Source organism: Streptococcus sp. HMSC10E12 (genome assembly GCF_001807855.1).
GTDB classification, from domain to species: domain Bacteria; phylum Bacillota; class Bacilli; order Lactobacillales; family Streptococcaceae; genus Streptococcus; species Streptococcus salivarius.
On the sequence record NZ_KV791126.1, the window covers coordinates 1 to 41,829 of the forward strand.

Below are 41,829 nucleotides of genomic sequence, written 5' to 3' on the forward strand. Positions count from 1 at the left end.
AACTTTTTTAAAGTTTTGGAACCTTTTCAAGTTTATGGCAAGTCTGTTAAGACAACTTTTATATCTTAACATCCAAATCAATACTTGTCAATAGGATTTTAGTAAAGCTATTAATCTTTTTTAGATTGAACCTTTTTGAATCCTTGATACAATACCCATCCAACGACTAGGCCGAGAGCGTTTTGGCAGAAATTAGGAATCACTTCTGCGACTGAAGCTCCTGTTCCATACATAAATACTGAAGCAAGTGCATAGCCACCCACCATCACAATTGTAGCAATCAGAAGGCCTAGGATACGATAGTTACCTTTAAATCCAGCAAAATAACCTTGTGCACCATGGATTAACAAACTAATGAACATCCATTGCGGAGCAGATGATAGCAAATCTATCAAAAATGCAGATAATCCTCCTACAATTGCTCCTTCTTTCTTGCCAAGATAGAAGGATGTGAAGTAGATTCCTGCATCTACCAAAGTTAAAAGCCCTGTTGGAGTCGGAATTTTAGCTACGAATCCAAAGGTCACTGATAAAGCAGTTAAGATAGCTAATAATGTTAGCTCTTTTGTTTTCTTATTTTGCATATTGAACTACTCCAAATTCATTTGATTGTTTAATTGATTCATAAACAAAGGCTTTAGCATTTGCCACAGCTTCAGTTTCTGAACATCCTTTAACTAATTCACTAGCTATACTTGAAGCAAATGTACATCCTGCACCGGTATTATTTTTATCCAGCACAGCTTCTTCAAACAATTTGTAGTCTGTTCCATCATAAAAGACATCTATCGCTTTATTACCATCCAAGCGATTTCCACCTTTGACAACGACAGTCTTAGCACCTAATTCATTGAGATAGCTAGCCGCATGCTTCATGTCATCAATAGTCTTAACCTTTCTATCTATAAGCAGTTCGACTTCAGGTAAGTTCGGAGTGATAACCGTGGTATAAGGGAAAAATTTAACCAATTCATCACGTAGTTGAGAAACTTCAACGTCATGAGTCTCCTTACATACTAAAACGGGATCCAAGACAATTGGAATATCAGAATGTTTTTTAACAAAATCCAACGTTAATTCTGCGATTTCAACGTTAGGCAACAAACCAATTTTTATTGCTGAGAATGGGACATCTTTTAGTGAGTCAAGTTGTTGTTTAAAAACATTAGTATCAACCGGAATGACCTCAAAACCATTCTCAGTCATAGCTGTCAAACAGGTAAGAGCCACAAATCCATGCTGTTTATTAGTGGTAAACGTCGCTAAATCTGCATGAAGTCCGCCACCACTAAAAATATCATTCCCTGAAATCGCTAAAATCAATTCATCACTCATATCTTATCTCCTTCAAATATAATCCATTTCCTGCTGCCGTTGGTCCTGCGAGATTACGATCACGACTTTCCAACACTGTCTTAACTTGTGAAACAGGCATGCGACCATTGCCAATCTTCAACAAGGTACCGACCATATTTCTAACTTGCTTATAGAGAAAACCATTGCCAGAAAAAGTAAAGATATAAAATCCAGTTTTCTCATCGATAGATACACTAGCCTGAGTAATTGTGCGTACTTTATTTTCTACAGAAGTTCCTGAAGCTGTGAAGCCTGTAAAATCATGTGTACCGACCAAATCCTTAGCAGCCTTCTGCATAGGTGCTAAACTTAGAGGGTAGGGATAGTGGGTCGCATAATTACGCATCATGGGGTTCTTAGGTCGCCCTGCATCTACTAGAAACTCATAGGTTTTACTGTGTTTATTGTATCGTGCATGAAATTCTTCTGATACAAGTTCAATACTAACAACATCAATGTCATCTGGACATTGTGTATCTAAACCAAAACGTAACTTCTCTGGATCCCGCTCCTGGGGCAAATCGAAGTGTATAACTTGTCCATAGGCATGAACACCTGCATCTGTACGACCCGCTCCATGAACGGTGACAGGTGTTCCGCTATTTAACCGTAAGAGAGTCTTTTCAAGTTCTTCTTGAATAGAACGTGCATTTGGTTGTCTTTGAAAACCTGAGAAAAGTGTACCATCATAGGAAATTGTCGCTTTGTATCTAACCATAAGATTATCATATCAGATTTTTTCAAGGATAAGAAGTAGGTCGATTAGCAACTGACCCCATACAATTTTCGAAATAAAGAAAAAGACGCCTTCAACGTCCTTCCTTTATAAATCTTCTAAGGCATCCTTTACTTTATTGAAGAAACCTTTTTTCTGTGGTGCGATTTTTTCATCACCACTTGCTTTGGCAAATGCAAGGAGAGCTTCTTTTTGAGCATCGTTTAGCTTCGTAGGAGTTACAATCTTAACTGTAACGTGTTGGTCTCCTTGTGAACCTCCACGAAGACGTGGAGCCCCCTTTCCTTTTAGACGGAAAGTTTTGCCTGTTTGAGTCCCTGCTGGAATGGTCATCTCAACATTTCCGTGAACTGTTGGTACTTCGACAGTATCACCAAGAGCAGCTTGGACAAAGGAAATGTTAAGTGTATAGTAAATTGTTGATCCATCACGAGTAAACTTATCGCTTGGATTAACATTGATGATTACAAAGAGGTCTCCATAAGGACCACCATTGAAACCAGCTTCACCTTGACCTGCAAGACGGATTTGTTGACCTGTTTCAACACCTGCTGGAATCTTGACAGATACTTTGTGGCTTTGTTTTTCATGTCCTGTTCCGTGACAAGTTTGACATGGCTCTTTAATTTCTTGACCTGTTCCATGACAGACATCACAGGTTACTTGACGACGCATCATACCAAGTGGTGTTTGCGTATCGACATTGATAACCCCTTGACCATGACAGCGACCACAAGTTACAGGGCTTGTGCCAGGTTTTGCACCAGATCCCGAACATGTCTTACATGTTGCTTCACGATTGTAGTGAACTTCTTTTTCGGCACCAAAAATCGCCTCTTCGAAGCTTAGGTTGACACGGTACTGAAGATCATCACCTTGACGTGGAGCATTCGGGTTACGAGTAGCACCACCACCAAAGAAGCTAGAGAAGATATCCTCAAAGCCACCAAAGCCTGCACCACCATCGAAGCCACCAAAGCCTCCTTGACCACCAAAACCATTCGCACCATCTGGTCCGTATTGGTCATAGGCTGCACGTTTTTGGTCATCACTTAAAGTTTCGTAGGCCTCTTGAACCTCTTTATATTTTTCTTCCGCACCCGGTTCTTTATTAATGTCTGGGTGGTATTTCTTAGACATCTTACGATAGGCACGTTTAATTTCATCTTGAGAGGCATCCTTAGATACCCCAAGACGATCGTAATATTCGGTATTGTTCATAATTTTAGATACAAAGGGCATCTAATGGAGAAAGCCAAAGTAATAGTTTTGAAGATGAACACCTAGTCCCTTGAAACCAACTATCTTTTTGGCTTAATCCCTAGCCCGTGTTCAACGACGAACACTCTTTGTTCCTTTCTATTTTATATTTGTTACGATACGAAGTAAAACTATATCTTATATTCACTTCACTTATTTTAGCGAAAAACAGAGGCTGGTTTGCAACCTCTGGATTTCTTTTTATCATTTACTAGCTAAGCTCAACACCTTACCGAACTGAGCACGCCCTAACCTCTTGGTGAAAAAGAGAAATCTTCCTATTTTCACTGTGAGGTTTTAACGAACTTTGCATCTTACTTTTCAGTAAACTCTCCGTCTACGACATCGTCGCCTGAGTTATCTGCTGTTTGTGCACCTTCTGCTCCTGCTTGAGCTTGTTGTGCTGCTGCAGCTTGTTCGTAAAGTTTAACTGCAAGAGCTTGAGCTTTTTCGTTAAGAGCTTCCAATTTAGCCTTCATGTCATCAAGATTACCTGATTCTTGAGCTTTCTTAAGGTCATCAAGAGCTGATTGAGCAGCATCACGTTCTGTGTCGAAGCCTTTACCTTCTGTTTCTTTGATTGTTTTTTCAGTCGCAAAGATAGCTTGGTCAACTTCGTTACGAAGATCTACTTCTTCTTTACGTTTTGCATCTGCTTCAGCATTTGCTTCAGCATCTTTCATCATCTTTTCAATTTCTTCGTCTGTCAAACCAGAGTTAGATTGGATGACAATTGTTTGTTCTTTTTGAGTTCCAAGGTCTTTAGCTTTAACAGATACGATACCGTTCTTATCAATATCGAAAGTAACTTCGATTTGTGGGATACCACGAGGTGCAGCTGGGATATCAGTCAATTGGAAGCGTCCAAGAGTCTTGTTATCTGCTGCCATTGGGCGTTCCCCTTGAAGAACGTGGATGTCAACGGCTGGTTGGTTGTCTGCTGCAGTTGAGAAGACTTGTGATTTAGATGTTGGAATAGTAGTGTTACGGTCAATAAGTTTTGTGAACACTCCACCCATTGTTTCGATACCAAGTGACAATGGCGTTACATCAAGAAGGACAACGTCTTTGACATCACCAGTAATAACACCACCTTGAATAGCAGCACCCATGGCAACTACTTCATCAGGGTTAACTGATTTGTTTGGTTCTTTACCAGTTTCAGCTTTAACAGCTTCTACAACGGCAGGGATACGAGTTGAACCACCGACAAGGATAACTTCGTCAATATCTGACAAGCTCAAACCTGCATCTGAAAGGGCTTGACGAACTGGAGTTTTCGTACGTTCTACGAGATCACGAGTCAAATCATCGAATTTCGCACGAGTCAATGTCATTTCCAAGTGAAGAGGTCCAGCCTCACCGGCAGTGATGAATGGCAAGCTGATTTGTGTTGAAGTGACACCAGAAAGGTCTTTCTTAGCTTTTTCGGCTGCGTCTTTCAAACGTTGAAGAGCCATCTTGTCTGTTGACAAGTCGATACCATTTTCTTTCTTGAATTCTTCAACCATGTAATCGATGATTTTTTGGTCAAAGTCATCACCACCGAGTTTGTTATCCCCTGCAGTTGCCAATACGTCAAAGACACCATCACCAAGTTCAAGGATAGATACGTCGAATGTACCACCACCAAGGTCGAATACCAAGATTTTTTCTTCTTTATCAGTCTTATCCAAACCGTAAGCAAGGGCTGCTGCGGTTGGTTCGTTGACGATACGTTCTACTTCAAGACCAGCGATTTTACCAGCGTCTTTTGTTGCTTGACGTTGTGCATCGTTGAAGTAAGCAGGAACTGTGATAACTGCTTTAGTTACTTTTTCACCAAGGTAATCTTCAGCATAACCTTTCAAGTATTGAAGAATCATAGCTGAAATCTCTTGTGGTGTGTATTCTTTACCGTTTGCAGAAACTTTTTCAGAAGTACCCATCTTAGATTTGATAGAGATGATTGTATCTGGGTTTGTTACTGCTTGACGTTTTGCAGCGTCACCAACGATGATTTCACCGTTTTTGAATGACACAACAGATGGAGTTGTGCGGTTACCTTCTGGGTTTGCGATAATTTTTGATTCAGTTCCTTCAAGAACTGCTACTGCTGAGTTTGTTGTACCTAAGTCAATACCAATGATTTTAGACATATGTTTTTCCCCTTTTTACTTTAATTTCTATTTTGCTTTTTTTATCTTTCATTCATAGTTTTCTGTCATTTCGGACAAGGTTTCAATTAGTTATATACCACTACCATAGCTGGGCGTAAGACGCGTTCGTGGAGTTTATATCCTTTTTGGAAAACTTGTGCAATCGTGTCTGCTGGATGTTCATCATCTGCAGGCATTGTTTGAATTGCCATGTGGAAGTTATGATCGAAATCACCATCAGCTGGAATTTCTTCAATTCCTTCCTCTTTAAGAGCATGCACTAAACTTTCTTGCACCATTTCCAAACCTTTTTTGACATCATCAGTCAAGCCCTCAACGGCAAGAGCACGTTCAAGGTTATCAAGTGATGGCAAAATCGCTTTTGCCAAATCTTGGCTACGATACTTTTGCAATTGTTGACGTTCTTCATTTGCACGTCGCTGAATGTTTTGCATTTCTGCATGGGCACGAAGGTATTTGTTTTCAAATTCTTCGGCACGCGCTTGGGCTTCTTCAAGTTCAGAAGGTTCGCTTACTTCCTCTACAACTTCTTCAGTTGTCTCCGTAGCTTCCTCTTCTTTCACGTCTTCTTTTTTAATATCTTCAGTCAAGGCATACACCTCTTTCTATACTTTTTAAATGTTATATTTTAGCTAACTTCATAATGGTTACTATTGAGGTAACGGTAATAATCCGTCAACTTCATAACCAAAACTCTACTAATAACATTGACCAAACTAACCATGCGACGATAATCCATTTCAACTGGACCAATCACATGCATGAGTGCCATCCCACGATAAGGAATCAGGAATTTATGACTCATAACTGTGACATTTTCAAGCGCTTCTTCAGTTGATTCTGCAACCGAAATCTTGGTCACTTCATCATCGGAGATAGCTGATCGAAGCTCAAGTGCCACATGTTGTGGATTGTCCAAAAATTGATAGGTTTTTAAGTCGGCATAAGTCAGTGATGCAACCTTACCTTCGATGAAAATCAATTCCTTAAAAAGTTGTGAAAAGATATAATCAAACAAATCAAGAACATTATCTGTTATCTTGAAATACTTTTGCACAATCTGAGGAATCTCAGTTCTCAATCGGTAATGGATCTCTAAGACAGTGTTTCCCAAAAAACGTTCTTGAACAAGCTTATGAAGAATTTCCAAATCACTAGACAAGAAATTTTTTGGAATAGCAAATTGAACTGTCACAGGCTTAGATTCATCTAGAGTAAGAACCGCTAAAGCGTCGTGATTGGATAGATGAACAATGTCAAATCCAGTCAGACGTTGTCGTGTCGGTTCCACATCTTGAATCACTGCTGTACATCCTGTCATTTCTGCCAGCAGCTTCGCCGCTGCATCCAAGATATCTTCAAGTTTAAAGGCTTCAAAATCAAAGGCCTTGACCACTTGATAAACATCTTGTTCATCAATCGTATCAAGATTCAAAGAATTAGCGACGAAATACTGGAAACCTGCTCGGCTTGGCATACGCCCACTAGAAGTATGAGCTTTTTCAAGATAGCCCATTTTTTCAAGCTTGGCCATGTCATTACGAATGGTCGCTGAACTCGAATCAATTGATTCTTGTAATGCTTTAGAACCAACCGGTTCATGTGTACGAGTGAACATCTCAACTATCAAATTCAAAATAGTGTTTTGCCTTTGCGTAATCACGATGTCACCTCATTTCTATTTATTAGCACTCTAACACATCGACTGCTAACTTATGATTCTATTATACACCTAAACTTGAACATGTCAACCCAAAAAACCAAAAAATTAGCACTCTTATAAAAAGAGTGCTAAAAATACATCTTAAGACCTAGAAAAACAAAAAAAGAGCACCTCAGAGGCACTCTAATCTTATCAATCATATTTTGACAAATGATAGGTCTCAATAATAGATATGAGGTGTTTGGCATAATCTGGATCACTGCTAAAACCCGCAGCTTGTAGTTTTTCTGCCGCAACTTTATAACTAGTCGTTCCTGCTACCTCTTTATAGGTCGACTCACCCCATGTTCCTTGGCGAAGTTCTTCTAAATAAGTCATCATAGAACTTGACCAATCCTTAAAAACTGCAAAATCCACCTTTTGGTATTGCCATTTCCCTTTACTGTAGATACTATCCTTTAAACGAATACGTTCTTGACCTGGCTGAGCAGGGAGACTGTAGATGTTATGATATTTAACAGATAAAAGACTGCTACCATAATTTGACTCATATGCAGCTTGACTAAGGAGAATAGACGCAGGTACACCATAGTTTTTAGACATCTTTTGAGCTGTTGGAGCTAAGGTCTCAATAAATTCTTGCTGTGTGTAAGCAACCTTTACCGCACGAGCATTATCATCTGTAGAGGCATGAAGAATCAAAGGTAAGAGAATACCTAAAGCAAAAACAACAACTAAGGTAATGAAGGCTTTTAGTTTAAAACGTCGTCTCACTTAGCTTTCTCCTTTAATAATGCCAAATATTCTTCCAAAGTAAGATTATGTTCAGTCATATACTCTGCTGACTCTTTACCAACATAGCGGAAATGCCAATCCTCGTAGCCTACACCCGTTGACGATGTTTTACCATCTGGAAAACGAAGAACAAAGCCATATTTCGGCGCCAATTCTTTGACTTTAGCTACTGTATCTGGATCTGCTTCATTTAAGCTATCTACAGTACTCATATCAATCGCAAGACCTGTTTGGTGTTCACTCGCTCCTGGTGGTTGTGAATAGGTTTGAACCTTTTTCTCCGCCTGAGACTCCGTCAAACTTGGGTCAGCAGCCATTTCCTGCTGAACATAACTGTTATAAAGTTCAGTCTGATAAGCAACACTACGATAACCTGATATCAAGTGATAACTTGGATCAATTTCTTGAGCAGCTGCTAAAAACTCCTTAACGTTCTTAGCAATTCTTGCATCTACAGAAACACCATCGACATCAGCAATCTCAGGGTTAAGTTCTTTAGACTTATTATCTCGATTTACCAAAAGCAATTGCCAGTCTTTAGGCGATACATCAGGTAGTCCCTTTGCATCCTTGCTTTGAGTCGCATCGGTAGCTTGCTTACTACTTTTTGTTACTGACGATCCATTGGTTTGTTGGACTGTACGACTGACACCAAATACTGAATAAAGTCCTGCTACAACTAAAAGAACTGCAATCAAGACACTACTGATAACCAAAAACCAGTTGGTTTGCTTTTTCGCCTGACGGCGACTTGGATAGTTATTTTTTACCATTTTCTTTTTCTATTATCTCTCGCCCAACCTGACGATAAGTCATATCGCCAAGTGCTTCTAATGTAAATTTACCATTTTCATAAGCAACAACAGTAACCGAACCGTTGTCCAATGAAGGATGCTCGACAGAAGAATCAATTAACCAAGCAAAGGTTGCAATGGTCATACCGTGACTAACGACAATAGCATTACCGCCACCAGACCTCTCAAGATTTTCTGCAATAGCTGTGAACCCCTCTAAAATACGTTTTCTGAGCACTTCCCAAGGCTCTGCCCAACCAGCCGTATCCACATCAAGGATACCCTGTGCAAGCTCAGGATAAGTTACCTCATGCAAATCCTTACCTTGAAAAGCATCTGTTCTCGGTAGCACACCGTAGAAAAGTTCACCGTCATAGCCACCATCTAAACTACCAAAACACCACTCACGAATACGTTTGTCACGTTTATAAGGAATAGTTTCTAAACCCGTCTCACGTAAAATGATATCCATGGTTTGAATCGTTCGACCTGAATCACTAGAATATGCGACCTTGAAAGGAATACCTGCTGCTTTCAGACCTACCCCCAATTCACGAATACCTTCTTCACCGAACGGGGTCAAAGGGCTATCAGACCAACCTTGTGCACGACCAATGGTGTTAAACATCGTTTTGCCATGTCTCGCAATATACAACTTAACCTCACTCATAGCGCCCCTTCTTTCCGTCATTTTTGAATTCATTATAGCACAAATCCCCTCCACTATCTAGCCAGCGAGACCATCAGAAAATGCCTTACCAATTGGCAAAGCATTTAACATCCGCTTAGTTTTTAAAGCTGTGAACAGGAGCTGGGATTTGACCACCACGCGCAATGAAATCAGCCGATGAAGCCTTGTTTACTTTCATTACCGGTGCATAACCAAGAAGACCTCCAAGTTCCAACATGTCACCTTCCTTACCATAAGGAATGATACGAACAGCTGTTGTTTTCTGGTTAATGACACCGATAGCTGCTTCGTCAGCAATCATGGCCGCGATTGTTGTATCTGGCGTATCAGCAGGAATAGCAATCATGTCTAGACCAACAGAACAGATAGCTGTCATGGCTTCCAATTTTTCAAGGTTGATATGACCAGATTGAACCGCAGCAATCATACCTTCATCTTCAGAAACTGGAATAAAGGCACCTGACAAACCACCAACTTGGTTACATGCCATGATACCACCTTTTTTAACTTGGTCGTTAAGAAGAGCTAGAGCTGCAGTAGTACCATGCGTACCAACAACTTCAAGACCCATCGCTTCAAGTACACGGGCTACTGAATCACCAACTGCTGGTGTTGGCGCAAGAGACAAATCTACAATACCAAACTCGACACCAAGACGTTCGCTGGCCATTTGACCAACTAACTGACCAACACGTGTGATTTTGAAGGCGGTCTTCTTAACTGTTTCAGCTAGAACATCAAAACTTTCGCCTGGAACTTTCTCAACTGCACGTTGCACAACACCAGGACCTGAAACCCCAACATTGATTACAACATCAGCCTCACCAACACCGTGGAAGGCACCCGCCATAAATGGATTATCTTCAACCGCATTAGCAAAGACTACCAATTTACCTGGGCCCATTGGATCTGCCTCAGAAGCCTCTTTGATGATACGTCCCATGTCACGTACTGCTGTCATGTTAATACCAGTCTTTGTTGAACCAATGTTGACAGATGAGCAGACAAAATCAGTCTCTGCAAGCGCACGTGGAATAGAATTAATAAGAATCTCATCACCTTTTTGGTAGCCCTTTTGAACAAGTGCAGAGAAACCACCAATAAAGTTAACACCGATTGTCTTAGCTGCTCGGTCTAACGCCTTCGCAAAAGGTACATAGTCTGTTGCATCTGTTGCCGCACCGATGATTGAGATCGGAGTAACAGACACACGTTTATTAACAATCGGAATACCAAGTTCAGCCGCAATTTCGTCACCAACAGCTACCAAATTCTTAGCCTTAGATACAATCTTGTTATAGACTTTTTCCGCTGCCTTATCGATATCTGAATCGATACAGTCTAGGAGTGAAATCCCCATGGTAATGGTACGAACATCAAAGTTCTGCTCCTCAATCATGGCAACGGTTTCTGTGACCTGTTTAATATCCATTTTAAGCTACTCCTATCTTACAAGTTGTGCATAGCATCAAAAATTGCTGAACTTTGGATGTTGATTTTAACGTTCAATGACTCACCAAAGGCTTCCAATTCAGCACGTAGGTGTGTAAAATCTTGTTTGTCTTCTGATGATACAACCGCCATCATGGTAAAAAATTCATCAAGAACTGTTTGAGAAATATCATCAATATTCAAGCCAAGTTCTGCCACCTTAGTCGCAACACCCGCAACAATACCTGCTTTGTCCTTACCTACAACTGTAATAATTGCTTTCATGAGAAGCCTCCATCATTTTATTTTGTATAATTTTAGCATATTTTGATTAAAAATGCTATTTTTTATGAAATTTGCATCTTTTTTCTTGAAAAAGACGAATGTTTCCGAGGAATTTAACTAATATCGTTTATGAAAACATCCTCTCTTTGACCCAACTACTTGTGGATAAACTTGTTCACAACCTAAACAATATCTTTCTTATAAAACCTTGAAAAATCAAGATTCAACACTATCAACAGACTTTTCCACACCTGTGGATAAGTCTGTGGGTAACTTGTCGATAAACAAAAAATATCGCCAAATCCAGGCGATATCTTAGCTTTATTTCCATTTTAAATTAACGTGGGCATTCATTTCTTTATAGGCAGTATCTATACGCTCTTTGGTTTCTTCATCTAGTTTATTTCTATATTTACCACCCTTAATGAAATCCTCTAAAATATAAGTTTGGTAAGTATACAAAGGATATCCCTCTGGCGAAGTTGTTCCTTTAGGCGTACGGTTAACCCAAGTCGGATGTGCTTGAGCAGTCTTAATCGTGGTTTGACCATTCTTTTTCTCAAGGGTGACATCCATTAAGACACCCCTCTCTGTCCACTCTGCACTATCCACACCATCCATGGTCTCTATGCGCTGGTTTGAGATGAAATTACCCATTGAGTAAATAATAAGTTTTTGCTGTCCATCCTTTTTAACCACCTCAGAAGGTTCTACCACATGAGGATGACCTCCAAAGATAATATCAGCACCCCAATCAATCATCTTATGATAGAGTTTAACCTGTTCATCTGTCGGTTCCAAACGATATTCAACACCCATCTGAGGCATGATAACCGTGATATCCGCTTCTTTTTCGGCACGCTGAATCTCGGCTTTCATACGTTTTTCATCCAAATTCGATAAGTGGTCTGCAACCTCTTTATCCGTCAAGTTCGACTCTAAACCATTGTAACCATAAGCATAGGAAAGTATTGCAACTTTGATACCATTAACATTCTTGATGAGGAGTGGCGCCTTGTCTCGCACCGGCTTTTCGTAAACACCAATAGGATCAATTCCCACTTTTTTAAAAGCGTCAGCCGTTGTAAAAGCTCCCTCTAAGTCAGAATCCAAGATATGATTATGAGCCAAATCCATAACATCATAGCCAGCATCCTTGATAGCTGCTGTCACTGATTGAGGAGCATTAAACAGAGGATAGCCTGACAAAGGATAATCAGGGTTAATCGTTCCCTCAAAATCACCCAAGACCAAATCAGCCTGCTGTAACCACGGCTTCACATAAGTAAAATTCTCCGTGAAATCATAGCTACCATCTGACTGAAGGGCACTCATATAGAGACCGTCATGATAGAGCAAGTCCCCATTAGCCATGATACGTGCTGTCTGTACCTGGTTCGAGGCATTCTTTTGCTGTTCGTTCTTACTATGAACAATTAAAATCTCAAGAAAAAGCAAACCTAAGACGAGAGCAATCAACCCCATCAAAATCTTATTAGTCATCGCATTGTCACGCTTTTTAGCCTGGCTCTGTTTCATAATACTCTCCTTTTTCATACCTCTAGTGTACCAAAAAAACTTATCCATTGATGATAAAAAAGATTAATAAACGGTTACATCTCAATTCCATGACGATTGAAAACATCAGTTTTCTTAGACAAGATAAAAACCCTACTTCATACGAAGTAGAGTTCTGTTAATAATTAACGTGTTGGTGTGTATTCCAAATCTTTACCATGTTTAGCTACAAAATCAGACATTTCAGAGTCTGGAATTTGACGCAAGTAGAGATTAGCACGAATCGTTTCATCTTCCTCACGACAAGTCGAAAGAACGAGGTATTTATCCGAAGCATTAACCTTCAAATCCTTGTTTTTAACACTTGCTTGATCATAGATGATATCCAACTGTTGTTTAAAGTCTTTATCACTTTCAAATGATGTACGATAGAAAGCTGTGTCTTCAGGCACAATTACCATAGCAAGTGCTTCATAATAATACTTACGTTGAGGCGTCTCAATAACAACATATTTGTGTTTATCAAAGAACGACTGATCACTATAGTAGTTAACATCGTTGAACATACGACTATCAGCAACCTTACTTCCTCGAGCATGACCGAAGAGCCAAGTCAAACGATCGCTGAAATCTTTCTTATTGTCTGTATCCATGAAGACCGTTCCCAAATATGGAACGTTTCCTCCATCAAATGTTTTATCTAAGTAGGTTGAATTGTCCGTTGTTTGAACAACTGGCTCATCCAATTTAGTCCCTGGTGCATAGACATAAGCGATAGTATCAGGGTTTGTCGCCTCAAAACCATCAAATTTATTTTTGAGGTAGGCTTTCTCCTCATCTGAAACTTTATAAGTGTTTGCTTTTTTAGTCGTTAAAACACTCTTAACACCATTAGAGGACGATGCTGTCGGAGACATAAACTGGAAGCCAAGGAAGATAGCCAAAGCAGCAATGACTAAGGCTGAAATCCCAGCAATCAGTTTTTTGCGAGATCCAGTAGATTTACGATTATGATTACTCATGAAATGTCAAATCCTTTTCTTTATCCATAGAAAAATATCACCGAAGCTCTAGCCCCAGTGATATTCTTTTTAGCAATAGCAGTTAATTATTTAACAGCTGCTGTGTTTGGAAGAGCTTTAGCTTCAGCTTTAGCTGCTGGAGCTTTCTTTTCTGCAGCTTTAACAGCTTTAGCTTCTTCTTTAGCGTCTTTGTTAGCGTTAGCTTTATCAGTAACTACAAACTCATCTTTGATGATGTTTCCGTTAGCATCACGTTTTGGTTCGATGTGTTCACCAGCATCTTCAAATTTTTGTTTAGTTGAATCTGCGTCAACGTTGTTAAGACCATCTTTAGCAGCTTGAGTAAGACCACCTTCGTTGTTTGTGAAGAAGTCACCACCAGTTGCTTCAGTTTTGTTATCAAGGTTTCCAGTGTGAACGTTACCGTCGTTAGCGAAAACTGCTGCTGATGAAGCGAATACTGCAAGAACTGCAGCTGATGTAAGCAATACTTTTTTCATAATTGTTTCTCCTCTAATGGATTATTATATATTTAGTGTCAGGACCTCCCTGACATCTATAGATTATAACACTATCTAGAGATATGTCAACAAATTTTAAAAACTTTTTTAAATTTTTAATATATCCTACAATTCCTACAAACAAAGGTTTTTTGAGGTGTGTTGCCAAATAGTAATAATTAATCATTTTTAATTTTAATGTTATTTTAGGTAATTTATTATGTCCTTTGCTAAGTTTAAATACATATTTAAATCATATATAAAAGCATAATTTGTAAAATATACATTCATTATTATGTGGGGTTTTATGGCTAAAAATCAAAAGATATTTAATAGACGTATAAAACCCTTTTACTGATAATATGTTTGAAGTATATAACAATATTATCTTTCAAATAAATGTATTCATTCACTTTTAGCGTTTTTGTATGATAACTACATAATATGCAAGACCTCAAAATTGAATAGATTAGAGAAACATTAGCGTTTTTGAGAGCATTTCCGCCTAAAAAGTTCTATTATTGGGTTAAAATGCTTGAAAAATAAACTATTATCTTATTTTTGAAAACGTTTTAACTAAGATGTAGTCAAAAATAACTCCTTTGAAACTACTCCCTCTTACCAAGAACTCACCTCAGAATAACAAGTTTCCAAAGACTGATACACAAATCAATTGGATTGTTTTACTTCTCTTATTTCAGACGAAATAGTTCTTCTACTTGTTTATTAAAGACTTGTGCTATTTTTAAAGCCATTTCCAACGAAGGGTTGTAGCGGTTATTTTCCAAGTGAACAATCGTTTCTCTCCGTATTCCTACTTGATCTGCTAAATCTTGTTGAGTCATACCATAAGCTTCCCTTACTTCTTTCAAGTTAGTCTTTATTTTACTTTCTTTCGCCATATTTCATCCCCTTTTTTCAGTGATAAAGTAAGTAATGGCAAATAATAAGAGTAAAAAAGCCACCAAAATATAAAGAAATCCAGCATTCAAAACGAAAACTTTACAGATGGCTATCAAGGTTGCCATTCCCAATAATATAAAGATTGCTATTGTAAACAAAATGGAAGAGGACTTTGCAATATTTCTATAAAATCGTTCATCGGCTTCTTCATTAATCCTCTTGAATAAGAAGTAAAACATTAATAACAATTGAACACTTAATCCAATTCCCAACATTATATTCTTAATCAAAGAACCAGGAGTTAGAAGCCAAACTCCAATAGTATAGATTGAGGACGAGAGAAGTACAAGCACTGTATATAATTTTGCAGTAATCCCAAACATTTTTTTCTCTTTCTTTTGATAGGTTGATTTTGATAGGACCGATACCATCGTACAAACCAAATACGAAGGAAGCCAAGCCGTCGTCATAATAGCACCTTTCGCTAGAATCGGTAGGCGATTCCCCAGCAATAATACTAAACATACAACAATAAGCACGCTAGCGATATAAAGGATTATCTTTAAGTTCTTCGACATTTTCATTTTCTCCATCTCCTTTTAATATGTTATAAATATATCACATCTTGTCTGTTATAAATATATCACATTGTTATAAGAATTTCAAGATGAAGACAAAACTCTAGTAAGATTTTGAACACTTTTCAGAAATCTATACAAAAAAACACCTTGCAAGTTGCAAAGTGTTTTCGTTTGTACTCTGCTGTCCAGTAACGAATTAACGTTTTGAGAACTGGCTAGCTTTACGAGCTTTCTTAAGACCTGGTTTGGAAAGTATGGGTTTCAGTTGGACTAAAAACAGCGTATTATCAAGGCTTTTCAGAACGATATCTACTGATTAATTTCATAAAATATGAATCAATAGATTATAAATAGGGGAATAGTTTAGGTCTGTAAGCATTAAAATAATACACCTAACTTTGATCACCATTTTTTTAGTTATTCACTCTTTTTTCAGATAGTGTTTTTAAAGTTATGATGTAAAATGCCGCAATTAAAACACTATACATCATAATCGGAGGATAGAGAATTAAGGATAGAATCAATCCCACTCCTTTAATTATTAGGTCAGGTATCAATAACTTTCTATATTGTGCGGTAGCTTCAAGTAATTCTTTCTGATCTATATTGGGTTTATCAATTACTTTATGTAAAAACCAGTTTGCTACCGTTGAAACAATAACGATCAGTCCATAAAAGAGCTGTGCCCTATGCTACTAACTATTCCAGTAGCATAGGGCATAAATGAAACAAAAAATAAAAGATACAAATTCTTTCAAATTTCTCCCTTTTCAACTTGGCTAACTTGACCTGCATTACCTAGGTCGCTTTGCTTTAAATTATACTTTTTTCTTAAACATTTGATACGAGCAGGTATTTCTTGTGAGTAATTTTCATCAAAAAATTTCATATATAATCTCCCTATAATCATGGAAAAGTAGTAAAAATAGTTGTTATCCTAGTTGATTAAAAAAATCTCTGATTTCCTCATCTTTTATAAAATAATATATAATTTTCCCCTCTCTTCTAGTGTCCAAGATGTTTTGATTGGCTAGTTTACGAAGATGGTGGGAGGCAGATGCCATACTGAGATTTAATAAACAGGCTATATCGCAGACACAGAGTTCTTCGACGGCAAGGAGATAAAAGATGATATTTATCTGTTTATTATCGGTAAATTTTGATAAAATGCGAAGTGATTTTTGGACTTTTTCCTTTTCAAGGTAGTTCGTTGCGGTTGTAACATTTTGTTGATTTATAACATCCACTTGACAGATACTATCTTTTTTCATATTTTTTTCTCCTAGCCTAACACAGCCCATAGCATGTCAAAGCTGTTGTTTTCAATCAGGATATACATCCCCAATCCTAAATAGACAACGGCAATAAACCATCTGCTATATTTTTCCAAAGTTTCTCCAACAGAAGGGACTTGTGCTAATTTTTGGGCAGAAAAAACCAAGAGATAAATCATGACTAGAAAAGTAAGTAAAGTCACTATCAAATTCGCTAAATTTAAGGTGGTAAAATATGGGACAAAGACACCAATATTGTCAGCGCCACAACTTGCAAAAGTAATCATAGCGACTAGAAAAATCAGGTTTTTATTGTCTTTTCGCAAACCATCTTTTGCAATAGCTTCTCCATCAGAATCTCCTAAAAGCAAAACTTTGAGGCCTAGGAAAATTGGAATCAAACCGAGTAAACCTAAAATCTCTTTACTAGGAATATAATTCAAGACAAATGCAAAAAGCAAACTTAGGAATATTAGACTAACAGAGCCTAGAAATTGTCCTAAATAGATGTTAATGATGTCCTTTCTGCTTTTTCTTTTGGCAAAAAATAACATTAGGATAATAAGTAAGTCTACGGCTGTCCCAGAATACAGGATTATTGAAGTAACAACATTTTGAACCATAAAGCACCTCATTCAAATATATTTTTGAATGTATTTTAACATTAAACTTTGTAGATGTCAACTTAAAATCCACCAATTAATAATTGCATGTCAATATTTGTATTGTGAAACTAGTTTCAGAAATATATAGTCTTAAAGTATGTCCACTGCCAATGGTTTTTTCAATATTTAAAAGGAGAGAACCAATTTGGTCCTCTCCAGGGTATAATTTTCCACCAACCCACTACAGTTGACAAAGAGCCGTTATTCTCAAATGAGACAACTCCTTTTAGTTTTTATAACCTCAGCTTCTCGGTCTCTTACCTACTTTTAATAGAAAGACTACGAAGGACGATTCTTAAAGTAGTCAGATTGTGCAATATCGAAAGATTAGATGGGCTTAACCAATTTAACAACCCAAATCCAATTAAACTTCCATTTATTACAACTGTTTCTTGAATATTTCTTTGAATTAATTTCTGCAACGATTCAGATAAAGAATTCAATTCCTCGAAGAAATCTAAACGATTATCTAATAATAAAATATCACTCATCTGCTTAGAAATATCAGCACTTTCATTCATCACAACCCCAATATCTGCAAGCGTCAAGGCAGCAGAGTCGTTTAACCCGTCTCCAACCATCAAAATAGTTCGGCCAGCTTTCTGTAATTCCTGAACCAACTGAAACTTACCATCTGGTTTTAAATCAGTATAAACGTTGTCAAATGGCAGATCTTTAACCAACTCTTCTGTTCTAGCCAACGTATCACCAGTTGCCAGAATCAGTTTTTTCCCTTGGCGCTTTAGCTTTTTCAATGCAACTTTCGCCTCGCTTCTCAAGGGAGTGTGGATACAAAACATCCCAATTAATTCTTTCTTATAAGCCAAAAACAATAAATTGTAATGAGTCTTATATTGCTCAATCAAGGCCAGCTGCTCAGAACTAATTCTTACCTGTTCGTCTTGCATTAGTACATAATTTCCAATGACAACCGATTGACCATCAATTTGCGATTTAATCCCTTTGCTTGCAACATACTGAAGCTTGCCATGCATTTCTTCGTGTTCAATGCCTTCAATTTCAGCTTGTTTAACAATTGCATTGGCAATAGGATGATAGATATGTTCCTCCAAACATGCACTTATTCTTAAAATATCTTTCTCAGTATAATCTCCGAAAGGAAGAACCTTTTCAACCAAAGGATAACTCGTCGTGATGGTACCCGTTTTATCAAACAAGAAAGTATCCACTTCCAGATATTTTTCTAATACATCACCATCTTTAATAACCATTTCTCGATTTAGACCTTCCTTTATGGCCGTAAGGTAGGCTACAGGTGTGGATATTTTTAGAGCACATGAAAAATCCACCAATAAAAAGGAAATGGCTTTTGAAAACGAACCTGTTAACAGATAAGTCAAACCAGCACCTAAGAAGTTATATTTTACAACCTTGTCTGCCATCCTAATAAAATGACGTTGTTTTGTCTTCTTACTCTCTTCAGATTTTTTCATCAGATTGATGAGTTGCAAAATACGACTGTTTATCTGATTATCAGTCACACGAATTCTTAACTCTCCTGTTTCCAAAACAGTATTCGCACATACAGAATCTCCCTCTTTCTTTTCAACAGGGAAGCTCTCTCCAGTCAAGGAACTCTCATTGACCATGCCTAATCCTGAAACCACTTGGCCGTCAAACAAGATTTCATTACCTTGGGAGACAACTAATACATCACCTACTTGAACATCAGAACTCTTGATGCTGATGACCATGTCTCCCCGCACTAAGAAAACATCACTTTCTTTAGCAAGAAGGCTTTGTTCCAAATCTGTTGCTGTTTTTTTTAAAGACCACTGATCCAGATGATTACCCAAATCAAGCATAAACATGATGTTGCTAGCTGTCTTGGATTGGTTCATAAACAAGGACAACAAAATGGCCGAACAGTCCAAGACCTCCATGGTTAGTTCCTTGCGCGCTAAAGTTTGATAGGCTTCTTTGACATAACCCAAAGCCTGATAACAAGTCCAAATATAACGAATAGGGTAGGGTACAAAACTTCGAAACAGCAAACGCTTAATCGCTGCACCCGATACAATTGAATAAGCACTCTCTTCTCTACGAATGGGAAGAGTCATCAAGTCCGAAACTTTCCCCTTGTCAATTTTTTTTAAAAAGGCCTCTGCATTTTCTAATACAGAGAAGCCTTCTTTCATACGTAGAGTAAAGTGCTGCTGATCCATATAAAACTGAATAGAGTCGATCCCTTTTTCATCTTTAGCCAAGGAACGAAGATAATCTTGAATATCCAAGGTCAGTGAAAACGAGGACGATAATCGGATATGTTGATATCCTCTGTGTAGCACTTTAAAAGACATATTATTCACCTGTCAGGCTATCTAATTGTTCTTCTTTCTTTTCCTGTTCGTATAAATATTTAGCGTCTTGTAAAACATCATCACCGTGTTGTTTTACAACAGAAACAGATGCATCCAGTCCATCTTTCAATTTGTAAGCTTTAGCCAAGGCCTTAGAATAGCCTTTCTTAGCTTCTTTACTTGCTAAGACTTTCAAGCCAAGCGTCCCAAATGCTACCCCTCCTAAGAAGAGAGATGATTTTTTCGCAACTTTTGCGACGTTTAATACTTCTTTTAACATGTTTATTTCCTCCTTGTAACTATTGTAGCGAAAAATGACAGCAAAAGCAATTGCTGATATCTGATATATAGATAAAATTCTCTATACTGATATTTAATTATATTATGATGAAAACAATATACTTTATTTTTTGATACTGTAAATAATTATGTGTAAACACTTAAGTAGAGTTACGGAGTGTTAATTAAATAAGCTTTCAAGTGTATCAGAACATTGACCAAACCCTTTATGGATTCGTTGACTTTGCTTGAAATTATAATCTTCAAACAACGTAACTAAGTAACGTTCCAGAGCCTCCTCATTAGGAAAAAGAACCTTCTTTTTCGTTTGATGTTTGATTTCTTTGTTAAGAGACTCAATGAGGTTTGTCGAATACATGCTGTGCCAAATCTGGTAGGGAAACTGATAAAAAGTTAAAAGATTATCCGTCTTCTCCAGACTTTCCATGACTTTCCTATACTTTGGTTTCCATTCGGCGAGAAAGTCCTCTAAAGCTTGTCCTGCCATTTCTAAATTTTCAGCACGATAAATCATTATAAATTGCCCCAGAATAACCGCTCTATCTGCTCGTTTCACTTTACTAGCTAGATTTCGACTAATATGAATTAAGCAACATTGTTGTTTAGCTAATGGGTGAGCCTGACTGATAATCTGCTCAAGCCCCTTAAAGCCATCTGTAACTACAAGAGAAATCTGTTGGATTCCTTGGTTTTGAAGCTTGTCTAACAGGGTGGACCAAGAAGCATTGTTTTCTTGAGGCAACTGTGCATAGCATATCTCTATGCGACTAAAGTCGCTAGAGCTATCCTAATTGCGCACCGCCAGTTCTCATAGAAAAAAACACCTTGCAAGATGCAAAGTGTTTTCGTTTGTATTCTGCTGTCCAGCAACGAATTAACGTTTAGAGAACTGGCTAGCTTTACGAGCCTTTTTCAAGCCTGTTTTCTAGTATTTTTATATCTACTGGCAGATTATCCGACTTATCCCCATCAACATCTGACTCTAACTCAACCTCTGAAGAAATCCTAATATTGCGTACTTTGATATATTCGATATTATTGTTACCTACTAGATCCCCTTTTTAATAAATCTGGGATAGCCGATAATTTAGAAATGATGGATGAATCCTTTAAAATCAAGATATTTCCATATTCATCTGTATTTTCATCAAATAGTTATTTGTCTGCATAGTAATTGGATAGAAGAACTAAGACCTGAGTAGCTTCACCTTCATAATTGCCATTTTCGCTTTCAAAAGGTAATAATTGCTTGTTCATAGCTTGGCGAATCAGTTGCACCAGCCAAATTAATTGTCTTGACCGACGAATAAAGCGACTTCTTTCAAGGAATCGACCATAAGGAAACAGTTGGCAGATTCTATAAAAGGGTCGTTGTGATTCGGCACGCTCATCAGACTCGCTACACAGAGCTGGTACATAATATCTGCTATAATTTTCTGGAAGATTTGGTCAAGCGGTCTTTTAGCCGTGTGACAGGCATACAGGAAAAACACTATTTATTTACTTTTTGCACGGGAGGCTTTAAGAATCTGATGGACATCTTTCTTGATAGTCACTCAGAGTCTCCAGAGTGTCTGGGCTGGGATATGGCAAAGATATACCGCTGCTGAAACTGTTCTTTGACGCTGATAAACGCGACATAGCAATTAAAATGTCGCACTAAAATGATTGAAAAGTGATTGAAACTGTGTTATAATGCGCATGTAATTTTTAGAAAAGAGGTACTAACTATGGAAAACCTAGTAGTTTCAGTCTTTAACACTGAAAGCGAAGCTTATCAGTCCTTTGCGGATTTGAAGGCTTTCCGCCAAACTCAGACGACCAAGGTTGCTCAAATCGCCTTGGTCAAAAATGAAAACGGTCACATCGTTGAAAAAGAACGCTATGACTTTGAAGATTCAACGACGGATGCAACCCTAGAAGGTGGCTTGCTCGGTGCAGTTATCGGGCTTTTGGGTGGTCCTATCGGCGTCTTGTTTGGTTATGGTATTGGCAGCCTCTATGGTTTGGCTGCTGGTGATACCGTTGATACGGCAGAAGCTGGCTTGATTGACGTTGTGTCTCAAAAATTGATCGACGGCGAAACAGCCGTTGTCGCCTTGGTGCAAGAAAACAACGAAGCAGTCATCGATGCTTACTTCACCAAGTACGACACCCAAATCGTGCGTTGGGATGTAGCAACCGTCGTAGCCGAAATCGAAGCAGCTCTGCAAGTCCAAGAAGACCTCTACAACCAAGCGCGTGCGCAAATGAAGGCTGAACGTAAAGCAGAGCGCAAGGCCAAAATTGAAGAGTTCAAGGCAAACATCAAATCAAAATTTGATAAATTGAAAGCCTAACGTCTAAGCGTCTCATAAATTTAAATGTGACTGAGACGCCATTTAAAATTTATGTGCGTCGGATTCTCACAGTTAAATAATTGCGTTGACAAAGCCGTTACAGCCGTTCTTCCATTCTTTGAAAAGAATGTTTAATAGACAAGAAATCTGGACTAGTATTGGTCTGGATTTTTTTGTGAATATAGAGGTCATAGCTTTTTGACTATGCTTCGTTATAATTAGAAAAATTTTAAGTTTTATCAAGATGAAATCAGTCAGACGAAGACATCCCGAATTAGCACCAGCATCACCACACAAACTAAGACATACTGGTGCTACTCTTGCTAAACAAGCAGGTGTTTCTCTTGAAGCCATCTCAGAAGCTCTTACTCATAGTGATAAAGAGATTACAAAAACTTACGTTAATATCAAAGATAAAGTCAATCGGACTGTAGGTGATATTGCTTTTCGTAGTTTAAAAAATTGATGGGGTGAATATGGGGTGAATTTTGGGGTGAACTTTAGTTTTTTGAACAAAAAAAGACATCCAAGAAATAATTCTTGAATGTCTGTAAACGTTGATATAATCGTGTTGATTAACGTTTTGAGAATTGTGATGCTTTACGAGCTTTCTTAAGACCTGGTTTCTTACGTTCAACCATACGTGCATCACGAGTAAGAAGTCCAGCGCGTTTCAATGAATCGCGGAAGTCTGGATCTACTTGAAGAAGTGCACGAGCGATACCGTGACGGATCGCACCTGATTGACCAGCGTATCCACCACCTACAACGTTAACGTGTACGTCGTATGAACCTTCAGTTGAAGTAACTGCAAAAGGTTGGTTGATAACGAGACGAAGGTCTGCGTGTGGGATGTATTCTTCTACATCTTTTTTGTTAACTGTGATTTTACCAGTACCTGGAACCAAACGTACGCGTGCAACGGCGTTTTTACGGCGTCCTGTACCTGCATATTGTGCTTGTGCCATTATATTAGTGCTCCTTTCCTCTTAGAATTAGATAAGTCCTGAGATATCAAGTACTTCTGGTTGTTGTGCAGCGTGAGTGTGCTCAGCTCCAACGAAGACTTTCAATTTCATACCTTGTGCGCGTCCAAGAGTGTTGTGTGGAAGCATACCTTTAACTGATTTTTCAATCAAACGAACAGCGTTTTTAGAACGAAGTTCACCTGCTGAGATTTGTTTCAATCCACCTGGGTACATTGAGTGAGTGTAGTAGATCTTATCAGTTGCTTTTTTACCAGTCAATTTAACTTTTTCAGCATTGATAACGATTACGAAGTCACCTGTATCAGTGTGTGGTGTGAAAGTTGGTTTGTTTTTTCCGCGAAGTACGCTAGCAACTACTGCAGAAAGACGTCCAAGTGGCACATCAGTTGCGTCAACGACATACCATTTACGTTCAACTTGGCCTGGTTTAGCCATAAATGTTGTTTTGTTCATGATTTCTCCTATATATAGTTCGATTTTTGTTTACGAGTGATGGGTGTTCCTTCCCATCGAAAAGTATTTGGAAGGTTCCGGGGCCTTTCAAATGGGGTAAACAATACCGTTTAACATAATATCAAAAAAACACGTCCAAGGCAAGTCATTTGGAGATGTTTTTCTTTTATTTTTTGTATTTTTTTAGTCTCTCATTTTATAAGGTGTAAGACTAGAATTCATCCCTAAATAACCTCTAAAGCGATACAAACTAATCCTCAGATTCCCAAAAAAGCTGGTCTAAAGTTTTGTCCAGAGTTTTGCAGATAGCAATACACAGATTTATAGTTGGGTTGTAATCACCTTTTTCAATAGCTGAAATGGTCTGACGCGAAACACCAATTGCATCTGCCAAGCCTTGTTGAGTGAGATCCTTTGCTACACGAGCTGACTTCATTTTTAAATTTTTCATTCAAAAATCCTATTCTTCGTCTTCTAGTTCTTCCAGACGGTTCTTCTTGATTCTGTTAATAATAACCCAGCAATCACAAAGAAGAGTCAACCCCAATGTCAAAAATGCTACACTACTCATAAGATTCTTCCCTATCTTAAACGACTGAAATAGACTTAAGAGGCCCATTAGCGATATAAAAATTCCCAAAAGACACATTACCCAGGATAATATGAGCATCTTCTTCTCAATTTTTTTGTCCAGTAACCATGGATGCCCATTACGTGATACGCTATGCACTACGACTACGCACATAGAACCAACGAAAGTGATGATTAATAGTGACTGCACTAATTCGACGGAGTGTGTCTTGCTAGCAACCATAATCGTTACAAATATACCAAGCATGGCTACCCAATAACCTCTAGCAGAAGATTCTCCGCTGATCAACTGAGCACGTTCATCCATCGTGCTAGCTACTTTTTTCTTTGACTTTTTCATTTTGTTTCCTCCATTTTCTAGATTAATTATAACATTATTTTACGCTATGTCAAATATATCATTCATTTTGTATAGGTTATCTTTTGATTTTCTATTAATCTATCATTTCAGAAAACAAAAAATCAGATAGGAAATCCTATCTGACACTTTTTCTATCTAGCTTCTTTACCAATCGTAAAGACAGCTAAGGTATCTGGTCCGACGTGGGTAGAGATGACTGGTCCAAGTGGCATAATGAGAACTTGCTCAATGCCGTCAACTGCTAACAATTGTTCTTTTAGATTCTCCGCCGCTTCAATATCATTGGCATAAGCGACAATTGCTGTGCTATGTCCAATATCCTGGGTAGCTTGTAGGACCATTTCTTTAATAGCTTTTTTGCGTCCACGTATTTTGGCCAGAGGAACCAACTTACCTGAAGCGTCCAGCCAAAGAAGAGGCTTGATATTAATCAAACTACCAATAATGGCTGAGCTCTTAGAAAGGCGACCCCCACGCATGAGATGGTAGAGATCATCAACTAAGAAATAGGTCCGTAAACGTGGCAGAATGTCCTCAATCATGGCTTTCGTTTCAGACAAGCTCTTACCTTGGTCGCGAGCTTCTGCCGCCAAGATAGAGAGATATCCTTCCCCACCTGCTGCCGCCAGGGTATCTACAATCTCAATGACAGCTTCTGGGTACTCATCCAAAATCATGTCACGCGCCATAACAGCACTTTGATAAGTACCTGAAAGCACTGATGAGAAGGCAATATAAAGAAGGGCATCACCATTTTTGGCATGACGACGAAAAACCTCTTCAAATTGACCAACATTCACCTGGCTTGTGGTTGGCTGACTACCTTCTTGCATACGTTCTAAGAGACGGTCACTCGTTAAACGGTTAGGACCAACGGTCTCATAGGCAATATCATCAAGCGTAATGGTCAAACCAACGAGCTCTACCTTATTCTCCTGAGCCCATTTTTCATCTAGATCTGCTGTGGAATCTGTCAAAATGTTAAATGTCATATATCCCTCTATTCTATTTCATTTAAAAGGTCCTGTAATTTCCCTAATTGTGCATCGTCCCATGGACGTAGTTTTGGTGTCTTTAAGTCAATATGTGCCGACATCTTGTCTAAGTCAGACTTTACTGTATTGACACGCTCTTCCAACTCACGCGCCGAAACACGTAAAGCTCCTTGTGAAAAGATAGCCCACTGTTCATTTAAGTCACTAGTTGCTACTTCAACTAGATTTTGAACAGTATTCATCTCAGCCGCTGCGCGCTCAATATAGCTATCTGCTGTCTCATCTTCCTCAGTAAAAATAACACTGATACGATATTGATCATAACGTTGACGACTCCCTGGAACAAACTGAGCATCAAATACACAGATAATATCAATATGTTCAAAGTTAGCATAATGATTGAGCTTACGAAGCAAGGTTTCACGAGCTTGATCAAGCTGATTGGTCTTAAAGAGTTGACGGGTTTCTTGCCAAAAGGCAATCATATTATAACCATCAACTAGAAGTATTCTTTTTTTCATAGTTACAATCGGTTTCGATAAACTTCATACATGAGAACTGCAGCTGCCACACTGGCATTAAGGCTCTGCACATGACCACTCATAGGAATAGTAATCATCTCATCCACTTGTTTCTTGATGTTAGCAGAGATTCCCTTACCTTCATTACCAATGATAAGGGCAACCTTTCCAGCTGTGTTCCATTTATGAGATGGGGTGCCATCCATATCCGTACCAAATACCCAGAAGCCTGCTTCTTTAAGCTTATCAAGAGTTTGGCTAAGATTGGTCACTCGGGCAATGGGAATATGCTCCACAGCCCCTGTTGATGTCTTGGCAACGACAGGTGTTACCCCCACAGCACGATGCTTAGGAATAATAACTCCTGTCACCTGAGTAGCATCAGCTGTACGTAGGATAGAACCAAAGTTATGAGGATCGTTGAGTCCATCTAAAATGAGGACTAGAGGATTCTCCTCTTGTTCAGCCTTATCCATAATAACTGAGAGCTCAGAATAAGCGAACTCTGACACACGAAGAACAAAACCTTGATGCACAGCTCCACCTGTCATATCAGACAAGGTTTTCTTAGGTGTCCAAGAGATGGAAACCTTCTTTTCAGCTGCCAAGGCCTTAATGGCATCAACATTTTTTCCTCGAAGATCATCTTGAATATAGAGTTTATTTCCAGTATTTGCTTCCAGACTCTCTGTTACGGCATGCACACCATAAACAATGTCTAGACTTAATTCTTTAGTTGTTTTCATAAGCTAATTCTATCATAAAAAAAGCCCTCTTACGAGGGCAAAGCATGTTAAATAAATGTAATTGCTGCTAGGTAAAGCACTAGAAGAACGAGAACAACAGTTGCAGCAGCCAAAGCTTGCTTACCAATTGTATCTGGATCTGAGATTGATTCTGCAATCTTTCTCGCAGCTTGAGTAATGGTTTTACCTGCTGCTTGGAAGATATCAATTGAACCTGTGCTTGTTGAACTATTTCCAGAAATCGCTGAAGACCAACCACTCAAAACCTCAGCAATTTGTTCTGCCAATTGCTGTGTTAGCGCTCTAGTTGTCTCAGCCAACTCATTGACAGCCGTAGCTTGTATATGATTGGCGGTTTCAGTGTAGCTATTTGCACTGGTATTATAAGTAACCGGTACAGTCGTTGTTGTCGTTGTTGATGAATACTGATTCCTACGGTAACTATCCGGTGTCACTGGACGCTCGCCTTCATTGAAGACGCTAAAAGTCTGTGTCAGGTAATGAATATTGTTATTCGTATCAATCAACTCAAAGGTCATTTTATGAATACCAGTCGTTTGCTCTGCCAAATGGTAGGCACTCAAACCAGCATTGACCTCATCCAGAGTTCCTTCAACAAAGTAGCTATGATGAATTTGTTTGCCATCAAGGACTAGATTAAGGCCCTTAATCTTCTTACCTTCCATCTTGTTAACATCAAAGTTGACGTTAAAGATTTCACCACGTGCTAAATAAAGAATATCTGTATTCCCTGTAACAGCAGGTTGATCTTCAAGAAGCGCTCCAGTACTGTCTCGTTTTGGAACAACGGTATATACTTCAGAAGTGATTGGAGTCGCTAAGATTTCTGAGATGAGTCCATCCGTAAAGGTTACCTCTGACGAATAGGTCAAACTCTCACTTTGCAACATAGAAACCACTTCAGAAGTTTTAAAGACCTCAGAAGTTGATGATGAATCTTTCCAGCCAACCGTAAGGACAGTTAAGCTATCTTCTGAATTATTATTTAACTGACTCGTTTCTGGAGCGGTAGATGCAAGAGAGCTTGCAGTACTTGCAGACTCAGAAGCGACTTCAGAAGTTGCAATAGCTTGGCTAGTAGGAGTCGCACTTACAGATGTCGTATGAGAATCCAGTGAAGAATACTCTGATTTTTCAATAACTGCATGTGTATTTCCAGCAAGTTCAGATGTGTATAGTGTGCTTTCACTCTTATACATTGAAGTTACAGCTTGAGACTCTGCAGTCGCTGTAGCCTCACGAGACTTATCATAAGTAAGTACAATATTTGGTTTAGCTTGTTCAGAATCAGATGTTGGGTTTGCATCTCCTCGTTCAGATGCCGCTACTGATCGATCCTCACCAAAAGCCTGGGCACGAGCCTCTTCTGAATGAGGTGTCGTCGTAGAAACGCTAGTCTCCACGATATCAACTTGAGAATGTACCTCAAGAAGCCCCTCATCTGTCTCACTTGAAGAGACAACCATCAGTGATGTTGAGGTCACTACTGAACCTACTTGACTCGCTGGCTCTGCCTTAGCTCCTACTGATGAAAAATCAGCCTGAGGAGCAACTGGAGCCGGTGCCTCACTATTAACATAATCTATTTTAGCTTCATCAGGTTTTACCTGAACTTCATCTGCTTTACCTGTTTGAAGCGTAAAGCTAGATAAAATCAAAGCAGCAAAAGTTGTATAGAAAACTTTTTTCTTAGCTATTTCCATTCACCTCCTCATTTTTTAGATGGCCTCATTTATTAATATTATAGACTTTTTTTTTACTTTCTGTCAAATTAGTTTTATTAAAAAACGCTATAATATCGGGGTTTTACACGTGTCAGACACCCCTTAACTTTCTCATTTTCAAGGTGCTAAATATTAGTTTCATCTTATTTTTCATTATCAAGACGCTGAATTACTTTGATTCTCAAATAATCTAAATGTTAAAACTCTGGCTAACTGTTACAATTTTTATAGCCTTTAAATAACAAAAATCCTGCTCTCGGCAGAATTTTTAGATTTCTTTTTCAACTTCGTCAATACACCAAGCAATCAGTTCCTCTAAGCGAGCGATATCCTCTGTCATATGAAGATAGCCCATGACTGCTTCGAAGCCTGTTGACATTTTATAGGTAATAACATCTGTATTTTTAGCCTTGGTATGGCTATTCGCATTACGACCTCTTTTATATATGTCTAGCTCTTTTTCAGTCAAAAGCTCTTGCTCTAGCATTTTTTCAATGAGACTAGCCTGGGCCTTAGCTGAAACATAGCGTGTAGCTAGACGGTGCAGTTGATTTGGCTTGGTCTGACCTTGAAAAATCAGGTGACGGCGAATGTACAAGGAATAAACAGCATCTCCCTCAAAGGCGAGAGCAATGCCGTTAATAAGGTTGACATCAAGATGTTTAGTCACGTGTCCACCTCACGCCCTCCTTGGTATCAAGAAGTTTGATACCTTGAGCAGCCAACTCATCGCGAATACGGTCTGCTGTCGCAAAGTCCTTGTTGGCACGCGCCGCTTGACGCTCTTCAATGAGTTTTTCGATATCTTCATCAAGGACTTCTTCTTCGAAAACAATACCGAAGACTTGGAGCATTTTTTCAAAAGCATTCTTAACGGTTTGATCATAATTGCCTGAATTAATCCATTTAGCCATGTCAAACAGAACAGTCACTCCATTTGCCGTATTAAAGTCATCATCCATAGCTTCTTGGAAGGCGTCAAGATAAGTTTGCAACTCAGCTTGATTCACCTGTTCTGTCAACGGAAGACTGTGGGTATTTTTCAAATACTTAAGATTAACCTCAGCATCATGGATAGCTTTTTCTGTAAAGTTAATTGGTTTACGGTACTGTTGTGTTGCTAGGAAGAAGCGAAGCACTTGACCATCAACCGTTTGAAGCATATCATGAACGGTCACGAAGTTACCCAAGGATTTTGACATTTTTTCATTATCCACATTGACAAAACCATTATGCATCCAGTAGTTAGCAAAGGTCTTGCCAGTTTTGGCTTCTGATTGGGCAATTTCATTGGTATGGTGTGGAAACTCAAGGTCTGCCCCTCCACCATGGATGTCGATGGTATCTCCAAGGATTTCAGTCGCCATAACAGAACATTCGATGTGCCAACCAGGACGACCAGGTCCCCATGGGCTATTCCAAGAAACTTCTCCCTCTTTGGCAGCTTTCCAAAGGGCAAAATCTAGAGGATTTTCCTTACGTTCTGTTTCAGCATCCGTACGTCCGCTTGCACCAATTTCAAGATCTTCCAAGGTCTTGTTAGCCAATTTAGCATAGTTGTTTGACTTAGCTACTCGGAAGTAAACATCACCTTCAGAGACATAGGCAAATCCTTTGTCAACCAAGGTTGACACGAATGCAATGATTTCATCCATGTAGTTAATAACACGTGGATTTTGTGTCGCTGGTTTGATGCCAAGTTGTCCGGTATCTTCCATAAAGGCCGCGATAAACTTGTCCGACAATTCCTTAGTTGAAATACCAGCTTCATTGGCTGCCTTGATGATCTTATCATCTACATCCGTAAAGTTGGAAATATAGTTGACTGTATAGCCACAATACTCAAAATAACGACGAATAGTATCAAAAGCTACTGCTGAACGGGCATTTCCGATATGAATATAATTGTAAACTGTTGGTCCGCAGACATACATATTGACAACATTTTCTGTCAAAGGTACAAAATCACGGAGCGAACGTGTCATCGTATCATAAATTTTAATCACTTGAGATTCCTTTCAATTAACTGGAAACTATTTTTTATCCTTGATATGGTTTAGGTACAAACACAAGAGTATAACGAGAATGATAATCCAAATAGCCGCAACTAGCTGACCTTGAGCCAAGAGAGACATAGCTGAAAGAAAACTCCCAACTATATAGAAGACCAAAAAAGGATTTTCCTTAAAGAATTTTTTCATTACTCAAATCTCACTTGTGTCGTTGCTTAAAAACCAGACCGGCCCATAACAGAGCAATGCAAAACCATAAGGCGGCCATGCTATAGTCTGCTCTATGTAAAGCAATGTAAACAAGAGCAAGAGGACCCACAACCGTCAATCGAGTCACCTTTGAACTAAAGAGTTTCATCGTTTCCTTTCCTTATAGACGTGATGAGTGGAAGCTAGCTGCTTTTAGAAGGTCTTCTAGCTTTTCGCTATAGTATTCACGACCTTCTTCAATATCGTGGATAACTTCTTCATCCTTTTGACCATGAACACGCACAACCTTAGCAGGAACACCAACGACTGTAACATCTTCTGGGACATCTGCAACAACCACGGCTGCCGCCCCCACCTTAGCATTCTTTCCAATCTCAATAGGGCCTATGACCTGAGCATGGGCTGAAACTAGGGCACCCTCACGAACGGTTGGGTGACGTTTTCCGACATCTTTACCAGTACCACCTAAAGTGACACCGTGGTAAAGCATAGCCCCCTTCTCCACAACAGCTGTCTCACCAATAACAAGGCCAGAGCCATGGTCAATGAAGACACCTTCAGCAATCTGAGCCCCTGGGTGAATCTCAATCTGAGTCCAAAAGCGCCAAAACTGACTATGCATACGCGCTAAGAGTCGACAATGGTGGCGCCAGAGAAAATGTGAGATACGATGGGCAGCCAAGGCTTTTAATCCAGGGTAGGTTAAAAGAACCTCTAGACTCGTCCGAGCTGCTGGGTCATTTTTCTTTACTATATCAATACTTTCTTTCCACCAACCCATTTAGGTCACTCCTTACATCATTATTGTTATTATTGTTTGCTGTGGCCCTATTATTATTTAAAGTGGAAAGCTACCAACACTAGGTCTACTCGCTATCCCCTTCAAAATAAGACCAGTCGACTAACTCAGGCTGCTCATCAAACGGATTGATGACAATACCTTGAACCTTATCCAACTCATTTTCACCTGTTGAAGGCTGGTAAATTTCTGACAGTGGCCATTGCAAAATCGTCCCTTTAGCCTTACGGAAAGGTAGGCCAAAAGTCTCGTTACCGTACCATTTTGCAAAGCTCGTTAAGTTCGTAAACACAGGCACATAACTCTGTCCCTCTGCATTCGACATGGTCGCAAAGAGACGGTCATCCTGGCCATCTTCCTCTCGTTTGTGAATGAAGGCTGGAACAAGATAAATCTTATCTTTAGGATCTGCCTTTTGATTTTCCTCACCCAAAAGATTATTAAGGGTCTGAGTGAAATAGTTGATAAACTGGATGAGTTCACTGCTTGCAAAAAGAGTGGTATTCGAGAAGTCACCATCCTCTTTTAAATTGAAAGCAAGACCAAAAAGCTCTGCCTGAACAAGTTGTGTTAAAACATCTAAGCTCGAACGTTCTACCCAAGTCTGTTCTCGAGCACTCTCTTGAGTAGCTTGGAAAGATTGTAGGTCCTGTTCATTGGTGAAGACAGGAACAACCTTCTTTCCTTCCACTTCAACTGCGTAGAGGTCTTGGGCAGCCAAGACGGGAGTACGTTGTAGGTGATTAACCAAAGCCAGACTGGTCAAAAAGTGGTCTGGTTCCTTTAAAAATTCTCTTAGAGTTTCATCAAAAGCTTGCAATTCTTGATTTTCTGTCATTCTTCTGTGTGTTCTTTCGTTTCTGATTTATCAGGATTTTTCGGTGCTTCACCACTTTCATTATGGTGGCGTGGTTTATGATGAGAACGACGGCGATGTCGCTGCTCTCCTCCATTTTCCCCATCATCAAGTTTTTCAGGCTTAGGAAGCAAGGCCTTGATTGAGGCATCGATACGTCCTTTTTCATCGATTTTGATAATTTTAACAGTTACCGTACCCCCAACTTTAACCACATCTTCGACATGCTCAGTACGTTCCCAAGCTAGTTCTGAGATATGGATGAGAGCATCTGTCTTATTGAAAAGGTGGACAAAGGCACCGAACTTTTCAATACGCACAACGGGTACAGTGTAAACTTCACCAACCTTAGCTTCACGTACAAGATCGGAGATGATAGCTTTAGCACGGATAATAGCATCCTGATCGCTAGAGAAAATCTGAACAAGACCTTCTTCATCGATATCAATAGTGACACCAGTTTCAGCGATAATCTTGTCAATAGTTTCGCCACCTTTACCGATGACAACCTTGATCTTGTCAACAGGAATCTGAATACTATCAATCTTAGGCGCTGTTGGTGCCAATTCTGGACGTGGCTCAGCGATTGCTGACTCAATAACATCAAGAATTTCAAAACGAGCTACCTTTGCCTGAGCCAAAGCCTCTTCGAGAATGGCCGGTGTAATACCCGAAATCTTAATATCCATCTGAAGAGCTGTAATTCCTTGACGTGTACCAGCTACCTTAAAGTCCATATCTCCAAAATGATCTTCCAAACCTTGAATATCAGTTAGGACAGTGTAGTTAGTACCATCTGAGATAAGTCCCATGGCAATACCTGCAACAGGTGCCTTAATCGGTACACCTCCAGCCATAAGCGCCAAGGTTCCTGCACAAATAGAAGCTTGTGAGGAAGAACCATTTGACTCCAAGACTTCTGCTACCAAACGGATAGCATAAGGGAACTCTTCAATACTTGGAAGAACCTGAGCAAGGGCACGTTCACCCAAGGCTCCGTGACCAATTTCACGTCGACCTGGTGCACCGTAACGCCCTGTTTCACCCACTGAATACTGAGGAAAATTATAGTGGTGAAGGAAACGCTTCTTATACTCTGGATCCAAACCATCAACAAGCTGTGTATCACTCATAGGTGCCAAAGTCAAAACTGACAAGGCTTGAGTTTGACCACGTGTAAAGAGACCTGAACCATGAACCTTAGGAAGAAAGTCAATCTCTGCGTCCAAAGGACGGATTTCATCCACACGACGGCCATCTGGACGAACCTTATCCTCGGTAATGAGACGGCGCACTTCAGCATGTTCCATCTGCTCAAGGATTTCTGCCACATCACGCAGAATAGTTTCCTTATCCTCATCTTCCGCAAAGCGTTCCTGATAAGAAGCGAGGACCTCTTCTTTTACAGCCTGGGTTGCTGCTTCACGCGCCAGTTTTTCTTCCACCTGAACAGCCTTAGCTAACTGATCATAATAAGCTGTTTCGATTTCGACTTTCAAATCAGCATCAACTTGTAGAAGTTCAACCTCAGCCTTTTCCTTACCAACAGCTGCAACGATATAATTTTGGAAATCAACCAACTCTTGAATGGCCTCATGCCCCTTCAAGAGTGCTTGCAACATAATATCCTCAGACAATTCCTGGGCACCTGACTCTACCATATTGATAGCTTCCTTGGTACCTGCCACTGTCAAATCTAAAAGTGAAACTTCCTTATCCGCTGCACTTGGATTGATGATGAAATCTTCTGCAGCATAGGCTACTTGAACCCCAGCAATTGGACCATTGAAAGGAATATCAGAGATAGAAAGAGCTAAAGAACTCCCAAACATAGCCGCCATCGGAGCACTAGCATTCTCATCATAAGAGAGAACCGTGTTAATGACCTGAACTTCGTTACGAAAGCCCTCCGCAAACATAGGACGAATAGGACGATCAATGAGGCGAGCAGTCAACGTGGCATCTGTTGAAGGGCGACCCTCACGCTTGTTAAAGCCCCCCGGGAACTTGCCAGCTGCATACATTTTTTCCTCATAATTAACCTGTAAAGGAAAGAAATCTGCCGTTGCCATCTTTTTAGACATAACAGCTGTTGATAATACCGTTGTATCTCCATAACGCACGACGACAGCACCATTAGCCTGCTTGGCTACCTGCCCAACTTCAACGACAAGCGGGCGTCCTGCAAAGGTCATCTCAAAAGTTTGTTTAGCCATGTTTGATCCCTCTTTTTATCCATGACCAGCCCTTACAAAAACGAACCGGTCAACTTTATGTCATTCATTTGATATAACTTTCATTTTACCATAATATAGTCAAAAATGGCAGAGCTCCGGCATAAGTTAGCACCCAAGTCTCCCTTTCTCTCAGATATTTAAGTCGTTTTGTGATATAATAAACACTTATGAGAGACAAAGGAATGACTATGAAAAAATTACAACACATCATTATGATTGCCTTAATCTTACTAGGCCTAGTAACACCTGCTCTAGCACAAGAACAGACAGATGACTTCAATGTTTCCGCTAAACATGCGATTGCTGTCGAAGCAACTACAGGGAAAGTCCTCTATGAAAAGGACGCCACTACTCCTGACGGTGTGGCTTCAATGACTAAAATCCTAACAGCCTACATGGTCTATAAAGCAGTTGACCAAGGAAAAATTACCTGGGACACTGACGTCGATATCTCAGACTATCCTTTCAACTTAACCGTTGATTCAGAAGTTTCAAATGTCCCACTAGATTCCCGAAAATACACTGTTAAACAGCTCCTAGATGCCACCCTCATTTCCAGCGCTAACAGTACTGCTATTGCTCTAGCTGAAAAAATCTCAGGATCAGAGAGTGCATTTGTTGACACTATGACAGCCCAACTTAAAGAGTGGGGCATTACAGATGCTAAATTATACAACGCTTCAGGACTAAATAATAAATACCTAGGCGATAACCGCTATCCTGGCTCTAAAGCAGATGACGAAAATACTATGAGTGCTCTAGATGTTGCCATTATTGCAGACCACCTCATCAAAGACTATCCTCAGGTACTTGAAATCACCAAGCAAACCGAAACTGATTTCGAAGGTGACAACAAATTAACGACGCACAACTACATGTTAGAAGGTCAAGACAACTACCGTGAAGGCGTTGATGGACTCAAGACTGGAACAACTGAACTTGCAGGGGCTTCCTTCGTAGCCCACTCCAATGAAAATGGCATGAGCTTGATTACCGTTGTTATGAATGCGGATAATGGCGGAGAAGATGAAGCTGCCAGATTCACAGCCACAAATGAGTTGCTAGATTATGTGACACAAAACTGGGAAATCAAAACCCTCAACACCAAAGGACAAATCGTCAAGAAAAATGATATCAAGGTGGCTGACGGAGATAGCCAAACCATCTCTGCTAAACTCGAGTCAGACCTTACGGTCGTTCAAAAAATAAATAGTAAAAATGATGCTGTTAAAATCAAAGCAAAAACCATAACGGCACCTATCAAAAAAGGGGATACTATCGGAACTGCAACTTTTGATGATAAGGATCTCGTAGGGACAGGTTACATCTCTGAGCCACCTCAAGTTTCTGTAACAGCCAACCAATCTATCAAGAAAAGTTTCTTCTTAAAAGTTTGGTGGAATCATATCGTTAATTTCTTTACAGGAAACAAGTAAACACAAAACTACCTTTTAGCTATCAAAAGGTAGTTTTATCTTGCCTTCAAAATTGGTCTTGTAAGTAAAAGCCCCTTCTCAACACCTTAAGTTCCTCTCAAAATGTGGTATAATAAATATCCAAAACACATGAAGGAACAAACCATGAAAAAACTGATTACGCTTATGATGACCTTCTTACTCTGTCTGGGAAGCGTAGCCCCTGCTTTTGCAGCAGATAAGAAAAAAGGATATGATGCCGCAGCCAAACATGCCATCGCTGTCGAAGCGACTACTGGCAAAATTTTATACGAAAAAGATGCCACTACCTCTACAGGGATTGGCTCTATTACCAAGCTCCTAACGGCCTACATGGTGTATAAAGCGGTAGATCAGGGAGACCTCAAATGGAATAGCAAAGTTGAGATTTCTGACTATCCCTTTGAACTAACTGTCAGTGCCGGAGTATCCAATATTCCACTAGATGCCCGCAAATACACTGTCAAACAACTTCTTGACGCAACTCTTATTTCCAGTGCCAACAGTGCATCTATTGCTCTAGCCGAGGAAATCGGAGGAACCGAAAGTAAGTTTGTCGACATGATGAAAGCCCAACTTAAAGATTGGGGTATCACTGATGCCAAGATTGTCAATGCCTCTGGTCTCAATAATTCTTACTTAGGTGACAATATCTATCCAGGCTCTAAATCAGACGAAGAAAATACCATGAGTGCTAAAGATGTTGCTATCATTGCACAACACGTGGTGAAAGAATATCCTGAAATTCTCGACATCACTAAAAAAACTGAGGCTGACTTTGATGGTGTCAACAAACTTAAAACCTTCAACTATATGCTCAAGGGACAACCTAGTTATCGTAAAGGAGTGGATGGCCTAAAAACGGGAACCACTGATTTAGCCGGTGCTTCCTTCGTGGCCCACTCAAATGAAAGTGGCATGAGCATTATCACAGTCATTATGAATGCTGATAATACCGACACCGACGACTATGCCCGTTTCACTGCAACTAACGACCTGCTTAATTACGTAGTCTATCACTGGGAAAGCAAGACCATTGCCAAGAAAAGACAAGCCATCGGTAAAAGTCAAGCCCATGTTATTGATGGTAAATCTAAGCAAGTCACTGCCGTCGCTAAGTCTGACTTTAATATCATCCAAAAAATAGATGCTAACAATAGTAAACATATTAAAGTTACTACAAATCAAGTCCAAGCCCCTGTCAACTCAAGTGACAAGGTTGGAACTGCTACCTTTGAAGATAAGTCACTTGTAGGAGAAGGTTACTTGCCTAACCAAGGTATGCCTAGCATGGAACTGGTTGCTGGTAAAGAAGTTAAGAAAAGCTTCTTCCTCAAGGTCTGGTGGAATCACTTTGTCAACTTTGTCAACGAAAAACTCTAATCATTACAGTCGAGCTTTGCTCGGCTTTTTCTTTTACCCCATCTTTACAGAAAGATTGACTCTACCTTGACTCCTATTGACACAAAAAAGACAGACTACACCTGTAATATGTCTTTTTGTTTGATTTTTACACTACTGTAAAGGTTAATTTATCTTTCGAGCAGCCGATTTTAAGAGTTTGTCCACTAACTACTTGGCCACCTAGTAAGAGCTCAGATAACTTGTCCTCCACTTGAGTTTGAATCGTACGACGTAATGGACGAGCACCCATCTCAACATCATAACCATCTTTAGCTAAATGCTTAAGGGCAGCTGGTTGGAATTTCAAGTCAATCCCTTTTTCAGCCAAAGCTGATACCAACGGTTTCACCATAATCTTAACAATCTCACGAAGTTGCTCTTCCTCTAGACTATGGAAGACAACCTTCTCATCAATACGGTTGATAAACTCTGGGCGGTAGGCCTTCTTAAGTTCTTCCATGATACGTGACTGCATAGCTTGGTGATTATGAGAAATGTCTTGGGCACCAAAACCAACGGTCTTATCATCACGAAGAGCAGTCGCTCCCAAGTTCGAAGTCATAATGATAATGGTATTTGAGAAGTCAACTTTACGACCTCGACTATCCGTCAAGACACCATCATCCAAAACCTGTAAGAGGATGTTGAAAATATCTGGGTGAGCCTTTTCCACCTCGTCAAAGAGGAGAACTGAGTAAGGCTTATTGCGAACTTTCTCTGTTAATTCACCACCCTCATCATATCCAACATAACCTGGAGGAGCACCGTTAAGTCGGCTAGCCGCAAATTTTTCCATGTATTCTGACATGTCAAAGCGAAGCAAAGCTGACTCATCATCAAAGAGAACTTCCGCCAAAGCCTTGGCCAATTCTGTCTTACCAACACCAGTAGGTCCAAGGAACATAAAGGAACCAATTGGACGTTTTCCAGTACGAATACCTGACTGGTTACGACGAATAGCACGACTAATGGCTGAAACTGCTTCATCTTGACCAATAACACGTTTGTGAAGCTCTGCTTCCAGATTCAAGTAACGCTTGCTATCTGCCTGAGTCATCTTCTCAACAGGAATACCTGATAGACGACTAAGGGTTTGCATAATCTGATCTGCATCTACCAAGGCAGGTTTGGGTAATTTTGCTTTTTGGCTAGCTTTATATTGTTTAACAGCAGCCTTCATATCACCAGATAGAAGTGCTTCATCCAAAGGCGTTATCTCACGTTTGGCTTCTTTTTTGATACGACCTTGAACAGTTGCACTCGCTTCATCTAAAAGATCAATGGCAGAGTCAGGTAAGTTTTTACTTGTCAAATAACGGTGGGCCGCCTTGACCGCTGTCTCAACTGCCTCATCAGTAATCGTTACACGATGATAGTCTTCATAAGACGACCGTAGGCCTTTTAGAATATCAATCGCCTCAGGTACACTTGGCTCCTCAATTGTAATTTTAGCAAAACGGCGAGAAAGAGCTGCATCTTTTTCAATATGCTTCTGGTACTCAGCTTGAGTAGTTGCTCCAACCATATGAAGGGTTCCACGTGCTAGAGCGGGTTTCAAAATATTCGCCGCATCTAAGGTACTATCAATACCTGAACCAGAACCGATAATCGTATGCAATTCGTCAATAAAGAGAATGATTTTTCCATCAGCTTCAATCTCATCAATGATCTGATTCATACGTTCTTCGAAATCGCCACGGAAACGTGTTCCTGCAACCACACTCATCATATCAAGCTCTAAGATACGCATATCAGCCAACTCAAAAGGTACTTCGCCTGAAGCAATACGCTGTGCTAAGCCAAGCGCAAGTGCCGTCTTACCAACACCTGCTTCACCCACAAGAACTGGGTTATTCTTCGTTTTACGACTCAAAACCTGAATCATGCGTGAAATTTCTTTCTCACGTCCAATAACAGGATCAAGAGCACCTGATTCGGCTACTGCCGTTAAGTCTTTGGTATAATCTGACAGTTCCCCAGTAGAAGATTGAGGAGGCTGCATCATATTAGCAAAATTTCCTGATGCCTTTGATTTTTTAGGCTTACGAAGGTCATGAATGGCCTTCAAATCTTGCTTACTAAGACCTGCGTAACGCTCCAAAGAACGTCGTAAATCGATAATACGAGGCTTATCGCTGTCATCCTTATATTGAAAACCAGCAACTTCAAGGAGACGACAAACCATCAAATCCTTATGAAGAAGGAAGGCCATCAATACATGTTCAGACCCTACCTCTACAGCACCAGTCACACTAGCAATTCCCTCTGCCTCTTGCAACATAGCCTCTAAAGCATGTGACTGTGCACGTAAATCGATAATATCTGATTCAGACAAGTCTTTTGGACTTTTCTCCATCGCTAGTACAGCAGCGGTCTCAATCTCTTCCGCACGAATACGGTCCTCAAAATCAGTAAATGTTAGGTAGGCTACAGATCCTGGAACCTCAACCATAGCCAGAAGCACATGCCAAGTCTCCAAGAAAGGACTTCCAAAACGCTCTGCCTCTAGCTGAGCACGATGGAAAATGGCCTGCATTTTTCTTGAATATGTCGTCATCTAATTTCCTTTTCTATCCAATCTAAGTAATAGCGAGCGCAGAATACGCGAACGAATAGCGGCCGCATCTTCGCCTAAAACATCATCACTAGCAGTTGCTAAAATCAAATTTCCCTCACGTTCAGTGATGATTTTTTCATCAAAAAGCAACTGAATCAAGTCTGTAAATACCTGCTCGCTGAGCTGATCTGCCAAGTTCTGAAGCAAATCATTAATCATGTGGTGCTTGTCGGAGAATCTGACCTTGACGATACGAATATAACCGCCACCTCCACGTTTACTCTCAACAATATAACCACGACTTTCTGTAAAACGAGTCTTAATAACATAGTTAATCTGACTCGGTACAACTTGAAAAGTATCTGCTAAGTTCGAGCGTTGAATCTCAGCAATTCCAGACTGGCCCAGCAATTCTTTAATATATTCTTCTATACTATCTGATGTATTTCTTGCCATCTTAATTCCTCCAGTCTAATTTGACTATAACTGACTATTATTATACCAAAAATGTCAGCTCATGGGAAACTATACCTTCAAAAAGCTTTTTAAAGTTGTCATTAAAGACCATATAAGATACAATAAATAAGACTGAAATATTAGGTAACTTAAGGTGTTTGATTCAAATTTTCTATCCACTTTAACAGGCTGAGACCCACCTAATCCAACAAGTACTTTTTAGCACTTTCGCAGTAGTATTAGTCTTATCACTCTCGATAAAGCTCATATCTCTTATTTATTTCCCTATGAAAGGTTACTCATGAAATACATCATTGCACTCTTAATCTCTATGATTCCTTTAGTTGAGCTCCGTGGAGCCGTACCTGTTGCTATCGCCTCAGGTATTCCTTGGTGGCAAGCCCTAATTCTTTGTGTCATTGGGAACATGATTCCAGTTCCAATTATCTTTTTCTTCGCCCGCCATGTTCTCGAATGGGGGGCAGACAAACCTCTGATTGGTGGCTTCTTTACCTGGTGTCTTAAAAAAGGTCACAGTGGTGGCCAAAAACTTGAAAAAGCTGCCGGAGATAAGGGTGTCTTCTGGGCCCTTCTACTTTTTGTGGGAATCCCGCTTCCAGGAACAGGAGCTTGGACTGGTACCCTAGCAGCATCTATCCTAGATTGGGACTTTAAACGTAGTGTTATTGCTGTTATGCTTGGGGTTATCCTTGCAGGTATCATCATGGGAACACTCTCTCTTCTACTTGGTGTAAATACCTTCGCTCATTAATTACTTTTTCAACGTCTGGGACATGCTCAGACGTTTTTTAATAGCAGTCAAAACCACCCGTGAGAACGGGTGGCTTGC

Annotated in this window: 42 protein-coding genes and 4 pseudogenes; 5 read left to right on the top strand and 41 right to left on the bottom strand. The window is 39.6% G+C overall.

Annotated features, from left to right (window positions below; all coding sequences use genetic code 11):
* Positions 1 to 110 precede the first annotated feature (110 nt).
* The 26 genes and pseudogenes from HMPREF3112_RS10430 to HMPREF3112_RS11485 all read right to left on the bottom strand — a co-directional run.
* Complete coding sequence (locus HMPREF3112_RS10430; RefSeq protein ID WP_070439726.1) at positions 111 to 584, bottom strand: ECF transporter S component; 474 nt, start codon at positions 582 to 584, stop codon at positions 111 to 113.
* Positions 574 to 1,335: a bifunctional hydroxymethylpyrimidine kinase/phosphomethylpyrimidine kinase gene (locus HMPREF3112_RS10435; protein ID WP_021146694.1), complete on the bottom strand. Its 762-nt coding sequence runs from the start codon at positions 1,333 to 1,335 to the stop codon at positions 574 to 576. The genes HMPREF3112_RS10430 and HMPREF3112_RS10435 overlap by 11 nt, the downstream gene beginning before the upstream one ends.
* On the bottom strand, positions 1,328 to 2,074 hold the full coding sequence (gene truA, locus HMPREF3112_RS10440; protein ID WP_021143462.1) for a tRNA pseudouridine(38-40) synthase TruA: 747 nt from the start codon (positions 2,072 to 2,074) through the stop codon (positions 1,328 to 1,330). Before truA ends, HMPREF3112_RS10435 begins: the two co-directional genes overlap by 8 nt.
* A gap of 105 nt (positions 2,075 to 2,179) precedes the next feature.
* A complete protein-coding gene (gene dnaJ / locus HMPREF3112_RS10445; protein ID WP_002886399.1) occupies positions 2,180 to 3,313 on the bottom strand; it encodes a molecular chaperone DnaJ in 1,134 nt (377 codons plus the stop codon).
* A 353-nt stretch (positions 3,314 to 3,666) separates the two neighbouring features.
* Positions 3,667 to 5,490: a molecular chaperone DnaK gene (dnaK, locus tag HMPREF3112_RS10450; protein WP_048675200.1), complete on the bottom strand. Its 1,824-nt coding sequence runs from the start codon at positions 5,488 to 5,490 to the stop codon at positions 3,667 to 3,669.
* Between the two features lie 86 nt (positions 5,491 to 5,576).
* Complete coding sequence (gene grpE / locus HMPREF3112_RS10455) at positions 5,577 to 6,101, bottom strand: nucleotide exchange factor GrpE (RefSeq protein ID WP_021143461.1); 525 nt, start codon at positions 6,099 to 6,101, stop codon at positions 5,577 to 5,579.
* A 38-nt stretch (positions 6,102 to 6,139) separates the two neighbouring features.
* On the bottom strand, positions 6,140 to 7,174 hold the full coding sequence (gene hrcA, locus HMPREF3112_RS10460; protein ID WP_021143460.1) for a heat-inducible transcriptional repressor HrcA: 1,035 nt from the start codon (positions 7,172 to 7,174) through the stop codon (positions 6,140 to 6,142).
* A gap of 192 nt (positions 7,175 to 7,366) precedes the next feature.
* The gene (locus HMPREF3112_RS10465) at positions 7,367 to 7,948 is read right to left on the bottom strand and encodes a glycoside hydrolase family 73 protein (RefSeq protein ID WP_004182173.1); all 582 of its coding nucleotides are present in this window, start codon (positions 7,946 to 7,948) and stop codon (positions 7,367 to 7,369) included.
* A complete protein-coding gene (locus tag HMPREF3112_RS10470; protein ID WP_004182163.1) occupies positions 7,945 to 8,742 on the bottom strand; it encodes a M15 family metallopeptidase in 798 nt (265 codons plus the stop codon). The genes HMPREF3112_RS10465 and HMPREF3112_RS10470 overlap by 4 nt, the downstream gene beginning before the upstream one ends.
* Positions 8,729 to 9,433, bottom strand: a complete 705-nt coding sequence (locus HMPREF3112_RS10475; protein WP_004182152.1) for a histidine phosphatase family protein — start codon at positions 9,431 to 9,433, stop codon at positions 8,729 to 8,731. The genes HMPREF3112_RS10470 and HMPREF3112_RS10475 overlap by 14 nt, the downstream gene beginning before the upstream one ends.
* A 115-nt stretch (positions 9,434 to 9,548) precedes the next feature.
* Entirely contained in the window at positions 9,549 to 10,886 is a 1,338-nt protein-coding gene (locus HMPREF3112_RS10480) for a PFL family protein (protein WP_070439727.1), read from the bottom strand.
* Between the two features lie 17 nt (positions 10,887 to 10,903).
* On the bottom strand, positions 10,904 to 11,170 hold the full coding sequence (locus tag HMPREF3112_RS10485; protein ID WP_003092287.1) for an ACT domain-containing protein: 267 nt from the start codon (positions 11,168 to 11,170) through the stop codon (positions 10,904 to 10,906).
* Positions 11,171 to 11,491: 321 nt separating this feature from the next.
* Positions 11,492 to 12,709 carry a CapA family protein gene (locus HMPREF3112_RS10490; protein WP_070439728.1) on the bottom strand — a complete coding sequence of 406 codons (1,218 nt, stop codon included), beginning with the start codon at positions 12,707 to 12,709 and terminating at the stop codon, positions 11,492 to 11,494.
* A 164-nt stretch (positions 12,710 to 12,873) separates the two neighbouring features.
* Entirely contained in the window at positions 12,874 to 13,710 is an 837-nt protein-coding gene (gene srtB, locus HMPREF3112_RS10495) for a class B sortase, LPKTxAVK-specific (RefSeq protein WP_070439729.1), read from the bottom strand.
* A gap of 86 nt (positions 13,711 to 13,796) precedes the next feature.
* A complete protein-coding gene (locus tag HMPREF3112_RS10500; protein WP_002889684.1) occupies positions 13,797 to 14,210 on the bottom strand; it encodes an LPKTxAVK-anchored surface protein in 414 nt (137 codons plus the stop codon).
* 692 nt (positions 14,211 to 14,902) lie between these two features.
* The gene (locus HMPREF3112_RS10505; RefSeq protein WP_002886384.1) at positions 14,903 to 15,112 is read right to left on the bottom strand and encodes a helix-turn-helix transcriptional regulator; all 210 of its coding nucleotides are present in this window, start codon (positions 15,110 to 15,112) and stop codon (positions 14,903 to 14,905) included.
* Positions 15,113 to 15,115: 3 nt separating this feature from the next.
* Positions 15,116 to 15,697 (bottom strand): hypothetical protein, encoded by a 582-nt coding sequence (locus HMPREF3112_RS10510; RefSeq protein WP_070439730.1) that lies wholly within the window; start codon positions 15,695 to 15,697, stop codon positions 15,116 to 15,118.
* 410 nt (positions 15,698 to 16,107) lie between these two features.
* Positions 16,108 to 16,445: pseudogene (locus HMPREF3112_RS11955) on the bottom strand (hypothetical protein); the annotation flags it as partial.
* 3 nt (positions 16,446 to 16,448) lie between these two features.
* Entirely contained in the window at positions 16,449 to 16,583 is a 135-nt protein-coding gene (locus HMPREF3112_RS11830) for a hypothetical protein (protein ID WP_255778472.1), read from the bottom strand.
* A 43-nt stretch (positions 16,584 to 16,626) separates the two neighbouring features.
* Positions 16,627 to 16,965 (bottom strand): Cd(II)/Zn(II)-sensing metalloregulatory transcriptional regulator CadX, encoded by a 339-nt coding sequence (gene cadX / locus HMPREF3112_RS10515; RefSeq protein WP_000711078.1) that lies wholly within the window; start codon positions 16,963 to 16,965, stop codon positions 16,627 to 16,629.
* Positions 16,966 to 16,976: 11 nt separating this feature from the next.
* On the bottom strand, positions 16,977 to 17,591 hold the full coding sequence (locus HMPREF3112_RS10520) for a CadD family cadmium resistance transporter (RefSeq protein ID WP_045759101.1): 615 nt from the start codon (positions 17,589 to 17,591) through the stop codon (positions 16,977 to 16,979).
* A gap of 299 nt (positions 17,592 to 17,890) precedes the next feature.
* A complete protein-coding gene (locus HMPREF3112_RS10525) occupies positions 17,891 to 19,954 on the bottom strand; it encodes a heavy metal translocating P-type ATPase (protein WP_002893754.1) in 2,064 nt (687 codons plus the stop codon).
* Position 19,955: 1 nt separating this feature from the next.
* Entirely contained in the window at positions 19,956 to 20,234 is a 279-nt protein-coding gene (locus HMPREF3112_RS10530; protein WP_002893755.1) for a DUF6110 family protein, read from the bottom strand.
* Positions 20,235 to 20,414: 180 nt separating this feature from the next.
* Positions 20,415 to 21,005, bottom strand: a pseudogene (locus HMPREF3112_RS10535) (transposase); the annotation flags it as partial.
* A gap of 148 nt (positions 21,006 to 21,153) precedes the next feature.
* Positions 21,154 to 21,487 (bottom strand): annotated as a pseudogene (locus HMPREF3112_RS11835) (diacylglycerol kinase family lipid kinase); the annotation flags it as partial.
* A 3-nt stretch (positions 21,488 to 21,490) separates the two neighbouring features.
* Positions 21,491 to 21,634, bottom strand: a pseudogene (locus HMPREF3112_RS11485) (IS982 family transposase); the annotation flags it as partial.
* Positions 21,635 to 21,984: 350 nt separating this feature from the next.
* Here HMPREF3112_RS11485 and HMPREF3112_RS10540 point away from each other — a divergent pair.
* A complete protein-coding gene (locus tag HMPREF3112_RS10540) occupies positions 21,985 to 22,593 on the top strand; it encodes a DUF1269 domain-containing protein (RefSeq protein ID WP_037611045.1) in 609 nt (202 codons plus the stop codon).
* Positions 22,594 to 22,837: 244 nt separating this feature from the next.
* Positions 22,838 to 23,059: a tyrosine-type recombinase/integrase gene (locus tag HMPREF3112_RS10545; protein WP_037611047.1), complete on the top strand. Its 222-nt coding sequence runs from the start codon at positions 22,838 to 22,840 to the stop codon at positions 23,057 to 23,059.
* Positions 23,060 to 23,168: 109 nt separating this feature from the next.
* Here HMPREF3112_RS10545 and rpsI read toward each other — a convergent pair whose 3' ends face one another.
* The 13 genes from rpsI to pnp all read right to left on the bottom strand — a co-directional run bounded on the left by rpsI (position 23,169) and on the right by pnp (position 35,087).
* Positions 23,169 to 23,561, bottom strand: coding sequence for a 30S ribosomal protein S9 (rpsI, locus tag HMPREF3112_RS10550; protein WP_002888293.1), 393 nt, complete (start codon positions 23,559 to 23,561; stop codon positions 23,169 to 23,171).
* 27 nt (positions 23,562 to 23,588) lie between these two features.
* Positions 23,589 to 24,035 (bottom strand): 50S ribosomal protein L13, encoded by a 447-nt coding sequence (rplM, locus tag HMPREF3112_RS10555; RefSeq protein ID WP_008536246.1) that lies wholly within the window; start codon positions 24,033 to 24,035, stop codon positions 23,589 to 23,591.
* Positions 24,036 to 24,285: 250 nt separating this feature from the next.
* On the bottom strand, positions 24,286 to 24,486 hold the full coding sequence (locus HMPREF3112_RS10560) for a helix-turn-helix transcriptional regulator (protein WP_002886373.1): 201 nt from the start codon (positions 24,484 to 24,486) through the stop codon (positions 24,286 to 24,288).
* Positions 24,487 to 24,495: 9 nt separating this feature from the next.
* A complete protein-coding gene (locus tag HMPREF3112_RS10565; protein ID WP_070439731.1) occupies positions 24,496 to 24,966 on the bottom strand; it encodes a hypothetical protein in 471 nt (156 codons plus the stop codon).
* A gap of 152 nt (positions 24,967 to 25,118) precedes the next feature.
* On the bottom strand, positions 25,119 to 25,979 hold the full coding sequence (locus HMPREF3112_RS10570; protein ID WP_002889633.1) for a DegV family protein: 861 nt from the start codon (positions 25,977 to 25,979) through the stop codon (positions 25,119 to 25,121).
* Positions 25,980 to 25,987: 8 nt separating this feature from the next.
* Entirely contained in the window at positions 25,988 to 26,503 is a 516-nt protein-coding gene (locus tag HMPREF3112_RS10575; protein ID WP_002886370.1) for an NYN domain-containing protein, read from the bottom strand.
* 2 nt (positions 26,504 to 26,505) lie between these two features.
* Positions 26,506 to 27,249 (bottom strand): 23S rRNA (guanosine(2251)-2'-O)-methyltransferase RlmB, encoded by a 744-nt coding sequence (rlmB, locus tag HMPREF3112_RS10580; RefSeq protein ID WP_004182149.1) that lies wholly within the window; start codon positions 27,247 to 27,249, stop codon positions 26,506 to 26,508.
* A gap of 47 nt (positions 27,250 to 27,296) precedes the next feature.
* Positions 27,297 to 28,973 (bottom strand): hypothetical protein, encoded by a 1,677-nt coding sequence (locus HMPREF3112_RS10585; protein ID WP_004182169.1) that lies wholly within the window; start codon positions 28,971 to 28,973, stop codon positions 27,297 to 27,299.
* A gap of 289 nt (positions 28,974 to 29,262) precedes the next feature.
* Positions 29,263 to 29,664, bottom strand: coding sequence for a Mini-ribonuclease 3 (locus HMPREF3112_RS10590; protein WP_002886359.1), 402 nt, complete (start codon positions 29,662 to 29,664; stop codon positions 29,263 to 29,265).
* A complete protein-coding gene (gene cysS / locus HMPREF3112_RS10595) occupies positions 29,657 to 31,000 on the bottom strand; it encodes a cysteine--tRNA ligase (RefSeq protein ID WP_070439732.1) in 1,344 nt (447 codons plus the stop codon). Before cysS ends, HMPREF3112_RS10590 begins: the two co-directional genes overlap by 8 nt.
* Before the next feature lie 376 nt (positions 31,001 to 31,376).
* A complete protein-coding gene (gene cysE / locus HMPREF3112_RS10600) occupies positions 31,377 to 31,997 on the bottom strand; it encodes a serine O-acetyltransferase (protein WP_002886354.1) in 621 nt (206 codons plus the stop codon).
* An 85-nt stretch (positions 31,998 to 32,082) separates the two neighbouring features.
* Positions 32,083 to 32,853: an SseB family protein gene (locus tag HMPREF3112_RS10605; RefSeq protein WP_070439733.1), complete on the bottom strand. Its 771-nt coding sequence runs from the start codon at positions 32,851 to 32,853 to the stop codon at positions 32,083 to 32,085.
* Positions 32,850 to 35,087 carry a polyribonucleotide nucleotidyltransferase gene (gene pnp, locus HMPREF3112_RS10610; RefSeq protein ID WP_070439734.1) on the bottom strand — a complete coding sequence of 746 codons (2,238 nt, stop codon included), beginning with the start codon at positions 35,085 to 35,087 and terminating at the stop codon, positions 32,850 to 32,852. The genes HMPREF3112_RS10605 and pnp overlap by 4 nt, the downstream gene beginning before the upstream one ends.
* A gap of 209 nt (positions 35,088 to 35,296) precedes the next feature.
* On the opposite strand from pnp, the gene pbp3 (HMPREF3112_RS10615) reads away from it, so the two are divergent.
* Both pbp3 (HMPREF3112_RS10615) and pbp3 (HMPREF3112_RS10620) read left to right on the top strand, forming a co-directional pair.
* Positions 35,297 to 36,544, top strand: coding sequence for a D-alanyl-D-alanine carboxypeptidase PBP3 (gene pbp3, locus HMPREF3112_RS10615; protein WP_022496762.1), 1,248 nt, complete (start codon positions 35,297 to 35,299; stop codon positions 36,542 to 36,544).
* A gap of 144 nt (positions 36,545 to 36,688) precedes the next feature.
* Positions 36,689 to 37,945, top strand: coding sequence for a D-alanyl-D-alanine carboxypeptidase PBP3 (gene pbp3, locus HMPREF3112_RS10620; RefSeq protein ID WP_070439735.1), 1,257 nt, complete (start codon positions 36,689 to 36,691; stop codon positions 37,943 to 37,945).
* Between the two features lie 127 nt (positions 37,946 to 38,072).
* On the opposite strand, the gene HMPREF3112_RS10625 is transcribed toward pbp3 (HMPREF3112_RS10620), so the two are convergent.
* Together HMPREF3112_RS10625 and HMPREF3112_RS10630 are read right to left on the bottom strand one after the other, a co-directional pair.
* Positions 38,073 to 40,523, bottom strand: coding sequence for an ATP-dependent Clp protease ATP-binding subunit (locus HMPREF3112_RS10625; RefSeq protein WP_070439736.1), 2,451 nt, complete (start codon positions 40,521 to 40,523; stop codon positions 38,073 to 38,075).
* Positions 40,524 to 40,979 carry a CtsR family transcriptional regulator gene (locus HMPREF3112_RS10630; RefSeq protein ID WP_014633783.1) on the bottom strand — a complete coding sequence of 152 codons (456 nt, stop codon included), beginning with the start codon at positions 40,977 to 40,979 and terminating at the stop codon, positions 40,524 to 40,526.
* A 301-nt stretch (positions 40,980 to 41,280) separates the two neighbouring features.
* Between HMPREF3112_RS10630 and HMPREF3112_RS10635 the strand changes: the two genes are divergently transcribed.
* Positions 41,281 to 41,751: a COG2426 family protein gene (locus tag HMPREF3112_RS10635; protein WP_070439737.1), complete on the top strand. Its 471-nt coding sequence runs from the start codon at positions 41,281 to 41,283 to the stop codon at positions 41,749 to 41,751.
* The last annotated feature ends 78 nt before the right edge of the window (positions 41,752 to 41,829 follow it).

Excerpts from the sequence above, each read along its gene's own strand:
- HMPREF3112_RS10630 (WP_014633783.1), bottom strand. The coding sequence starts at position 40,979 with ATGGCAAGAAATACATCAGATAGTATAGAAGAATATATTAAAGAATTG.
- HMPREF3112_RS10530 (WP_002893755.1), bottom strand. The coding sequence starts at position 20,234 with ATGTTAAAAGAAGTATTAAACGTCGCAAAAGTTGCGAAAAAATCATCT.
- HMPREF3112_RS10430 (WP_070439726.1), bottom strand. The coding sequence starts at position 584 with ATGCAAAATAAGAAAACAAAAGAGCTAACATTATTAGCTATCTTAACT.
- HMPREF3112_RS10470 (WP_004182163.1), bottom strand. The coding sequence starts at position 8,742 with ATGGTAAAAAATAACTATCCAAGTCGCCGTCAGGCGAAAAAGCAAACC.
- HMPREF3112_RS10540 (WP_037611045.1), top strand. The coding sequence starts at position 21,985 with ATGGAAAACCTAGTAGTTTCAGTCTTTAACACTGAAAGCGAAGCTTAT.
- HMPREF3112_RS10525 (WP_002893754.1), bottom strand. The coding sequence starts at position 19,954 with ATGTCTTTTAAAGTGCTACACAGAGGATATCAACATATCCGATTATCG.
- HMPREF3112_RS10545 (WP_037611047.1), top strand. The coding sequence starts at position 22,838 with ATGAAATCAGTCAGACGAAGACATCCCGAATTAGCACCAGCATCACCA.
- HMPREF3112_RS11830 (WP_255778472.1), bottom strand. The coding sequence starts at position 16,583 with ATGAAATTTTTTGATGAAAATTACTCACAAGAAATACCTGCTCGTATC.
- dnaJ (WP_002886399.1), bottom strand. The coding sequence starts at position 3,313 with ATGAACAATACCGAATATTACGATCGTCTTGGGGTATCTAAGGATGCC.
- truA (WP_021143462.1), bottom strand. The coding sequence starts at position 2,074 with ATGGTTAGATACAAAGCGACAATTTCCTATGATGGTACACTTTTCTCA.
- rlmB (WP_004182149.1), bottom strand. The coding sequence starts at position 27,249 with ATGAAAACAACTAAAGAATTAAGTCTAGACATTGTTTATGGTGTGCAT.
- HMPREF3112_RS10475 (WP_004182152.1), bottom strand. The coding sequence starts at position 9,433 with ATGAGTGAGGTTAAGTTGTATATTGCGAGACATGGCAAAACGATGTTT.
- HMPREF3112_RS10485 (WP_003092287.1), bottom strand. The coding sequence starts at position 11,170 with ATGAAAGCAATTATTACAGTTGTAGGTAAGGACAAAGCAGGTATTGTT.
- HMPREF3112_RS10510 (WP_070439730.1), bottom strand. The coding sequence starts at position 15,697 with ATGAAAATGTCGAAGAACTTAAAGATAATCCTTTATATCGCTAGCGTG.
- pbp3 (WP_070439735.1), top strand. The coding sequence starts at position 36,689 with ATGAAAAAACTGATTACGCTTATGATGACCTTCTTACTCTGTCTGGGA.
- cadX (WP_000711078.1), bottom strand. The coding sequence starts at position 16,965 with ATGAAAAAAGATAGTATCTGTCAAGTGGATGTTATAAATCAACAAAAT.
- srtB (WP_070439729.1), bottom strand. The coding sequence starts at position 13,710 with ATGAGTAATCATAATCGTAAATCTACTGGATCTCGCAAAAAACTGATT.
- HMPREF3112_RS10435 (WP_021146694.1), bottom strand. The coding sequence starts at position 1,335 with ATGAGTGATGAATTGATTTTAGCGATTTCAGGGAATGATATTTTTAGT.
- HMPREF3112_RS10605 (WP_070439733.1), bottom strand. The coding sequence starts at position 32,853 with ATGACAGAAAATCAAGAATTGCAAGCTTTTGATGAAACTCTAAGAGAA.
- cysE (WP_002886354.1), bottom strand. The coding sequence starts at position 31,997 with ATGGGTTGGTGGAAAGAAAGTATTGATATAGTAAAGAAAAATGACCCA.
- HMPREF3112_RS10520 (WP_045759101.1), bottom strand. The coding sequence starts at position 17,591 with ATGGTTCAAAATGTTGTTACTTCAATAATCCTGTATTCTGGGACAGCC.
- pbp3 (WP_022496762.1), top strand. The coding sequence starts at position 35,297 with ATGAAAAAATTACAACACATCATTATGATTGCCTTAATCTTACTAGGC.
- HMPREF3112_RS10505 (WP_002886384.1), bottom strand. The coding sequence starts at position 15,112 with ATGGCGAAAGAAAGTAAAATAAAGACTAACTTGAAAGAAGTAAGGGAA.
- HMPREF3112_RS10560 (WP_002886373.1), bottom strand. The coding sequence starts at position 24,486 with ATGAAAAATTTAAAAATGAAGTCAGCTCGTGTAGCAAAGGATCTCACT.
- HMPREF3112_RS10565 (WP_070439731.1), bottom strand. The coding sequence starts at position 24,966 with ATGAAAAAGTCAAAGAAAAAAGTAGCTAGCACGATGGATGAACGTGCT.
- HMPREF3112_RS10585 (WP_004182169.1), bottom strand. The coding sequence starts at position 28,973 with ATGGAAATAGCTAAGAAAAAAGTTTTCTATACAACTTTTGCTGCTTTG.
- HMPREF3112_RS10570 (WP_002889633.1), bottom strand. The coding sequence starts at position 25,979 with ATGACATTTAACATTTTGACAGATTCCACAGCAGATCTAGATGAAAAA.
- HMPREF3112_RS10625 (WP_070439736.1), bottom strand. The coding sequence starts at position 40,523 with ATGACGACATATTCAAGAAAAATGCAGGCCATTTTCCATCGTGCTCAG.
- HMPREF3112_RS10480 (WP_070439727.1), bottom strand. The coding sequence starts at position 10,886 with ATGGATATTAAACAGGTCACAGAAACCGTTGCCATGATTGAGGAGCAG.
- rplM (WP_008536246.1), bottom strand. The coding sequence starts at position 24,035 with ATGAACAAAACAACATTTATGGCTAAACCAGGCCAAGTTGAACGTAAA.
- dnaK (WP_048675200.1), bottom strand. The coding sequence starts at position 5,490 with ATGTCTAAAATCATTGGTATTGACTTAGGTACAACAAACTCAGCAGTA.
- HMPREF3112_RS10500 (WP_002889684.1), bottom strand. The coding sequence starts at position 14,210 with ATGAAAAAAGTATTGCTTACATCAGCTGCAGTTCTTGCAGTATTCGCT.
- HMPREF3112_RS10635 (WP_070439737.1), top strand. The coding sequence starts at position 41,281 with ATGAAATACATCATTGCACTCTTAATCTCTATGATTCCTTTAGTTGAG.
- rpsI (WP_002888293.1), bottom strand. The coding sequence starts at position 23,561 with ATGGCACAAGCACAATATGCAGGTACAGGACGCCGTAAAAACGCCGTT.
- HMPREF3112_RS10575 (WP_002886370.1), bottom strand. The coding sequence starts at position 26,503 with ATGAAAAAAAGAATACTTCTAGTTGATGGTTATAATATGATTGCCTTT.
- pnp (WP_070439734.1), bottom strand. The coding sequence starts at position 35,087 with ATGGCTAAACAAACTTTTGAGATGACCTTTGCAGGACGCCCGCTTGTC.
- HMPREF3112_RS10490 (WP_070439728.1), bottom strand. The coding sequence starts at position 12,709 with ATGAAACAGAGCCAGGCTAAAAAGCGTGACAATGCGATGACTAATAAG.